This window comes from Geobacillus sp. C56-T3 (genome assembly GCF_000092445.1).
GTDB classification, from domain to species: Bacteria; Bacillota; Bacilli; order Bacillales; family Anoxybacillaceae; genus Geobacillus; species Geobacillus thermoleovorans.
Window position 1 is genome coordinate 1,302,596 of record NC_014206.1, and the last position, 55,235, is coordinate 1,357,830.

Here is a 55,235-nt window from a genome sequence, read left to right on the forward strand (position 1 = left end):
GACGGACAGAGGATTTGTTTTTCTATTTATTGCAGCAAGGAATCGTCCCGCGGCATACAATGAATTTTCCTGGACTGGACGGACGTTACGTGCGGCTTGCGGTCAAAACGCAGGTGGAAAACGATCGGCTGCTTGAAGCGCTTGCGAGGTGGAGCGGATGATGGTGTTTGTCAGCGGCGCCGCGCGCAGCGGAAAAAGTGAAGCGGCGGAAGCATGCGCCATCCGGCTTTCTCGCGGCGGTCGGCTTCACTATATCGCCACCGCGCAGGCAATGGATGAAGAAATGGAAGCGCGCATCCGCCGTCATCAAGAGCGGCGCGCGGCGCAGGCCGCGCATTGGACAGTGTGGGAAGCCCCGTTCTCTTCTCAGGAGATTGCCGCTTCCCTGCGCCCAGATGATGTCGTCCTGCTTGATTGCTTGACGGCCTGGCTGGCTTACGAACTGTTTTCCGGGGAACATTGGAAAACAGAAGAGGACGACCGGGCCACCGCACGCCGCTTGCTTGACGGAGTGCGGGCGTGGGATGCCGCCTGCCGCGCGGTCGTGATTGTATCGAACGAGCTGTTTGCCGGGGGTGTTCCGGATGATCCTGGCACATTTCGCTACATGAAAACGCTTGGCTTGCTTCACCAACAGTTGGTCGCGGAAGCGGCGGCCGCCGCGGTCGTTGAATGCGGCCTTCTCCGCGTGAAAAAAGGGCGGTGGCCGGGATGAAGCAAGCATGGAACGGATGGCTGTTGGCGTTGCAGCTGTTTACCACGATCCCGATTCGGCGCTCGATCGAATGGAACGCCGCCCATGTCCGCTGGCTCGTGCGCTGTATGCCGCTTGCGGGGGCGCTGATCGGGGCGCTTTCGGCCGGAGTGTATGCACTCTTTTCCTCGTTTTCATTCAGCTCGCCGCTTGTTTGGGCGCTTCTTCTTCTTTGGCTTGGCATTTGGATGGCCGGGGGGATGCACGCTGACGGCTTTATGGATGTGAGCGACGCGTTTTTTTCGTACCGCGACGTCAAGCGGCGGCAAGAGATCATGTCCGATTCGCGCGTCGGCGCGTTTGCGGTGTTGTCGCTTATTTGTTTGTTGTCATTTCGTTGGCTGTTTCTGTACGAATCGCTCCAGACAGGCGTTCCGCCGGCGCTGTTCGCCGCCGTTCCGCTGTTGTCGCGGGCCGGGGCTGCCTGGCTTCTTTCCGTCGGCAAGCTGGCAAAGCCGACAGGAATGGCTGCATCGCTTCGCGAATATAGTTCATGGCGTGATGCCATTTGGGCGCTTGGACTCGCTTTTGTATTGCTTTCGCTTCTTTGTGCATCCACCGCCATTTCGGTGCAAACAGGGGCGGCGCTGGCTGCAGCGGCTGTCGTTTTGGCGGCGGCGGCAAAGCCGTGGGCAGAAAAACAGTTTGGCGGCATCACCGGTGATGTGCTCGGCGCGCTGATCGAAGGAGGAGAGACGGTGCTATGGGGCGTCATTTGGCTCTTACACTCATCCGTCATGGGATGACGGAACAAAACCGACGTCGGGCGTATATCGGCTGGACGGACGCGCCGCTTGCGGCCGCGGAGCGCAATCGGTTGTGCCGTTTGCAGCTTGAGCGGCCGTATCCGGTCGACTGCATGGTCACAAGCGACCTTCACCGCTGTCGAGAAACGGCCGCCTTGCTGTTTGGCGGACGCGGGGCAGATTGGTGCACCAGCCGCTGGCGCGAGCTTCACTTTGGCGCTTGGGAAGGAAAAACGTTTGCTGAGCTGGAAGCGGAGCCCGCCTACCGCCAATGGCTTGCGTCGCCCTTTTCTGCGGCGCCGCCCGGCGGGGAGCGTTATGCCGACTTTCAAGCGCGCATCAAACAGGCGCTTGCGGAGACGATTGCTTTCGCTGAGCGGGCGGGCGCCCGTCATGTGGCTGTCATCACCCATGGCGGCCCGATTCGCCTCCTGCTCGAGCAGTATGCGCCCGATGCCCGTTCGTTCTGGGAATGGGAGGTGCCATTTGCCGGCGGATATACGTTGGAATCGACGATCGAGCGTTGGAAAGGGGGAGAGCGGTGCATTTCGTTATCGGCGGTGCGTTTCAAGGAAAACGAAAATGGGTGAGGGAACGGTATGGAATAAATGATGGAGTTCATATTGTATGGCATAACGGTTATTTGGAGCCGTATAGGCCGCCGGATGGCATCGAAACGGCAAAAACGGTCGTCTTTGACGGGTTGGAAGCCGCCATCCGCCCTTGTCCGGACCCAGACGAGTGGGAATCCTATTTCCGCGCTTGGCAGCGGTGGGAAGCGGCAGTGTCTGGCCGCACAGTCGTCTGGATTGGCACCGATGTGACGCAAGGCGTTGTTCCGGTTGATCCACAAGAGCGGCGCTGGCGCGACGCCGTGGGAATGTGCTACCAGCGACTAGCTTCCTTGTGCTGCCGCGTCGACCGCATTTGGTGCGGACTGGCGGAACGATTGAAATAAGGGGGAGAGGAAAAGTGAAATTGTATACGCGAACAGGAGACCAAGGAAAAACGAGTTTAGTCGGCGGGCGCGTGGACAAAGACCATTTGCGCGTCGAGGCGTACGGAACGATTGACGAGGCGAATTCGTTCATCGGATGGGCGCTTGCGTTATTGGCCGGCGATGAACGGTTTCGCGACCTTTGCGCTGAGCTGCAAAAAATCCAGCACGAGCTGTTTGACTGCGGCGGCGACCTGGCCATCGTCAACGGCAAGCTTCCGTATAAGGTGACCGAGGCGATGGTCACATTTTTAGAAGAGCGCATTGATGCGCACGTGCAAGAAGCGCCGCCATTGCAAAAATTCATTTTGCCGGGCGGCTCCAAGGCGGCTGCGGCGCTCCATATGGCGCGTACGGTGGCAAGACGGGCGGAGCGGTGCATCGTTTCCTTGCAAAAAGCGGAGCCGATCAACGATGTTGTGCTCAAATATATGAACCGCCTGTCCGATTATTTGTTCGCCGCTGCCCGGGTCGTGAATGCGCGTTTAGGGGTGAAGGACATCGAGTATGAACGGAGCGCGATTGTGTTCCGCGACAAGGAGGAGAAACAATGAACCGCCGATTGGCTTGGACGGCCGTTTGTTTGGCGCTTTCGGCGATCGGATCGTTCATCAAGCTGCCAACGTTTGTCGGCAGCATCGCTTTGGACAGCGCACCGGCGCTTGTCGCCGCCGGGGTTCTTGGCCCGCGCGCCGGAGCGGCGGTCGCTGGGCTTGGGCATTTGGTTTCGGCGTTGATCGGCGGTTTTCCGCTCGGCCCAGTTCATTGGTTTGTCGCTCTTGAAATGGCGGGGCTTGGCGCCCTGTTCGCCGTGCTGCATCGGCGGGGATGGAAAATCGGCAGCGCCGTCGTCTTTTTCATCGGCAATGCGTTTTTGGCGCCGCTGCCGCTTGCCGTTTCGTTCGGCTGGCCGTTTGTTTTTGCCGTCATTCCGCCGCTTTCGGCAGCCGCGGCGGTCAACGTGTTGATCGCGGTGGCCATCATGCCGGTCGTCGTCCGGTTGGCGGCGAAAGCGGGGGTGGAGGCGCCGCATGCGTGATGTGCTTTTCCTTCCGTTTGCCGACGGCATGGAGCTCGCCGTTGCGGCCGACGGTTCGGCGGCGGTCGGGGACAAGCCGGGCGACGTGGTATCTGCTCCGGTTGATGTGGTCGCTTATTTTGCCGCTCGCGTCGCTTTAATGGAATTAGTAAGCGTCGGAGCGGAAGCGAAAGCCGTCGTGCTGCAAAACTTCATCGCCGATGACCGGTGGGAAGCTCTTTGCCGCGGCGTCAGGAGAACGTGCCGCGAGCTGGGGATCGATCTCCCGATCACCGGCAGCACGGAATCGAATTTTCCCACCGTGCAGTCGGCGCTTGGCGTGACGGCCATCGGGACGGTGGCCAACGAACGGAAACGAATCGGCATCACGCCCGAAGAGGCGAAGTTTGCCGTCATCGGCCGACCGCTCGTCGGGGCTGCTGTGTTGGCCCGGCCCGAATGGGTGCTGCCGCTTTCCCTTTTCGCCGAGCTGATTGTTTCGCCCCATGTGTATGAGCTTGTGCCGGTCGGATCGAAAGGCGTTTTTTACGAATGGACAGAGCTTTTGGCTGCCAATCGCCTCCGCTTTCGCAGTTGTTCGTGTCCGCTGTCGCTTTTTTCATCCGGGGGACCGGCAACCGCCGTGCTGATCAGCTATGACCCAGCCGGCGAATGGAAGCTGAAACAGCAGGCCGGACCGCTCTTTTTTCCGCTGTTTGCCGAGCGGTAGCCATGTGCCCATTTCCGTTCAAAAAGTGGTTTTCTTTTTCATCGTCACCCGTTATCATGAAGATAATGGGATTTTTTTTGGCTGGGTTGTCGATCCAAACAAGGCGGGAGGGAAGGCAATGCCGCCGCTTTCGTGAAAAAAGAGCAGCAGGGGCAGCCCGATGATCAAAAGCAGATGAATGGCCGCGGTCCATAGGAGAGATAGGGGGAGAGAAACGATGGACCCCGTCTTTGAGCAGTTGTATGAAAAATATCACGATGACTTGTTTAATTTTTTGTTTTACATGGTGCGGAATCGAGAGCAGGCCGAAGATTTGGTTCAGGAAGTGTACGTCAGAGTGCTGCGCTCATACAAACGGTTTAAAGGGCAGTGCAGCGAAAAAACGTGGCTGCTGTCCATTGCGCGCCATGTGGCCATTGATTTTTTCCGCAAGCAAAAACGCCGGCGCCAATGGGCTGGTTCGGCGGAATGGAGCGAGGAACAAATCGGCGCCGACGAGCCGATTCCTGAGGAAATGGCGATTCAAAACGAGGAGATTCAGCTTATGTACCGTGGTTTGGCGCGCTGCACGGTTGATCAACGGCTTGTGCTCGTCCTTCGATTCATCCAGTCGCTGTCGATCGCGGAAACGGCGGAAGCGCTCGGCTGGACGGAAAGCAAAGTGAAAACGACGCAGCACCGCGCACTAAAGGCGCTCAAGCAATATATGGAGGAAGAGGCAAAACAGGAGGGGTGGCGGTGTGAAAAAGCTCAATTGGAATGAGCGATGCATTGAACATGGGCTTGAACAGTTGCCCGTCATCAAAGACCGGCGCACGAAAGAAGAAGTGTATGTCCGGCTGGTGCGCGCTCAGCGGATGGCGCGCTGGAAGCGGCGTTGGCTCCCTGCGGTTGCATCGGCGGCCGTGCTTGCATCGGCGGTTTATGCCGGTCCGCATTTCATCGTTCCAACACGTTCGGACAAAAAAGAGGCTTCCTCATCCCCTGTTCAGACGCTAGAGGCGGATGGCGCTTCCTCTCACCCAAAAGCGATGATGGCCGCCAGCGAACCGGCGAATGCAGTGGTGATTGCCTTGCCCGATGAGCGAATCGGCCAAGTGGTGCCAGTGGTTGTTCCCCTTCCTGGCCGTTTTGCCTCGGCAGAACGGCTGTCCGCGGCGCTCGGTGAGCTTGCCCGTTCCCCGTTGCGTGAGGCGTCCGCGTGGCTCGACGGTGTGAAGATGGCCCCGGCGGCAGGCGATGGGCGCGTATGGGTTGTTCGCGTTCCAGCGAGCCATCGCGTGTTTGCCGCCAGCCATGAGGAACAACGCCTCTTTTTCGACGCGGTCATGGAAACAGTGCGGCAGATGGGCGGGCGAAGCATCCGCTTTTTCACTGGGGAGGAAGAAGGGCTCGATTTGCCAGTGTTGGGTCGTCTAAAAACGACAAAAATCAACCAGCAGAAGCGAATGTATTATCAAAACCGCTCCTCCTCCTTCGGCTATACGGTGCTCATCCCGGCGCCAGGCAGCGCCCGCTCGTTTCCTGAGGCGCTCAAGCAGATGAAAAAATCGACGATCCACGGGCTTGAGCCGGCCATTCCACCAGGGGTGGAAGTTGATTCGGTCGATGTCGATGCGCGCCATGCTACGGTCCGGCTTCATTTGTCCGCTCGGCCAAGCGCGGAAGAAGCGGCGAGCATGGCGGAGGCCGTGCTGCTGACGGCGAAAGAGTTTGGGCTGCTTGACGTTACATTCGAGTCGAGCGGGTTATCGACTCTTGGCCCGTATCCGCTTGGGAAGCCGATCAACGTGCCGGCCGGACCGAACGCCGCGTTGCTGGCAACCGGCCCGTAGCCGCCAGCGTGAGCTCTTAGCGGTTTTTTTTGTTAATGTCGACGCGAGGCCGTTCTATCGGCGTTCGTTTTGACATAAGACATATATGGTGCGACATAGGCAAGGAGGGATGGAAATGGGCGATGTGATGAGACGCCTCTTGGCGGTGGCTGGTGTGGCGGTATGCGTCGGACTGTTGTTTCTTGTCGGCGCCAACGGATGATTGGATGAATATTCGCAAAACGGTTGTCCTTTCTTGCGGTAATGCGTTATAATGAGAAAAACAGCAGGAGAGGAGAAACGCCGATGTTGACCGATTATCATAATCATTTGGAACGAGGGACGTTGACGCTTGATTATTTGCGCCAGTTCACGGATGAAGCGGTCAAAAAAGGCATCCAGCATTTCGGCATTTCCGAGCACGCGTACCATTTTTACCAAACGAGAAACATTTTGTCCAATCCGTGGGTCGACGCGCGCCGCTGCTACGATATGGACGATTATGTCCGGCTGTTCCACGAAGCGTGGGATGCGGGCCTCGATGTGAAAATGTCGATCGAAATGGATTATACGCCGGGCAAACACGAGGAAATGGCCGCCTTTATCCGCTCATACGAGTTTGACTATGTCATCGGTTCGATCCATTGGGTCGACGATTTCGGCATCGACTTAGCCGAATATCGCCATGAGTGGGAACGGCGCGATTTGTACGATACATACCGCAAATATTTCGATCAAGTCGTGACGCTCGCCGAGTCGAATTTGTTTGACATTATCGGCCACCTCGATTTGGTGAAAATTTTTCAATACGTCCCGGAAGATGAGGAATTTTTGCTTGAACAATACGACCGGGCGACAACAGCGCTCGCCAATTCGAAAACGTGCGTCGAAATCAGCACCGCCGGGCTGCGCAAGCCGGTCGGCGAACTGTATCCGGATCCGCGCCTATTGAAAATGTGCTATGACAAAGGCATTCCGATTGTGTTGTCGTCCGACGCGCACGTGCCTGAGCATGTCGGCGCCGACTTTGACAAGGCGGTGGAACTCGCCCGCAGTGTCGGCTACACCGAGCTGATGACGTTCTCGAAAGGCGAGCGGAAGGCGGTGCCGCTCGGCTGAACGGAACTGACAAAACACGAGGGTGTCCCAAAAGGATCGGGACACCCTTTCTTAGTATGTAGGCGTAAAACAATCATTAAGAAACGATGCATTGTGTTTGGTTTAAGGAAAAACAACCTTTTGGGTCATGATCATCGCCTTTTCGCAAGAGGGAACTATACGATGCGAATGGCTGCTGTGGGGCTTGCTCGAACGAAAAACGCAGGCTCCTTTCTGGGAAGGCCTGCGTTTTTTGGATGATCTGCCCGCAGAAGCGGGTGGTTACGCTTCGAGCCGCTTCACCGTTTCGATGTCATCAATTTGCGCCAACGCCTGCAATACCTCATCATCGACCGGTTTGTCAAGCGATAAGATCATCATCGCCTTGCCCCCCGCTTCTTGGCGGCCGACTTGCATGGTGGCGATGTTGACATCGTGCGCCCCAAGCACGTTCCCGACTTTGCCGATCATCCCCGGCCGGTCTTGGTGCTGGATATACAGGAGATGGCCTTCCGGGGCAAAGTCGATGGCGACGCCGTCAAAATGGACGATGCGGTCGCCGTAGTTCGGCACGTGCGTTCCTTTGATCGTGAACGTTTTGTTTTCGCCATGGACGGTGAGCGAAATGCAGTTCGCATAGCCGTGCGTTTCATCGGAAAATTTTTCACCGTATGTGATGCCGCGCTCTTTGGCGACCATGGCGGCGTTCACCTCGTTGACGGTTGAGGCGACGCGCGGCCGCAGGAAGCCGGCGAGCAGGCTGCGGGTGATGTACGTCGTCTCCAGATCAGCGACCGTGCCGGCGTAGGTGACCGACAGCTCTTGCACCGGGATGTTCATAAACTGCGATGCAATCAAGCCGAGCTTCCGGCCTAAATGATAGAATGCTTGAATTTTTTCATAGACGTCTTTCGACAACGCCGGCAAGTTGATCGATGAGGTGACTGGCCGCCCTTCAAAAAAGTGGAGCAGCTCTTCCGCGACTTGGGTGGCGACGTTCAGCTGCGCTTCGACGGTCGACGCCCCTAAATGCGGCGTGACGATCACATTGTCAAACGCTAAAAGCGGATGATCCCCTGGCGGCTCTTGTTCAAAGACGTCGAGGGCGACGCCGGCGACATGCCCGCTTTCCAAGAACGGGATGAGCGCCTGTTCGTCGATGATGCCGCCGCGGGCGCAGTTGATCAAATAGACGCCCTTTTTCGTTTTCGCCAAGTTTTCCGTGCCAAGCAACCCGCGCGTTTCTTTCGTGAGCGGCGTATGAACGGTGATGATGTCAGCCACGGCCAGCACTTCGTCAAGCGAGTGAATCGAGACGCCGAGTTTTTCGGCGCGTTCTTTCGTTAAAAATGGGTCGTACACGTGCACGCTCATGCCAAAGGCGCGCGCCCGTTTGGCGACTTCCGAACCGATGCGGCCGAAGCCGATGATGCCCAATTTTTTGCCAAACAGCTCGTTGCCGACAAACGCCGAGCGGTTCCACTCCCTCGATTTGACGGAAATGTGCGCCTGCGGGATGCGTCGGACGAGGGCGGCCATCATGGCAAAGGTATGCTCAGCGGCCGAAATCGTATTGCCGTTTGGCGCGTTAATGACGACGATGCCGCGTTTCGTCGCTGCATCGACATCAATGTTGTCGACGCCCACCCCGGCGCGGCCGATAATTTTTAAGTTCGGCATTTTTTCCAATAGTTCTTCCGTCACTTTGGTGGCGCTGCGCACGAGCAAAGCGTCAAAGGTGTGCAATTCCTCTTCCGCTTCGGTTGTTTTCTTTTGCACGATGTCGATCTGCGCCGATGCGCAGAGCGGCGCCAAACCTTCTTCACTGATGGCGTCGGAAACGAGTACGCGAAACACAGTGGGTGCCCCTTTCTGTTTCAAGGATGTTAAATTTCTGATAATTTAACATGCGAAAGCGGTTTCTGTCAATGGGGGAAAAAGAAGTCATACCAATGAAAACGTTTTTTTGAGCAGGAATGTTCGGGGTTTGAAAAAGAAAAGCGCCCATATCAAACGACATGGGCAAAATTGTTCGGAAATAGAAAAACGGTGTCTGGTGAAATGAGATGTTGGACGGATTACTTGTTTTTCTGTTCGTTGTAGCGGGCGATGCATTCGTCGATCAATTTGGCGGCTGCTTCCGGCCCCTCCCATGTGCCGATTTCCGTCCGTTTCCCTTGCAAGTCTTTGTAGCGTTCAAAGAAGTGGGCGATTTCTTTCAGTTTGTGCTGCGGGAGGTCTTCAATCGATCTCACTTCGTCAAAGCGCGGATCTTCGACCGGAACGCCGATCAATTTCGCATCTTCTTCGCCGCTGTCGACCATGTTCAAATAGCCGATGACGCGCGTGTCGATGACGCAGCCCGGGAACGTCGGGTTTGTCGTGATGACCAAAATGTCGAGCGGGTCGCCATCCAGCGCCAACGTATTTTGCAAGTAGCCGTATTCAGCCGGATAAAACATCGGTGAATATAAGACGCGGTCGAGCTTGAAAATGCCCCGTTCTTTGTCGAATTCGTATTTGTTTTGGCTTCCGGTTGGAATTTCGATAAACGCTTCGACAATTTTATTTTCGAATGCCATAACCCGTTCCTCCTTTGTTGGTTATGTATACATGAAAACTTGTCCACCCAGCAGGCGCGGCGGACAAGCCAATTTTATTGTAGCACGTTCGTTCAAGATGCGCCACTTGTGATTTCACGCTTGCATCAAAAAACCCTCTTGCCGACAAGGCAAGAGGGGGAATGTCAGTCGAATTTATTCGGATCGCCGTCAAACGGCTCGTCAGCAACTTTGATCGATTCAGTCGGACAGCCTTCGAAGGCGTCCATCATATCGTCAATCAAAATCTCCGGCACTTCGACGATGCCTTGGTTGTCATCAAGGGTGACGTAGGCAATGCCGTCCTCGTCGTAGTCGTAAATGTCGGGAGCGGCGGCGCCGCAAGCTCCGCAGGCGATGCAAGTCTCTTTATCAACAATCGTATACTTTGGCATAAAAATCGAACCTCCCCAAGTTTATTGGAAACGGACGGGCCATCTCCGTGTTGCCTGCTCGGAAATGAACTTTTCACTTTTATAATAAGACCGTACGGCCGGCTTTTCAACAAAAAAATCGCTCTCTTGTATTTTTACACATATGCATCTTATTTAGTTTTGTTATCATATGGCGGAACTGTCAACCGATCGATTTTTTCTGCCGACCGGTTGGGCGATTTTTGCTACAATAGAGGCGAGGGAGGAACGCAGGATGCGGCATGGCTATGCCTCATTTTTGCTCGCCCATTGCTTGCGCCGCTTCAACGGCGAACGGACGCTGGCGGCGGTGTATCATTTATTTTCGGGAAAAAAATCGGCGCAGACGCTCCAAGACAGCAAATGGTTTCGGCTTGAGCCGCTGTTTGGCACATGGAAGAATGTGACGATGGCGGCGCTCGAGGAGGCGGCAATGGCGCTTGTCGAACAGCGACTCGCTTTATCCGCGAAACAGCGGACATACACGTTGACCGCGGCAGGGGAAGAATGGCTTGCCGAGCAAGCGGCGCTTTTCCCCCGCCATCTGAACGGCTGGCGCTATCATGAGGCGGAACCGCTGTTTTGGCAGCGTCTTTCCTTGATCGGGCAGACATTGTCAAACCTCGTCTATGGGCGGCGTTTTGCACCGATTTGCCGCGACGAGCGGACGCTTCAATGGGTGAAGCAATATTTGCTTGCAAAAGGATCGCGCCAGATGTTGGCCGAGACGCTGTATCAAGAGCTCATCCGGCTGCTTGAAGCGGTTTCGGAAGAGGCGGCGGTGATCTTTACGCTGCGTTTGACGAGCGCGGTCCGCATCGGCTGGACGATGGAGCAAATCGCGGCCCATTTGCAAAAGGACGCGCTCTACGTGCAGTTTCAATTCCGCAATGTGCTTCATTACATCATGGCGGAAGCTGAGGCTGGACGCGCTCCGATGATGGCCGAATTGATGAGCGGACTGGCGCCGGCGGTGCTGACACAATCGGCGCAAAAAACGTACGAATGGCTGCGGAAAGGAAAAACGATAGAAGATATTTCCAAGCTTCGCCGCTTGAAGCGAAGCACGATTGAGGATCACGTTGTCGAAATCGCTGCCAATGTGTCCGGTTTTTCGATCGCCCCGTTTGTCGACGATGAAAAGGAGGCGGCCATTCGAGCGGCGGCGCAGGCACTTAGGACGAGGAAATTGAAAGAGATTCGCGAGGCGCTTGACGGCAAAGTCAGCTATTTTGAAATTCGGCTCGTGTTGGCAAAGGAAGTGGGACGTTGGACGAGTTGACGAAAACGTTGCGCATGAAGTTCGGACATGCTTCATTCCGCCCGGGTCAGCGGGAAGTGGCAGAAGATGTGCTTGCAGGGCGCGACGTGCTGGCGATGCTGCCGACCGGAAGCGGCAAGTCGCTTTGCTATCAGCTGCCAGCGTATTTGCTTCAAGGCAGTGTGCTGATCGTTTCGCCGCTTGTGTCGCTCATGGAGGACCAAGTCGAGCAGTTGCGCCGGCGCGGGGAAAAGCGAGTGATTGCTTTTCACAGCCTGCTTGATGCCGAAGAAAAATGGCAGGCGCTCGCTTCGCTTGCGGAGTTTCGCTTTATTTACGCGTCGCCGGAGATGCTGCAGTCGGCAAAATTTTTAACGGCGCTTCGGCGCGTATGCATTTCGCTTTTTGTCGTCGATGAAGCGCACTGCATTTCTCAATGGGGATATGACTTTCGCCCGGACTTTTTAAAGCTTGGGGAGATCCGGCGCGCGCTCGGGGCCCCGCCGTGTTTGGCGTTGACGGCGACGGCGCCGCCCGAGGTGCAGGAGGATATTATTCGCACGCTCGGGATGGATGGCGCCCGCCGCCATATTCATTCCGTCGATCGTCCGAACATCGCCTTGTGCGTGGAGCATTGTTCATCAACGGAGGACAAAGCGGCGCGCTTGGCCGATTATGCCAAGCGTCTCGAAGGCCCGGGAATCATTTATTTTTCGAGCCGTCAATGGGCGGAAGAGATGGCGCGCCGGCTCGAACAGTGCGGCGCGGGGCGGGTCGCCTATTACCATGCCGGCATGGACGGGGAGCAACGGTTGCTCGTGCAGCAGCAATTTGTCTACGGTCAGCTTGACATCGTATGTTGTACAAGCGCATTCGGCATGGGCGTGAACAAAGAAAACGTCCGATTTGTGCTTCATTTTCATATGCCGGCCCAGCTCGAGGCGTATGTGCAGGAAATCGGGCGCGCGGGGCGTGACGGAGCGCCAAGCCTTGCTGTGTTATTTTATGCGGACGGCGATCGGGCCATGGCCCAGGCGGTGGCGGAGGCCGAGCTGTTAAGTCCGCGCGAGCTGCGTGAGTGGTGTCGGCGGCTGCCGGAAGGAGCCGGATGGGAAGCGGCGATGGCGACGCTCGAGGCTGCCGGATTCACCGACGTACAAAAGCGGCTGTTGGCGTATTTTTTAGAACGGGAACAACGGGCGATGCCTGGTTGGCTGACAGCGGAGGCGAAAGAGCGGCTGTACGGCAGGATGGCAGCCGCCATCGAGGCGCGGCGGCGCTGGAAGCGGAAAAAACTGCAGGAAATGGATGAATGGGTGCACTTGTCTTCGTGCCGGCGTCAAGCGCTTGTCCGCGCGTTTGGCGAGGAGCTGACGGATCAGCGGAATGCCTGTTGCGATCGCTGCGGGCTTTCGCTTGACGGCTATGAACGAGCCGTCCGCCGTCCGGAGGCGGCGCCGGTTCGCCATTGGCGCGAGGAGTTGTGGGACATGCTTTTTGGCGGGGGGCGGACGAATGAAACGGCAAAGTGAACAAATCCGGCAGATGACAGAGCGCGAGCTGCTTTTTCATCTTTATGTAACGCAAGGGTTGCTGCTTCTTGCCGCCGGCGGCTGTTCGCTCTTTTTGTTCGATTGGGCGGAGTGGCGCCGGCTTTGGCGGTTCGATCTCACCGATGTGCTGCTATACGGAGCGGGCGGGGCGGCGCTCGTGCTGGCGGTCGATTTTTTGGCCATGCGCTATTTGCCGGATGATTGGCATGACGACGGCGGGGTGAACGAAAAAATATTCCGCGGCCGCTCGATTCCGCATCTCTTTTTTTTATGTGCGCTCATCGCTGTGACGGAAGAATGGCTGTTTCGCGGCGTTGTGCAGACGCATTGGGGGCTTGGGGCGGCAAGCGTCGTGTTTGCCTTGTTGCATGTTCGATATTTGGAAAAATGGTTTTTGTTTCTCATGGTGATGCTTGTCAGTTTGTTTCTCGGCATGTTGTATGAGCAAACCGGAAGCTTATGGGTGACCATCACCGCGCACTTTTTGATCGATTTCGTGCTTGCGTTGCATATTCGGTCGGGAGAGGAGTGAAGCCATGGGAAGGACAGAGGAGAGCCGGACGCGGCGGAGCCTGAGGTTGGACGAGAGCGCACCGTCATCGCGCATCAAACGGCGGCGAAAAAAAGAAGAGCAAAAACGGAAATACGTTCCGTCTCGTCTGCTTCTGTTCTTGTTTTTGATCTTGCCGGCGGCTGTGTTGGCGATCCATCATGTCCAATCGAAGTCGGGCTCTGTGACGGTCGTCCGTCATGAAGAAAGAGGGGGCGAGACGGTGCGCATTATTCGAGACGACGAAGTCAAGGGGACAGAACAGGCGGCCAAACCGAAGCAGAAGGGCGCCGCCGACCGAGGAAGCGTCGGCGGTTGGGAAAAGACTGAACAATGGGGAAAGACTGATGATGAACAAGGAAAAATCATCACCCATGTCGTCGCAGCTAATGAAACGCTCTACAGCATCGCCATGAAATATTACGGCACGCCTGATGCGATCGATCTCATTAAAAAGGAAAACGGCCTATCGACCGGCCGCCTTCAGCCGGGGCAAACGCTGCGCATCCCGCTTCGCGGCGAACAGTAAGCGGGACGCTTTTTTGAACCAATATTGTCCGTTGCCCTCAGCTTTTTGTTCTAACGCCACCGTCTGCGGCATATGATGGACAATAGAAACGGGACAAGGGGGAGAGGAGATGGTCCATTTCCCGGATGAGTTTCCCATCGATGAAGTGGCGAAGGAAATGTTGATGGCCGTCATCGAAAAAAAGAAAAAATGGGAGCGGCTCGAAAAGCGGACGTTGCTCTTGCAGGCGGCCGCGTTTTCCGGTTTGGCCGTTTTCCTTCTTTATCTTTTGGCCAAGGCGGCGGCTTTTGAAACATGGAGCGAGCGGGTCGCCTGGTTTTTCGCCGCGCCGGCCCATGTGTTCATTCTGCTTCTTCTAGGCGCCGTTTATTGGGCGGCTGTCTATTACAAAGGAAAAAGCGAAAAGGCGGAAGACGACTTTCAAGCCCTCCGCTGCGAAATCATCCAAAAAAGCATCGATTTATGGAAGGATGAGGAACAATGGAGTCGGCGCCATCGGCTCTTTGAATGGATGAAACGGGAATACGACATCAATCTTTATTATGAACAAAGCTGAGCGGGAGACAGTGCCCGGCTCATCGGACTAGAACACTTTTTTATGGCTGCGTTCCTCTTTTAAAATTTCCACCGCTTCCCGGAATCGTTGGGCATGGATGATTTCCCGCTCGCGCAAAAAGCGGAGCCCGTCGTTTAAATCCGGGTCATCGCTCATGTTGATGATCCATTGGTAAGTGGCGCGCGCTTTTTCTTCGGCGGCGATGTCTTCATACAAGTCGGTGATCGGGTCGCCTTTTGCTTGAATATACGTCGCCGTAAACGGGTTGCCGGCAGCGTTATGGTAAAAGAGGGCGCGCTCATGGTCGACGTAATGGGGCTCCAGCCCAGCTTCTTTCAGCTGCTCCGGCGTTGCGTCTTTCGTCAGTTTATACACCATCGTCGCGATCATTTCGAGATGGGCGAGCTCTTCGGTGCCGATGTCGTTCAGCAGCCCGATCACTTTCGGCGGCAGCGTATAACGCTGGTTTAAGTAACGGAGCGCAGCGGCCAGTTCTCCGTCTGCCCCGCCGTACTGTTCAATTAAATATTTCGCCAGACGCGGGTTGCACGTGCTGACGCGGACTGGGTATTGCAATTTTTTCTCATAAATCCACATGATCCGTCCCCCCTTGCGTTCGTGATGAATCGGCTATACTTGCCAAGGCCACGGCGTGTCGTCCCAGTTCCATGGGTAATTGGAATAGCTATGGCCAAACTGCTCAAGCGGACCATAGGCGGCTTCAAACTGTTTTTTCAGCTGCTTTCGCTTTTGCGCGAGTTGGTTAAATTGTTGAATTGCCTGGTAGTCGGTTGGATGGGTGTCCAAATAGAGCGTCAGTTCAACGAGGGCAAAGTCGACCGCTTGCAGCTCCTCAAGCTGCTCGTAATACTCTTTCGGCCTTTGTTTCATGAGCCATCACCTTTTGTCTTCGTTTCGTAAGGGCTGTAATATGGATCGTAAAACACTTGCCAAAGCGTTCCTTTCATTAGCGCTTCGCGAAGCGGAAATTGCGGCAAGTTTGGCGGCTGGAAGCCGACGTATAAGTTCGGCGCCGTGACGTACGTTTTGACGTGGATCGGCGGGCACGGGTCAAACGGGCTGATGTATGGTTCATATTGTTTGCGCGTCGTAAACATAAAACCCCTCCTTTTTGGCAAAGTTCAGTCTATATGTATGATAGAGCGGTATCGTTCATGCCTGTTTGCCATGACGAATTATAGGAATAAAACTAAGGAGGAAAAAAATGGGCCGCCTATCGATGACAGCCATGGCTGCTGTTTTGTGCACTTACTTGTTTTTTCCTCACATTTCGCACCCTCCCGACGAAAATCGGGAGGATTTTTTCATTCCGATGTCGAATGAATCCTTGACACACAAGGAACGTAAAGGAGTTTTTCTCTCATGAATGTGAAAGTCAAAGGGGTCTATCGTAATGGTTATTTGAATATAATAAGTGTTCTAGTCAAAAAACTCGACATCCCCCACTTGATTGACCATCTTGTGCCCGTCGATCCACAATGCCAAACGCGAGTCAGCGATGCCGTTCAAGCCATCCTTTACAATCTATTTGACGGCCGGCAAGCCCTGGTTCACTTAGAACGATGGGCTCAGGAGATCGATCTGGAGAAACTCATCCGTCCCGGTCTCCAGCCTTCCTGGTTGAACGACGATGCCTTGGCCCGTCATCTCGACCGCTTGTATGAGGCCGATATTCACAAGGTCATCAGCACTTGCTTGATTCACATTTATCGCAAAGAAGGCCTTTCCCTCCGAGCCTTTCACGCTGATACGACGGACAAGACGGTTTACGGAGCGTATGAATCGGCCTCATTAGAGGCTTTGCAGATCACACATGGCTACAACCGCCATCACCGTTGGCAAAAACAGATCGGCTTCGGGCTGGTCGGCAACGAGGATGGCATCCCGTTTTACGGCGATGTGCATGACGGCAATCTATCGGATAAGGCGTGGAATCCTGAGGTGCTGTCGCGGATCCACGAACAGTTCAAACAAGCCAAGATCGACGACGAATGGATTTACGTGGCTGATTCCGCTGCCATGACGAAAGACACCTTGGCGCAGACGAAAGCCGCCCATGCCTTTTTGATCACCAGAGGCCCTTCGTCGCTTCGGATCGTGAAACGGGCGCTCGCGGAGGCCGATTCGCCTCACATCCCGTGGAGCGAACCCTTTACCCTGGCGGAGAGAAACGGCGCCACGTACCGGGTATGGGAAACGGCCGCGACCTATGAAGGCCACCCGGTTCGGCTGATCGTCGTTGAATCGAGCGCGCTCGACCAGCGCAAAGGAAAGACGCTCGAAAAAGAGCGGGTCAAAGAAGCGGAGCTTCTTCGTGAGGAACAAGTCCGTTGGGAGCGCCACCCCTTCTCCTGCCGCGAAGACGCCGAACAAGCCTTGACGTCCCTCAAGGCGTCCCTTCGCCCTCGGTTTCATCGAGTGGAGGCCGCGGTCGAAGAGATCGTGCGTCCGAAAAAACGGCGAGGACGGCCGAAAAAAGGGGCGGAACCCGAGACGGAGACGCTGTACACCCTTCGCCTAAACGTCGAATTCGACCAACCGGCATGGGAACAGGCAAGACGGAAAGCGTCCCGGTTTGTCCTCGTCACGACCGTTCCGAAGGAATGGAAGGGCCAACAAATGGATGCCCAAGAGATCTTGAAGCTGTATAAAGGGCAAATCTCGGTGGAAATGAACTTCGCGTTTTTGAAAGATCCGTTTTTCACGGATGAGATTTATGTCAAAAAGCCAGAACGAGTTGCCGTATTGGGCTATCTATTTCTCTTGGCCTTGGCGATTTACCGCGTTTTTCAGCGCCGGGTGCGTCAGTTCATCACACCGGAACACCCGTTAAAAGGGGCTGGAGGCCGCAAGCTGACCCGGCCAACCGGGCAGGCGATTTTTCAGCTGTTTCAATATGTGAACGTCGTCCTGTTCCAGCTGCCGGATGGACGCATCCAACGCGCACTGGATCGCTCCCTCAACCCGGATCAGCGAAGGATTCTGCAGGGATTGGGCATGGATGAGAGCATCTACGTCTAACATGATACAGAACGACTAGCGATGGTAAAAAAAGGATTGCCATCGCTCGTTGTGTTGGTCAAAAAGTTATTCTGAAAAACTAAATAAAAAATCCTTTGTTTTGACCTTGTTAGGGTGCGAAATGTGAGTTTTTCGCTGGCTGCCGCCCCTTGAGCCATTTTCCCCAACCTTGTTTTTGACGCAGCTGTTGTTTTCCCCGTTTCGAACATGGCTTGCTTTTGCCTGTTTTTTGCTCGGCGTCGCTGCCAACGGGGCGCTTCTTAGCATCGCTGTAACCGGGACGGTGCGTTTGTTGTCCGGCCGGCGGCTCCGCTTAGGCCAATGGTTGTTCAGCTTGGCGGCGCTCGGCCATTTTTATTGGGCGTTTCAGTTCCATTGGCGGCTGGCGGCGCTTTTTTTCGTTTTTTCTTTTTTTATGGTATGATGACGCTGAGAGGCCGCCAGACGAGGCCGCATCGCTGGCCATGACAGGAGGAAGTATGCTGATCGGGGGAGCAACCGAGAAAAAATGCTTGTCTAAAACGGGGAAAACGATGTAAACTCATTAATAACAACAAACGAACCAATTGCCGCTTGCGTCATACAATAACGGTAAGAGATGGCTCTGTAGGTAAGGAGGGGTGCCGATGCGTCTTGAGCGCTTGACCCACAACAAAATCAAAATTTTCCTGACGTTTGACGATTTGCTGGACCGCGGGTTGACGAAAGACGATTTATGGAAAGATACGTTTAAAGTCCATCAGCTGTTCCGCGATATGATCGAGGAAGCAAGCGAAGAGCTCGGTTTTGAAGTGAACGGATCGATCGCGGTCGAAGTGTACTCTTTACCGGCGCAGGGCATGGTCGTTATCGTTACGAACGAAGGCGACTACGACGACATGGAAGAAGAATTCGCCGACGATTATATCGAAATGCAAGTAACGCTCGATGAGAGCGATGACATATTTTACGAATTCCAAACGTTTGAAGATGTCATCCAGCTCGCTCATCGCCTGCATGCGGTCGGTTGCCTCGACGGCACGCTTTATTCCTATCAAGGCCGCTTTTACTTGCATGTTCCCGAAGAGCCCCCAATTCCGCTCGACAACTTTGTCGCCTTGCTGGCCGAGTTTGGCAACCCGGCTACGATAACGATACATCGTGTGCAAGAATATGGGAAGCGGCTGATTGAGCGCCGCGCGATCGAACAGCTCGTTCGTTATTTCCGCGCCAACTAAGGCATAGAAAGACTCCTTGAAATGGACAAGGAGTCTATTTTTTTGCGCCAACTGTTCGACGCCGCTTCGCCATTTTTCCTTTGCATCCGGCCACAGAAGGTGTATACTATGACATGAAAGGCGACAAATTATTATAGCGAGCTTATAGGAGGTTTACGTATGGCAGCCGATAAGCATACGGAAGAGAAAGAACAACAATACGACGTGCTGGCGTCGACACAAATTGTTATACATAGAGCGTTGGAAAAGCTCGGCTACCCGGAAGAAGTGTATGAGCTGTTAAAAGAGCCGATCCGCGTGTTGACAGTCCGCATTCCGGTGCGCATGGACGACGGGTCGGTGAAAATTTTTACCGGCTACCGCGCGCAGCATAACGATGCGGTCGGTCCGACGAAAGGCGGCGTGCGTTTCCATCCTGATGTGACGGAACGAGAAGTGAAAGCGCTGTCGATTTGGATGAGCTTAAAGTGCGGCATCGTTGACTTGCCATACGGCGGCGGCAAAGGCGGCATCGTCTGCGACCCGCGCACGATGTCGTTCCGCGAGCTCGAGCGGCTAAGCCGCGGTTATGTGCGCGCCATCAGCCAAATCGTCGGACCGACAAAAGACATTCCGGCGCCGGATGTGTTTACGAACTCGCAAATTATGGCGTGGATGATGGATGAGTACAGCCGAATCCGCGAGTTCGATTCGCCAGGGTTTATCACCGGGAAGCCGCTTGTCCTCGGCGGTTCGCACGGCCGGGAAACGGCGACGGCCAAAGGAGTGACCATTTGCATCCGCGAGGCGGCGAAAAAACGCGGCTTGTCGCTCAAGGGGGCGCGCGTCGTCGTTCAAGGGTTCGGCAACGCCGGCAGCTATTTGGCCAAATTTATGCACGACGCCGGGGCGAAAGTCGTCGGCATTTCCGATGTGTACGGCGCGCTGTACGACCCGAACGGGCTCGACATCGACTATTTGCTTGAACGGCGCGACAGCTTTGGCACGGTGACGAAGCTGTTTAAAAATACGATTTCGAATCAAGAGCTGCTTGAGCTTGATTGCGATATTTTGGTGCCGGCGGCCATCGAAAACCAAATTACGGCCGAAAACGCTCCGCGCATTAAGGCGAGCATCGTCGTCGAGGCGGCGAACGGGCCGACGACGCTTGAGGCGACGGAAATTTTGACGCAGCGCGGCATTTTGCTCGTTCCGGACGTGCTTGCAAGCGCTGGGGGCGTGACTGTGTCGTACTTCGAATGGGTGCAAAACAACCAAGGTTACTATTGGACGGAAGAAGAAGTGGAACAGCGGCTTGAAAAAGTGATGGTCAAAGCGTTCAACAACGTGTATGAAATGGCGCAGACGCGCCGCGTCGACATGCGCCTTGCCGCCTACATGGTCGGCGTCCGCAAAATGGCGGAAGCGTGCCGGTTCCGCGGCTGGGTGTGAGGCGAGCAAGCGCCGATGTTTGCAAGCTTTGGTGAAATCCCCTATCATAAGATAGGGGATTTTTTGCTTCATGCGAGGTGGCAAAAACGATGAAAGAGGAGAAAATCATTATTGTCGGCGGCGGTCCGTGCGGGCTGGCGGCGGCGATTGCTTTGCAAGACGCCGGATTTTCGCCGCTGGTGATCGAGAAAGGAAACATCGTCCATTCGATTTACCGTTTTCCGACGCATCAGACGTTTTTCAGCACGAGCGACCGGCTCGAGATCGGCGGCGTGCCGTTTATCACGGAAAACCGGAAGCCGACGCGAAATCAAGCGCTCGCTTATTACCGGGAAGTCGTGGTTCGCAAGCAAGTGCGCGTCAATACGTTTGAAGAAGTGAAAGCCGTCAAGCCGCAGGAAGATGGAGCATTTCTTATTGAAACGACAAAAGGGACGTACCGCGCGCAGTACGTCGTCATCGCCACCGGCTATTACGACCATCCGAACTATATGAACGTGCCGGGGGAAGAGCTGCCGAAAGTGATGCATTACTTTAAAGAAGCGCATCCGTACTTCAACACCGACTGCGTTGTCATCGGCGGGAAAAACTCGAGCGTCGACGCGGCGATGGAGCTTGTGAAAGCTGGGGCGCGCGTGACAGTGCTGTATCGCGGCAACGAGTATTCGAAAAGCATTAAGCCGTGGATTTTGCCGGAGTTTGACTCTCTTGTGAAGAAAGGCGTCATCCGCATGGAGTTTCGCGCACATGTGAAAGCAATTACCGAAGATGCGGTCGTGTATGAAGTGGACGGGGAAACGAAAACAATCAAAAACGACTTTGTGTTTGCCATGACCGGCTACCGTCCGGATCATCGCTTCTTGATGAACATCGGGGTGCAGATCGACCCGGAAAGCGGCCGGCCGCATTATGATCCGGAGACGATGGAAACAAACGTGCCGGGGGTGTTTATCGCCGGGGTGATCGCCGCTGGCAACGATGCGAATGAAATTTTTATCGAAAACGGCCGCTTCCATGGAGACGCTATTGCCGCCTGCATCGCCAAGCGCGAACGGGAGGGGTCAGCCAAGCAGCTGCAGTAGCGCTTCTTGGCCAATACATCGACTGGGCATATGACGGCATGCCCTCCTCGAACAATGAACGCTTTGCGGGCAAATGACATTTGCCCGCCGGCGTTCTTGTTCGAGGGAAGAGGCAGAAAAGCTTGTGTTCAGCCATATCATTCTTTGTTTTTTAGTAAAATAATGGATAATCAACACTCGTGTAATGATGCTGAAGCGAGAAAGCGAGGGTGGCTTGCGTGACGAAACGGAAAGTGGTGCTCCTGACAACCGGCGGCACGATTGCGAGCAAGCGAAACGAACGTTCCGGCCGCCTGCGGGCTGGGGCGCTAAGCGGTGAAGAACTCGCGGCGATGTGCCATTTGCCGAAAGAAATTGAAATCATCGTGGAAAGCGTATTTCAATTGCCAAGCATGCATTTGACGTTTTCGCATTGGCTTGAGCTGAAAAAACGGATTGAGGCGCATTTCACCGATCCATCCGTTGATGGCATCGTCGTCACTCACGGAACCGATGCGCTCGAAGAAACGGCCTATTTCCTTGATTTGACGATCGATGACCCGCGGACGATCGTCGTCACCGGTTCGCAGCGGGCGCCGTCTGATTTGGGCAGCGATGTGTACATCAACATCCGCCATGCCATTTACGCCGCGTGCGCCGAGCCGTTGCGTGGGGCGGGGACGGTCGTTGTGTTCAATGAACGCATTTTTGCCGCGAAATACGTGAAAAAAGAACACGCCTCGAACATTCAAGGATTCAACGCTTTCGGCTTCGGCTATTTAGGCATCATTGACAACGATGAGGTGTACGTGTACCAAAAGCCGATCCGACGCGAATATTACAAGCTTGTGCGCCCGCTTCCGCCGGTGGACATTGTGAAATGCTACTTGGAGGCGGACGGCAAGTTCATTAAAGCGGCTCGAGAAAGCGGCGTCGCTGGCATTGTGCTCGAAGGGGTCGGCCGCGGGCAAGTGGCGCCAAAAATGGTCGATGAAATCGTCAAAGCCATCGAAGCGGGGATCAAAGTCGTTGTGACGACGAGCGCCGAGGAAGGGGCGGTGTATACAACGTACGATTACCCCGGCAGCGCCTACGATTTGCATAAGAAAGGGGTTATTCTTGGCAGCGACTACGATGCGAAAAAGGCGCGCATCAAGCTCGCTGTCGCTCTTGCGGCCGACGCCGCCGTTGATGGCTTGTTCGCTTATTAGGCAACAAGCGGCCCAGCAATTCCTCTTTTTTTCTCCCCTGTTTCGTGGTACGATGAAGTTAAAAATGCCAAAGAAACGGGGATCGAGGATGTTTTCGTTGATTTCCGCCGGCGTCGCCCCCGGGGTGGCGCTGCTTAGTTATTTTTATTTAAAGGACGAGTATGAGGCTGAGCCGCTTTCGTTTGTGTTGCGCATGTTTTTATTCGGCGTCTTGCTTGTGTTTCCGATCATGTTCATCCAATACGTGCTGGCGGCAGAAGGGATCGTCGCGTCGCCGGCAGCCGAGGCGTTTCTTTCCGCTGCGCTCCTTGAGGAGTTTGTCAAATGGTTTGTCGTTTATTTTTTTGTGTATGACCACGACGAATTTGACGAGCCGTATGACGGCATTGTGTACAGCGCCAGCGTCTCGCTTGGGTTCGCGACGCTGGAAAACATTTTGTACTTGTTGGCCAACGGAGTGGAGACGGCCATTGCCCGGGCGCTTTTGCCGGTGTCCAGTCATGCGCTCTTTTCCGTCATCATGGGGTTTTATTTCGGCAAGGCGAAGTTTGCCGTAAAAAAGCGCCGCTATTATTTATGGGCGTCGTTTTTGTTGCCGTTTTTCCTTCATGGCGTCTATGACTGGCTGTTGCTCGCCAAAGAGCGATGGGGCTATTACATGGGTTTGTTTATGCTCGCCTTATGGTGGGCGGCGTTGCGCAAAGTAAAACAAGCGAAAGGATACGCCCGCCCTCAAGCGGTGCCGCCTGTGAAAAGCCAAGCGTAAAAGCTTTGGCTTTTTTCTTTTTTTCGCATAAAAAAGGGAAACGGAAGGAAAATAGGGGTAAAAACGGTGAGTGTTGACGGGAGGTTCACATATGGCAAGAAAATGGGTTCTATTCATCGCATTGGCTGTTTGGACATGCATGTACCCATCAGGCCATGCTTTCGCGTTTTCCCCGCAAGTGATTCAGCGTGGAGCAGTTGGCGATGATGTCATTGAACTGCAGGCGCGGCTGCAATACCTTGGGTTTTACAACGGCAAAATTGACGGCGTGTTTGGCTGGCGAACGTATTGGGCGCTGCGCAATTTCCAATACGAATACGGCTTGCCGGTCGATGGACTAGCCGGATCGGAGACGAAACGGAAGCTTGTGAACGCTTCAAAATATTACGAGCAGTTTGTGAAAGAGCAAATCCGCCAAGGAAACGATTTCACCCATTACGGCGGCATTCCGCTCAGCCAGCAGGTGAAAAAACGCGGCGGCGGTTCAGCAGGTTCAGTGCGGGCGGCGAAAACGACGGCGTCGAACGTGCCGAAAGGGTTTTCGCAAAACGATATTCGGCTGATGGCAAACGCCGTTTACGGGGAAGCGCGCGGGGAGCCGTACATCGGACAAGTGGCGGTTGCCGCCGTTATTTTAAATCGGCTGGAGCATCCGTCGTTTCCGGATACGGTCGCCGGGGTGATCTTTCAGCCAGGCGCATTTACCGCGGTCGCCGATGGGCAAATTTGGCTGACGCCGAATGAAACGGCGAAAAAAGCGGTGCTTGATGCGATCAACGGCTGGGACCCGACCGGCGGGGCGATTTACTACTTCAACCCAGCCACGGCGACGAGCTCATGGATTTGGAGCCGTCCGCAAATCAAACGGATTGGAAACCATATTTTTTGCAAATAAAAGGAGGGAGACGAGATGGTGCGAAACTTACTGATTGCGGCGCTTGTCGTCGCTGTCGTCGGCACTGGTTACTGGGGCTACCGCGAGCATCAGGAAAAAAACGCGATCTTAATTCATGCGGAAAACAATTACCAGCGTGCGTTCCACGATTTGGCCTACCAGATCGATTTGCTGCATGACAAGCTTGGAGCGACGCTGGCGATGAATTCGCAAGCCTCATTGTCGCCGGCGCTCGCCGAAGTGTGGAAAATCGCGTCTGAAGCCCATTCCGATGTCGGCCAACTGCCGCTGTCGCTTTTGCCGTTTAACAAGACGCAAGAGTTTTTGTCGAAAATCGGCGAGTTCAGCTACCGGACGGCCGTGCGCAATTTGGAAAAAGAGCCGTTGACCGAAGAAGAGCACAAGACGCTCGAGGCGCTGTACAAAAGCGCCGGCGCGATCCGCCAAGAATTGCGCAACGTGCAGCATTTAGTGCTGGAAAACAATTTGCGCTGGATGGACGTCGAACTGGCGCTGGCGACGAACGACGAGAAAGGCGACAACATCATTATTGACGGCTTAAAAGCGGTGGAGAAAAATGTTGATACATTCTCAAGTTCGTCCGAGTTCGGCCCGTCGTTCATCGGCCTCGCCAACGAGGAAAAAGGCTTTGTCCGCGCGAAAGGGCGCCCGATTTCCAAAGACGAGGCGAAACGGATCGCCCGCGAGTTTCTCGGCTTAAAAGGAACAGAGAAAATCAAGGTGACGGACAGCGGCAATGGGGCGGATGAGCGTTTTTACAGTTTAACGATTCACGATCCGAAAACAAAGGGCGACATTTATATGGATGTGACGAAAAACGGCGGATATCCGATTTGGGCGTTAAACAGCCGGCCAATCGGCAAGCCGAAGATCAGCTTGCATGAGGCGGCCAACCGTGGGATGGCGTTTTTGCGACGGCATCAATTCACCGGCTTTGAGTTGTACGACAGCACGCAATACGATAATGTCGCCGTGCTGACGTTTGTCAAAAGCGAAAACGGCGTCCGCATTTACCCGGAAGCGATCCAAATGAAAGTGGCGCTTGACAACGGCCATGTCGTCGGCTTTACGGCGCGCGACTATTTGTCATCGTCCATTCCGCGTCCGTTGCCCAAACCGACGCTCACCGTCGAGGCGGTGAAGAAAAAGTTAAACCCACATTTGAAAGTGATGGAAGAGCGCCAGGCGGTCATTATGAACGATTTGCAAAAACCGGTGCTTTGCTATGAGTTTTTAGGAACGCTTGGCGATGAAACGTATCAACTGTTCATTAACGCCGCAACCGGCCTTGAAGAAAAAGTCGAGAAGCTTGAAAGCGTAGAGCCGAATTACAGATGAAAACAAGGGAGGAAAAGCTGGGGCTGTCGGCTTTTCCTCTTTTTTTGGTCAAAGGCAGCCGGACGGTATGGTATAATCGTCATGGGACATCATGCGGATCGGCGAAACGATCGCCGGTTCGGCAGCTGACTGAAAAGGGGAAGAAAAGGGACCATGATGATCAAAATCGGAGATTCGATCCGGCTTGAGCCGTCGGACGGCTCAGCGCGGCAATACCGAAGCAAAGCGCTCGCCGTTGCTGACGGGGCGGTTCATATCAGCTATCCGATCGATGAACAGAGTGGAAAAACCGTTTATTTGTTGAACGGGATGCAGTTTAAAGCGACTTTTGTCGGGCAAGACGGCGGTTTATACATGTTTGATACCGAAGTGAAGGGGAAAATCCGCGATCCGTTGCCGATGGTCGTCTTGGCTTACCCGGGCGAGGAATACGTCGTGCGCATCCAGCGCCGCCGTTATGTGCGGGTGAAAGCGAATGTCGATGCGGCCGTCCATCCGTCTGACAGCGAGTTCGCTCCGTTTGTGACGATGACGGTGGATATCAGCGCCGGCGGCGCCGCCCTCCTTGTACCGCCGGCGCACGCTCCGCTTCTTCGCCCCGGCATGGCGGTCGAGCTTTGGCTCGTGTTGGCGATGCGCTCCGGCGAATACCATTACGTGCAAACGAAGGCGTCGATTGTGCGCATGGCTGATGACGAGCGCGGCATGGCGAAAATGTCGGTGGAGTTCACAGACCTCGCCCCCCAAGACCGCGTCCGGCTCATTCGCTACAGCTTTGAACGGCAGCTTGAGGAGAGAAAATGGGAGAACGAACAGAATAAATGAGCTGGGCGCGTGGAATACTGCTAGAAAAAATGGGAAGCAGGAGGCTTGCGCCATGAAACGGATCGAACAGCTGTTGTGGAAGCTTGTCGTCATCCAGACGATTTGCCTGTTGATCGCCCAATGGCTTGTGTTGTACACGAAAGCGCCCTTGTATATCGGCAAGGTGTACGAATACGAAGGGGTAGCCAAGCCGGAAAAAACGAAAACAGTTGAAACGGCCGTCGACCGTTGACGGCGGATATGGTACAATGAACATGGAGACATGCAGGGTTTTCCTGCATTTTTCTTTGTGCACTCATCAAGCGATTTTCGGTAAAGCAGGAGGAAATGATGAAACGACGAATCAGCATCGCGATCGACGGACCCGCCGCGGCGGGGAAAAGCACGGTCGCCAAACGGATCGCTAGGCGGCTTTCCTACGTATACATCGATACCGGCGCCATGTATCGCGCGCTGACGTACCGGGCGCTTGCATGCGGCGTCGACATCCATGATGAGCAGGCGCTCCTGTCGCTGCTTCGCGATACATCGATTGAGTTGAAACCGTCGCCGCATGGACAGATCGTCCTAGTCAATGGCGACGATGTGACCGACATCATCCGCGGTGAGGCGGTGACGAATGCGGTGTCGCTTGTCGCGAAGCATCCGCTTGTGCGCGAGGAGATGGTCGCCCGCCAACGCGCCTTGGCGGAAGGGGGCGGCGTCGTCATGGACGGGCGCGATATCGGAACGCATGTGCTGCCGAACGCCGAAGTGAAAATTTTCCTGAAAGCGTCGGTCGAGGAGCGGGCGCGGCGCCGGCATGAGGAAAATCTTGCGCGCGGCTTTCCATCCGATCTTGAAAAGCTGAAAGAAGAGATCGCCCGCCGCGACCGGCTCGATTCGGAACGGGAGACAGCGCCGCTTCGCAAGGCGCCGGATGCGGTGGAAATCGATACGACATCGCTGTCGATTGAGGAAGTGGTGGAGCGGATTATGGAGATTGTCAACGAAAGGATTGGATGACGGTGGACTTTTATTCATTCGCCAAGGGGATCGTCAAGGGAGTGCTCACTCCTTTGTACCGCATTCAAACGATCGGGGTTGAACAATTTCCGAAGGAAGGCGGCGTGCTTCTTTGCGCCAACCATATCAGCAACCTAGATCCGCCGGTCGTTGGCATTACGGCGCCGCGGCCGATTCGGTTTATGGCGAAAGAAGAGCTGTTTCGCGCACCGGTCGTGAAAACGCTCGTCAAAAGCTTGCATGCCTTTCCGGTCAAGCGCGGCATGAACGACCGCCAAGCGCTGCGCACGGGGCTTGAGGTGCTGAAGCAAGGCGAAGTGCTCGGCATTTTTCCGGAAGGGACGCGCAGCAAAGACGGCCGGCTGAAAAAGGCGCTGCCCGGCGTTGGCTTTTTCGCTTTGCGCACCGATGCCGCCGTTGTCCCGTGCGCCATTGTCGGCCCGTACCGTCCGTTTGTGCCGCTTAAGGTTGTGTACGGAGCGCCGGTCGATATGGCGCCGCTGCGCGCGCGGAAAGCGAGCCCAGAAGAAGCGGCCGATTACATTATGGATCATATCCGCCGGCTGCTGGAAGAGCATCAGCGAGCATGAAAGGAACATGCTGTTCGATGCATCCCTTCCGCCGCCTCAATGAGCATTATAGTACATGTTGATTGAGAAAATATGGTATACTAACTAGAAAAGCGTCCTTATTTTGCCGACAGCCGGCCGCGGCCTCGGCGCGAGGCGCGCTTTTGACAGTTGTCAGTCGATGAAGGAGGGTTTTTGCGATGACAGAAGAGATGAATGTGCAAGTCAATGTGTATGAAGTGGGCGATATCGTCCGCGGCAAAGTGGTGAAGCTTGAGGACAAGCAAGTGCTGGTCGAGGTGGAAAACAGCAAGCAAAGCGGCATCATTCCGATCAGCGAGCTGTCGAACTTGCATATTGAAAAACCGAGCGATGCCGTCGCTGTCGGCGATGAAGTGACGGCCAAAGTCAAAAAAGTGGAAGAAGGAAAAGACGGGGAAGAAGGGTTGCTCATTTTATCGAAAAGAGCGGTGGACGCCGAGCGGGCGTGGGAAGATCTTGAGCGCAAATTTGCAAACGGCGAAACATTTGAAACAGTCATTAAAGACATCGTCAAAGGCGGTCTTGTCGCCGATGTCGGAGTGCGCGGCTTCATCCCGGCGTCGCTTGTCGAGCCGCATTACGTCGAAGATTTTTCCGATTATAAAGGAAAAACGCTCTCCGTGAAAGTCGTCGAGCTTGACCGCGAGAAAAACCGCGTCATTTTGTCGCATCGGGCGGTCGTTGAGGAAGAACAAGCGCGGCAGCAAAAAGAACTGCTCTCCCGCCTTGAGCCGGGGCAAGTGTTGGATGGCGTCGTCCGCCGCATTGCCGATTTCGGCGTCTTTGTCGATGTCGGCGGGTTTGATGGGCTCGTACATATTTCCCAGCTTTCCCATACGCGCGTCGCTCATCCGTCGGAAGTGGTGAAAGAAGGCGATGTGGTGAAAGTGAAAGTGTTGGCCGTCGATCCGGAGAACGGGCGCCTGTCGCTGTCGATCAAAGAAGCGCTGCCGGGCCCATGGGAAGGCCTCAGTGAAAAAGTGAAACCGGGTGATGTCGTCACCGGGACGGTGAAACGGCTCGCTTCGTTCGGCGCGTTTGTGGAAGTCTTCCCAGGCGTCGAAGGATTGGTGCATGTGTCGCAAATCGCCAACCGCCGCATCGGCTCGCCGCATGAAGTGCTGAAAGAAGGCGACGTGGTGAAGGCGAAAGTGCTCGACGTCAACGAAGCGGATCACCGCCTTTCCCTCAGCATCCGCGCGCTGCTTGAGGAAGAGGCGGCCGCGCCGGCCGAGGATTACAGCCAATACACAAGAACGTCGGAAACGCGCGGCTTTCAGCTCGGCGAAGTGATTGGCGAGCAGCTGAAAAAATTAAAGTAATGTAGAGCCGCAAGATCAACTAGCTGGCAAAACAAAGCGAAAGCTCCCTTCTGTCCGATGGCTTGAGCCATCTGGACGGAGGGAGCTTTTTTGCTTGATTCATTGCAGTAGGGTGCGGCTGTTGCTCGCATCGGGACAAGAGCGGCCGCAAGGGAAGATAAGGACCGCTTTTTCTTAATGGCGGTTCCGTTCCCGCGCTTCCTCCGGCGTGTCGAGCCGAGCCGCTCCTTTATAGGAGAGGGACTGATCCCGGTCTGACTCGACGCGCCGCGATTGCTTCAGCTTTTTTTCCTGTCGATCTTTTCCCATTTCGCCATGGCTCCTTTCTGCTTCGGTACAGCGATCATTTTTACTATGAACGAATGCTGTTTTTTCTATACAGGAATGAACGTTCATAAAAGATGACATAATGAACATAATAAGGAGTGGAAAAGATGGAAGGGGCCTATTTTTATTTCTTTTTTTGGGCGTTATGGATTGCAGCGACATTTTTGATGAAAAAGACCGTCGAGCGGACGAAGCTGGCTGCATTTTCGCTATTCATGATCAGTTCGGCTTCCATGACAGTGAAGATCAGCCCCCTTCATATGGCGTTGTCCTTTTTTGTGCTTTTTTTCTCCTCTTGTTACGTGGCGGTCACACAGCGGCCATGCGGATGGCTGCGGATGGCGCTGTCAGCGTCCGGCTTGGCGTTTGCCTATGCCGCTTTTCGTCTGCTTGCCTTGTTTGATCCGGTCTGGATTTGGCTTGATGGACAATGGATGCTTGGCTGGTGGATGGCCTTGATCAGCAGTCTGTTCCACCGCCGCATATCCGCCCGCCTTCTTTGTCTGGCGCTCGGCGGCTGTCAAGGGGAAGTGATGTACGCCATGTCCATCTTTCGCATGGCGCCGGGTTATGTGCTTGGGTCGTTTTCCTTTTTGGATGTGCTCGCCATTAGCGCATCATCTTTGCTCGTTTGGGAATCGATCCGCTTCTTCTCGCTGCAGCTTGAGGAAAAACGGCCTGTAAGGAGGACGAGGCAGCCGTGAACGAATACACGTTTCCGATTTTATACGGTGTTGCCGCTGGGGTGTTGACGCGGCTTTATTTGTTGCGCACCGATTACCGGCAATACCCGACGTATTTGCACGGTCGGACCATCCATATCGCCTTAGGGGCCATTGCCGCCGGCTTGGGAACGATCGCCGTGCCGGCGATTATGGAAAAAGAGTTCGCAGCGATCACGTTTTTGGCCTTGGCCGCCTCACAATTTCGCGACGTGCGCAATATGGAGCGCAATACGTTGAACGAGTTGGATCAGTATGAGCTGGTGCCGAGAGGAAAAACATACATCGAAGGCATCGCGATTGTGTTTGAAGGGAGGAACTATTTAGTCATTTTCGTCTCCTTTCTATCGACGCTCTTTTATTTAGTATGGGACATTTGGGCCGCGCTTGCCGCCAGTATCATCGGCCTTATGACGGCGCGGCGGTTTATGAGCGGAAGCCGGCTGAAAGACATTGCCGAGGTCCAATATGTCAAGCCGCATTTTGAAGGGGCAGGGCTGTATGTTGACAACATCTATATCATGAACATCGGCTTGCCGGCGCGGCGCGAAGAAATTTTGCGCTACGGGATGGGGTTTATTTTAACGCCGAAAAATTTCAACGCCCGCACGACGATCGCCAACCTTGGGCAGCGGCAGGCGATTTTGCATGATGTATCGACCGCCCTCGGCATTTACCGCGACTCGGGAACGCCGGCGCTCGTGCCGCTCGCCAAGCGCGATTTGAACGACGGGCGCGTCGGCATTTTCATTTTGCCGCAAGTGGAGGATGTCGAGAAAGCGAAGGCTGTCATCGAAAACGTGCCGGTGCTTGAGAGCGCCATCCGCATGCCGAAGAAACGGCGATGGAAGCGGAAAAGGGGGGAGCGGCGATGACGCATGAAAAGATGATTTTGGCTGTCATTACGATGAACGGCGGGCGCGTCGCCGGCGGTGCGCCGATCTTTATTTGCCAAACGACAGAGGAAATGGAACAGATCGCCGCGAATTTAGAGGCGATTTTGGATGGCATCGCCCATGAATTGAGCGAGGGGCTTCTTATTATCGTCAAACATTAGTTGTTGAGCGTTTCGCTTTTTGATAAAATAAAGCAGTTGTAGCCTACCCTGGTTCATCGCTAAAAGATGCACTTGATTGGTAAAAAGTCATTTCCTTCCTAGCCTCGCAGTCAAGTGCCCTTGGCGTTGATGGACCGATGCCCTTCCGAAAAGGGCGTTTTTTTTCAGCGACAAAGGTAAGGAGAAAACGAAGATAAAGGGTGGTAGCATGGCAAATCCAGTCGTGGCCATTGTCGGCCGTCCAAATGTAGGAAAATCGACGATTTTCAACCGCATTGTCGGGGAACGCATTTCCATCGTCGAAGACGTGCCTGGAGTGACGCGCGACCGCATTTACAGCCGAGCCGAATGGCTGAACCATTCGTTTTATTTGATCGATACCGGCGGCATTGACATTGGCGACGAGCCGCTGCTTGTGCAAATTCGCCAGCAGGCGGAAATCGCCATCGATGAGGCGGATGTCATCATCTTTATGACGAACGGCCGGGACGGTGTGACTGCGGCTGATGAAGAGGTGGCCAAGCTGCTCCGCCGGTCGAATAAGCCGGTTGTGCTCGCGGTGAACAAAATCGACAATCCGGAAATGCGTGATTTGATTTACGACTTTTACGCTCTGGGCTTTGGGGAGCCGTATCCGATTTCCGGAGCTCATGGGACAGGGCTTGGCGATTTGCTTGATGCTGTTGTCCGTCATTTTCCAAAGGGCGGTGGACAAGAGTATGAAGAAGACGTCATTAAGTTTTGCCTCATTGGCCGGCCGAATGTCGGCAAATCGTCGCTTGTCAACGCCATTTTAGGTGAGGAGCGGGTCATCGTCAGCGACATCGCCGGTACGACGAGGGACGCCGTCGACACCTCATTTGTGCGCGAAGGGCAGGAATATGTTATCATTGATACGGCAGGGATGCGCAAACGAGGAAAAATTTACGAAAGCACGGAAAAATATAGCGTCTTGCGCGCGTTAAGGGCCATTGAGCGCTCGGACGTCGTGCTTGTTGTGTTAAACGCTGAGGAAGGCATCATCGAGCAGGACAAAAAAATCGCCGGATACGCGCATGAAGCGGGTCGCGGTGTCATTTTGGTCGTCAATAAATGGGATGCGATTGAAAAGGACGACAAAACGATGGTCGAATTTGAGCGGAAGATTCGCGACCATTTTCCGTTTTTGGACTATGCGCCGATTTTGTTCGTATCGGCGAAAACGAAGCAGCGGCTGCATAAGCTCTTGCCGCTCGTCCGGCTTGTGAGCGACAATCATGCGATGCGCGTCCAGACAAATGTGCTCAATGAAGTCATCATGGATGCGGTGGCGATGAATCCGACGCCGACGCATAACGGGCGGCGTCTGAAAGTTTATTACATGACGCAAGTCGCCGTCAAACCGCCGACGTTTGTCGCGTTTGTCAACGACCCGGAACTGATGCATTTTTCATATGAACGGTTTTTGGAAAACCGCATCCGCGATGCATTCGGTTTTGAAGGCACGCCGATTAAAATCATCGCCCGCCCGCGAAAATAAGAAAAGCGGAGGCCGCGCGCCAAGCTCCCGAGGCAAAATGTTCTCCGCGCCGAGAAGTGCTTGCACTTCGAGGGCGGAGGTTATTTTGCGGAAGGGAGCTAGCGGCCGCAGCTAGACAGAAAGAAAAGCGGAGGCGAGCGGTTCGCCGCGACGGGCAAATGTTCTTCGCCTGGAGGGATTTACAATCCCGAAGGCGAAGGTTATTTGACCCCGAGCGGCGGCGAGCCGCAGCTGGACAGAAAGAAAAGCGGAGGTCGCGCGCCCATCGGCGATACGCGTTGCGAGGCCGGCGAAGAGGCTCGAACCAAGGAAAGCTTGGTTCTGCGTGGGTGGTGTCACAGGAGCGTAAGCCATGTGTCGCCGCCGCGAAAGTCGAACGAACAGGAGCGAAGAGGCGGCGCGATTGCTATTTTTCAAGGTTGCGACAATCGGATAAAGGAAGTGGAAAACGATGGAGAACATCGCCGTATTGGGGGCTGGAAGCTGGGGGACGGCGTTGGCGCTCGTGCTGGCTGACAATGGGCACCACGTCCGGCTCTGGGGTCATCGGACCGAGCAGATCAACGAAATCAACGAAAAGCGGACAAATGAAAAATATTTGCCAGGCGTTCGCCTGCCGGACACCATTATCGGCTATGACGACCTTTGCGCTGCGCTTGACGACGTTGCGATCGTTGTGCTCGCCGTGCCGACGAAAGCGATCCGTACGGTGCTTGCGGACGTGCGCGCCTGCTTGGCCAAGCCGATCACCATTGTTGCCGTCAGCAAAGGAATCGAACCAGGGACGCATAAGCGGGTGTCGGAAATGGTCGCCGAGGAAATGGGGGAATGGCTTGCAGATGTTGTCGTTCTCTCCGGGCCGAGCCATGCCGAGGAAGTCGTGCTCCGCCACCCGACGACCGTGGCGGTATCGTCGCCAAATATGGAAGCGGCGCGCCGCATTCAAGACATCTTTATGAACCATCACTATTTTCGCGTGTATACGAACCCGGATTTAATCGGCGTCGAAGTCGGCGGGGCGCTGAAAAATATCATCGCCTTGGCCGCCGGAATCAGCGACGGGCTTGGCTATGGGGATAACGCCAAAGCGGCCCTCATTACGCGCGGGCTCGCCGAGATTGCCCGCCTCGGCTGCGCCCTCGGCGCTAATCCGTTGACATTCGCTGGTTTGACGGGAGTCGGCGATTTGATTGTCACGTGCACGAGCGTCCATTCCCGCAACTGGAGGGCCGGCTACATGCTCGGCCAAGGAAAAAAGCTGGACGAGGTGCTTGAGAGCATGGGGATGGTCGTCGAAGGGGTGCGAACGACAAAAGCCGCCTATGAGCTGGCGAAAGAGCTTGGTGTGAAGATGCCGATCACCGAAGCTCTCTATGACGTATTGTTTGCGGGAAAAGACCCGAAAGAGGCGGTCGATTCGCTCATGGCGCGCGGAAAAAAAGAAGAAATGGATGACTTAAACAACATTTTTGCCGAACAAGAATGATGAAAATAGGCCAATGGCGGTACAAGTCGTCTTCGTTCTGCATACAATATGGCGAACCATCATCGGCTTGAGCTTCCGGAAGGGTATGAGGGGATGCTGAAGTAAAGAAAGCCCCGCTTTACTTCAGCTTTTTTTTGCCAATGCTATAATGATAGTTGTCGAAAAAAAGGAGGAGCGTCCATGTCACCGGCGTTAGCGAAAATGTGGATCGCCATCGCCTCGATGGTGTTTATGTTTATTTCCGTCGGCTTCATTTACTTAAGCCGCTACAAAGTCAAGATGAAATGGCTTCGCTTTCTGTTGGCGCTCGTCGCCTACATTCTTTTGATTTTCGCTGGCATCATCATCATTTTCGTCGTATTCAGCGGACCGACACCGCAATAGGCAAAAAGGTGGGAAAGATGAAACGAATCGCTCGCTTGTTGTTGTCATGTATATGTTTGGCGCTGCTTTCCGGCTGCTTGTATCCACAAGAGCGGCTGAAACAAAACCAAATTCCTTACAAAGACCAAGTGGCGGCCGTCCAATCGGCGGTGGATGAGTACCGGAAGGCGACCGGCGGGCTTCTGCCGATTAAAACACGCGACATGAACACGCCGATGTATTTGAAGTATCCAGTCGATTTTCAAAAGCTCGTTCCCCGCTATATGCAGGAGCCGCCGGGAAACGCCTATGAAAGCGGGGGCGTCTTCCAGTATATGATCATCGATGCGGAAACGAACCCGACGGTCAAGCTGCTTGATCTGCGCTTAGCCGAACGCATCCGCGATCTGAAGCTGCGGCTTAGCATGTACACGGACAAGCATAAATATCCGCCGTTTCAAGACGTCGTTGCGCCGGGCGTATTTACGCTCGATTACAAAAAGCTCGGCTATAAAGAGCCGCCTTATGTCGTCAGCCCGTTTTCCGGCAACAACTTGCCGTTTGTCATCGACGGGAATGGAGAAATTTACATTGACTACCGTTCTGATTTGTATGCGGCGTTGAAAAAATATCCGCACCACTACAAGCCGGGTGACGATATTCGCCCGATTTTGACCGATCATTCGCTGTTTGTGCCGGCGTATTCGTTGCCCTATACGATCGACGCCAAGACGAATGAACCGATTTTTTTCACAAAATGAGTCATCTTCCCTTCTCTAGGAAAATACATTCTAGAGAAGGGATTTTTTCTATTTTAGTCATAACCGAATCGGACAACATCATATGCATATAGTGTCCGACTATGCTAGCTCATTCCACTGTTTCTTATAACGACCGAAGGACTGGAGGGGAGTTATTTGGAAAAGGTCGATATTTTTAAAGATATCGCCGAGCGGACCGGCGGCGATATTTATTTAGGGGTTGTCGGCGCCGTCCGCACCGGAAAATCGACGTTTATTAAACGGTTTATGGAGTTGGTCGTGATTCCGAACATTAAAAACGAAGCCGATAAAGCGCGCGCCCAAGATGAACTGCCGCAAAGCGCCGCCGGCAAGACGATCATGACGACAGAACCGAAGTTCGTGCCAAACCAGGCGGTGACGGTGAAAGTTGATGAGGGTCTTGAAGTCAACATCCGTCTTGTCGACTGCGTCGGCTACGCCGTGCCCGGCGCAAAAGGATATGAAGACGAAAACGGGCCGCGGATGATCCACACGCCTTGGTATGAAGAGCCGATCCCGTTCCAAGAGGCGGCGGAAATCGGGACAAGAAAAGTCATCCAAGAACATTCGACGATTGGAGTCGTCATTACGACGGACGGCACGATCGGGGAAATTCCGCGCCAAGACTATGTCGAAGCGGAAGAACGGGTCATTAGCGAGCTCAAAGAAGTCGGCAAGCCGTTCATTATGATCGTCAACACCGTTCGGCCGCACCATCCGGAAACCGAGGCGCTTCGCCGCGAGCTCGCCGAAAAGTACGACATTCCGGTGCTCGCCATGAGCGTGGAAAGCATGCGCGAAGCCGACGTGTATAACGTGCTTCGCGAAGCATTATATGAATTCCCGGTGCTTGAAGTGAACGTCAACTTGCCGAGCTGGGTGATGGTGCTGCGCGAAGATCATTGGCTGCGCGAAAGCTACCAAGAAGCGGTGCGCGACACAGTCAAAGACATCAAACGGCTGCGCGACGTCGACCGGGTTGTGCAGCAGTTTGCCGAGTACGATTTCATCGAAAAAGCGGCGCTTGCCGGCATCGAAATGGGGCAAGGGATCGCCGAAATTGACTTGTATGCACCGGATGAGCTGTACGATCAAATTTTAAAAGAAATCGTCGGCGTCGAGATTCGCGGCAAAGACCATCTGCTTCAGCTCATGCAAGACTTCGCCCATGCGAAAGCGGAATATGACCAAATCGCCGACGCGCTGAAAATGGTCAAACAAACCGGCTACGGCATCGCTGCGCCCGCTTTGTCTGACATGAGTCTTGACGAACCGGAAATCATCCGCCAAGGGTCGCGCTTTGGCGTCCGTTTGAAAGCCGTTGCGCCGTCGATTCATATGATCAAAGTTGACGTCGAATCGGAGTTTGCACCGATCATTGGCACGGAAAAGCAAAGCGAAGAGCTCGTCCGCTATTTAATGCAAGACTTCGAAGACGATCCGCTGTCGATTTGGAACTCTGACATTTTCGGCCGCTCGCTCAGCTCCATCGTCCGTGAAGGCATCCAAGCGAAACTTGCGCTCATGCCGGAAAACGCCCGCTACAAGCTGAAAGAAACGCTTGAGCGCATCATCAACGAAGGCTCCGGCGGCCTCATCGCGATTATTTTATAGAAAAGCGGAGGCTCGTTATTTCGCCTAAAAGCGGCCCGCGTCCTGCGGGCAACGGCGAAATATCGCCATCCTGGCGATCGCGACGGGCAAATGTTCTTCGCCTGGAGGGATTTACAATCCCGAAGGCGAAGGTTATTTGACCCCGAGCGGCGGCGAGCCGGAGCTAGACAATAAGAAAAGCGGAGGCCGCGCGCCAAGCTCCCGACAAGGGAGCTTTTTTTGATGCCATTTTTTCAGTTGCTAAGTGGCAAAGGGAAAAAATCGCCAAAACCCTTGAGAAATCAGGATTGGCACTTGATTATGGGCATGGCGTTATGGTAATCTTTTATCTGAAATCGTTGTTTTGGTGAAATATGCCTAAAATTGGCCGTTTTTGCGAAAAAAGATGTTGAATTTCCGCGGTCAATTGGTTAAGATTAGGCATGTCACCGCCTGTTGGCGGGAAGAAGGCGGTTTTCCTCGCCCTTGGCTTCGTTTGCGCCCGGCGAAAACAGGAGGAGCCCAAACTGTTGGGAAGGGGCTTCAGCCGGCGGCATAGGCGCATCTTAGGCGGACTGTCGCGAGGCAAACATAGAATGATTGGCTGCGCCGGCGCGGCGCGCGGGCCTTCTTGCCGCTGGAATTGGATGTCTATGTATAGAAAAGCAGAAAAGTGTGCACAAATGGTAGTAAACAAGACCAGCCCCTTGGGAGGAGGTGAATGGCATGAACAAAACGGAATTGATCAACGCGGTCGCTGAAACAAGCGGTCTTTCCAAAAAAGATGCGACAAAAGCCGTTGATGCGGTGTTTGATTCGATTACAGAAGCGCTGCGAAAAGGCGATAAAGTGCAATTAATCGGTTTTGGAAACTTTGAAGTGCGCGAGCGCGCCGCCCGGAAAGGACGCAACCCGCAAACGGGCGAAGAAATGGAAATTCCGGCAAGCAAAGTTCCTGCATTCAAACCGGGCAAAGCATTGAAAGATGCCGTCAAGTAAGCCTACATAGCAGGAGCGCAGGAGGGAAGGGCAGGTGATCCACCGGCCCTTCTTTTTTGTTTTTTTGGCTCCCTATGCTAGAATCGGATTACATGCAGCTTTTATGATGCAGGAGGATGTTGTTTGTATGCCAGAGATCAATTTTGCGCAAATTGAATATGCGGTCCGCCTCATTCTTGAGGCGATCGGGGAAGATCCAAACCGCGAAGGGCTCGTCGATACGCCGAAGAGGGTGGCGAAAATGTACGCCGAGGTGTTCGCTGGGCTGCAGGAAGACCCGAAGCAGCACTTTCAAACCGTATTCAGCGAGGAACATGAGGAGCTTGTGCTCGTCAAAGATATTCCGTTTTATTCGATGTGCGAACACCATTTAGTGCCGTTTTTTGGCGCTGCCCACGTCGCCTATATTCCGCGGGAAGGGAAAGTGACCGGGCTGAGCAAGCTCGCTCGAGCCGTTGAGGCGGTGGCGCGCCGCCCGCAGCTGCAAGAGCGCATCACGGCAACGATCGCTGATTCGATCGTCGAGGCGCTTGAGCCGCATGGGGTGATGGTCGTCGTTGAGGCGGAGCATATGTGCATGACGATGCGCGGGGTGAAAAAACCGGGGGCCAAAACAGTGACAACAGCGGTGCGCGGCGTGTTTGAAACAGATGCCAACGCCCGCGCTGAAGTGCTTTCGTTAATCAAAGCGTAAGGAGGGAAGAGGATGTACACAAACAGCGATTTTGTCGTCATTAAAGCGCTCGAAGACGGGGTGAACGTCATCGGGCTGACGCGCGGCGCGGACACAAGATTTCACCATTCGGAAAAGCTTGACAAAGGCGAAGTGTTGATTGCTCAGTTCACGGAACATACGTCGGCGATCAAAGTGAGAGGAAAAGCGTATATTCAAACGCGCCACGGTGTGGTTGAATCGGAAGGGAAAAAGTAAACCGGCAAATTTCTAGCAAACTAGAGCGTTTTCGACAAAATTATGTTATAATTGAGTCCGTCATGGCGGTGCGGACATTTTTTGGGGGGACAAGGGTGAGAAGAGTGAATGACATCATGGTGAAATTGGCGTCATTGAAGGAACAAATCGAACGGCTGCTTGACCATCCGTATTTGCGCGCGCATGTGCCGGCGCCGGCTGTTGATGAAGACCGGCTGCTGCTTTCGCTGTCGATGATGACTGATGCTCCGGCGGCGCCAAATGAGCCGGACCGGTGCATCATCGCCATGATGCTCATGCAAATCGCCCTTGACACCCATGATCAGGTGACAGACCGCGGCGGCGATTTGCGGACGCGGCAGCTTGTCGTTTTGGCCGGCGACTTGTACAGCGGGCTTTATTACGACTTGCTGGCGCGCTCGGGCGATGTTGCGCTCATCCGTTTGTTCGCCGAAGCGGTCCGCGAGATTAATGAGCAAAAAGTGCGGCTGTATGAAAAAAAGGTGGAGCGGATCGAGACGCTGTTCGCCGCGGTCGGCACGATCGAGTCGGCGTTGCTTGCGAAGCTTGCCGAGCGCATCGGGGCGCCGCAATGGGGGGGATTTTCCGGCCATTACTTGCTGTTGCGGCGCTTGCTGCTCGAGCAGGAAGCGTTCGTCCGCACTGGGTCATCGATGCTGTTTGAGCAAATGGCGCATATCGCCTTTCCATGGGCCAAAGGGCTGACGAAAGAACAAAAGCGGCATTTGCTTCGCCTTTGCGAGCGTTATATTGACCATTGCAAGGAAGCGCTGCTGGCGGCGAATTTGCCGATGAACGACCTGTTGCGGTTTCGCATGGCGGAACTTGCCGGCGGATTTCAAGCCATCGTCAAAAAGTCGGTGGAAGAAGGGTAGAACGATGCATCAATCGAAAGAAGAGCGAGTCCATCGCGTATTTGAAAAAATTTCTGCACATTATGACCGAATGAATTCTGTCATCAGCTTCCGCCGCCATTTGAAATGGCGCGAAGACGTCATGCGGAGGATGAATGTGCAAAAAGGGAAAAGGGCGCTCGACGTTTGCTGCGGAACGGCCGACTGGGCGATCGCGCTGGCTGAGGCGGTCGGGCCGGAGGGGGAAGTGTACGGCCTTGACTTCAGCGAAAACATGCTGAAAGTCGGCGAACAAAAGGTGAAGGCGCGCGGCCTCGGCAATGTCAAGCTCATTCACGGCAACGCCATGCAGCTGCCGTTTCCCGACAATTCGTTCGATTATGTGACGATCGGCTTTGGCTTGCGCAACGTTCCTGATTATATGACGGTGCTTAAGGAAATGCACCGCGTCACCAAGCCGGGCGGCATGACCGTCTGTCTGGAAACGTCGCAGCCGACGTTGTTTGGTTTCCGCCAGCTTTACTATTTTTATTTTCGGTTTATTATGCCGCTGTTTGGCAAGCTGTTGGCGAAAAGCTATGAGGAATACTCGTGGCTGCAGGAATCGGCGCGCGAATTTCCAGGGCGGGACGAGCTGGCCGAGATGTTCCGCGAAGCCGGTTTCGTCGATGTCGAGGTCAAACCGTACACGTTCGGCGTAGCGGCCATGCATTTAGGCTATAAACGATGAGTCAAGGTGAACACCATGAAGTTAAAGGCGATGTATTCGTTTTTAAGCGATGATTTGGCGGCGGTCGAAGAGGAGCTGGAGCGGACGGTCCGATCCGAATACGGGCCGCTCGGCGAAGCGGCGCTCCATTTATTGCAAGCGGGCGGAAAGCGCATCCGTCCCGTTTTTGTCTTGCTGTCCGCCCGCTTTGGCCATTATGATTTCGAACGGATTAAACATGTAGCCGTAGCGCTCGAACTCATCCATATGGCATCGCTCGTTCACGACGATGTCATCGATGACGCCGACGTGCGGCGCGGCCGGCCGACGATCAAGGCGAGATGGAGCAACCGCTTTGCCATGTATACAGGCGATTACCTCTTCGCCCGTTCGCTTGAGCGGATGGCGGAGCTTGACAGCCCCCGCGCTCATCAAGTGCTGGCGAAAACGATCGTTGAAGTGTGCCACGGGGAAATCGAGCAAATCAAGGATAAATACCGATTTGATCAGCCGCTTCGCACGTACTTGCGGCGCATCCGCCGAAAAACGGCGCTATTGATCGCCGCCAGCTGCCAGCTTGGCGCCCTTGCCGCCGGCGCGCCGGAGGCGGTGGCCAACCAGCTGTATTGGTTCGGCCATTGCGTCGGCATGTCGTTTCAAATTACCGATGACATTCTCGATTTCACCGGCACGGAAGAGCAGCTCGGCAAGCCGGCTGGAAGCGACTTGCAGCAAGGAAACGTCACCCTCCCCGTGCTGTATGCCCTTTGTGATGAACAGGTGCGGGCAAAAATTACGGCCGTCAACGCGGACACGGATGCCGAGGAGATGGCGGCGGTGCTAGCGGCCATTAAACAGACGGACGCCATCGAACGATCGTATGCGCTAAGCGATCGCTATTTGGAAAAGGCGCTCCGCCTGCTTGGCGAGCTGCCGGCCAACGAAGCGCGCACGCTGCTTCATGATCTCGCCCTCTACATTGGGAAAAGGGATTATTAGCGCTTTCAAGGACGCTGTTGCCAACGGCGGAAAACAATGATACTATGATGGGTGGGAATCCGTTTCCCAGTACATACGACAGTAGAGGTGGAGAGCGAATGGCAGAACGGACATTCATCATGGTAAAACCGGACGGGGTTCAGCGCAATTTGATCGGCGAGATTGTCGCCCGTTTTGAAAAAAAAGGCTTCCAGCTTGTCAGCGCGAAGCTGATGCAAGTGTCGCGCGAACTCGCCGAGCAACATTACGCTGAACATAAGGAGCGCCCGTTTTTCGGCGAGCTTGTCGACTTTATCACCTCGGGGCCAGTGTTTGCAATGGTGTGGGAGGGCGAGAACGTGATCGCCGCCGCCCGGCAAATGATGGGGAAAACGAATCCGCAGGAGGCTGCCCCTGGCACGATCCGCGGCGATTTCGGCTTGACGGTCGGCAAAAATGTCATCCACGGCTCCGATTCGCCGCAAAGCGCCGAACGCGAAATCAGTTTGTTCTTTAAAGAAGAAGAGCTCGTCAGCTATTCGAAACAGATCAATGCATGGCTGTACTGATGCGAAGACCGGCCGCCATTCGGCCGGTTTTTGCCGTTTTTGTACATTGACAGGGGAGAGGGACAGGCGACGATGGACGATTATGCGCAGTTCATTGCCAAAGTGAAGCGAAAAACAGGCATTGACTTATCGCTATATAAGGAAGCCCAGATGAGGCGGCGTTTGGCGTCGTTGTACATGAAAAAAGGGCTAAAGAGTTTTGCCGAGCTGTTTGCAGCGATGGAGAAAGAGCCGGCGCTATGGCATGAATGCTTGGATCGGATGACGATCAACGTCTCGGAGTTTTACCGGAACGCCAAGCGTTGGGAGGTGCTTGAGCACACCATTTTGCCGCGGCTATTGGCGGAAAACCCGCTCCCGAACGTGTGGAGCGCTGCCTGCTCAACCGGCGAGGAGCCGTATACGCTCGCGATGGTGCTCGCAAAACGATTGCCGCTTCACCGCGTGTCGGTGTTGGCGACCGACATTGACGATAATGCGCTCGCCCGCGCGCGCCTCGGTTTGTACAGCGAACGGTCGCTTGTAGAGCTGCCCGAGGAAATGAGAAAAAAGTTTTTTACGAAAGAAGGCGAGTATTATAAAATAGACGAAAAGATTAAACAAACGGTCAAGTTTCAAAAGCACAACTTGCTCGCGGATCCGTTTCCGCGCAACATGGATTTGATCGTCTGCCGCAACGTGCTCATTTATTTTACGGAAGAGGCGAAGCGGATGCTGTATCGCAAATTTCACGACGCGCTCCGGACGGGAGGCGTGCTGTTTGTCGGCAGCACCGAGCAGATTTTCAATCCCGGCCTGTACGGTTTTGAAGTCGAAGAGACGTTTTTTTACCGAAAAAAATAGCTCGCGTCGGCTTCTTTTTTTCCTGAAACTATTTTCATTTTTCGAATTTATGATATATTTTTACTTAAACGCGTTAAAGACCTGAAGGGAGAGACAAACATGCGGTATTTGACGGCAGGGGAATCGCATGGGCCGCAATTGACGGCCATTTTGGAAGGAGTGCCGGCCGGGCTTGAGCTGCGCGCCGAGCACATCAATAAAGAGCTGGCGCGCCGGCAAAAAGGATACGGACGCGGCCGCCGCATGCAGATTGAAAAAGATGAAGTGAAAATCACAGGCGGCGTTCGGCACGGGAAAACGCTCGGCTCGCCGATTGCGCTCGTTGTCGAGAATCGCGATTTTAAACATTGGCAAACGATTATGGCGGTTGAGCCGATTGATGACGAAGCGGAAGTGAAGCGGAAAGTGACGCGTCCGCGCCCAGGGCATGCCGATTTAAACGGCGCCCTGAAATACGGACATCGCGATATGCGCAACGTGCTGGAGCGCTCGTCGGCGCGTGAAACGACGGTGCGCGTGGCGGCTGGAGCGGTGGCAAAACGCATTTTGGAGGAGGTCGGCATCCGCGTCGCCGGGCATGTCATCGAAATCGGCGGCGTGCGCGCAAAGAAGCTCGATTATCGTTCGCTTGAAGAATTGCAGGCAGTGACGGAAGAATCACCGGTGCGCTGCTTTGACCCGGAGGCGGGGCAAAAAATGATGGAAGCGATCGATTGGGCGAAGAAAAACGGTGATTCGATCGGCGGCATCGTTGAAGTGATCGTTGAAGGTGTTCCGGCCGGAGTGGGCAGCTACGTCCATTACGACCGAAAGCTTGATGCGAAAATCGCGGCCGCGATCGTCAGCATCAACGCGTTTAAAGGCGTTGAATTCGGGATCGGCTTTGAGGCGGCGCGCCGCCCGGGAAGCGAAGTGCACGATGAAATCATTTGGAGCCCAGAACAAGGCTTTTCGCGCCGGACGAACCGGGCGGGCGGCTTTGAAGGCGGGGTGACGACCGGGATGCCGATCGTCGTGCGCGGAGTGATGAAGCCGATCCCGACGCTGTACAAGCCGCTTCAAAGCGTGGATATCGAGACGAAAGAGCCGTTTGCGGCAAGCATTGAGCGATCGGACAGCTGCGCCGTGCCGGCGGCGAGCGTTGTCGCTGAGGCCGTTGTCGCCTGGGAAGTGGCGGCGGCGATCGTTGAGCAGTTTGGGCAGGATCGGATGGACTTGATTAAGGAAAATGTGGAACGCGCCCGCTGCTATGCAAAGGAGTTTTGACGATGATCGAACGGACGATTGAAACGGCGACGAAGCGCTATCCGCTTCTTTTGGGCGATGGGGCGGCCCGCGTGCTGCCAAGCTTGCTTCGGTCGCTCTCCTGTCCGCCAGGGACAAAACTTTTCATCGTTACCGACGATACTGTGGCGCCTCTTTATTTGGATGAGGTGCGGGCGTTGCTTGCCGCCGCTGAGTATGACGTGTACGCCTACGTCATTCCAAGCGGGGAGGCGGCCAAGTCATTTGATCATTATTACGCTTGCCAGACAGCGGCATTGCAGTGCGGCCTCGACCGCCGCTCGGTTATCATTGCGCTTGGCGGCGGCGTTGTCGGCGATTTGGCTGGGTTTGTCGCCGCCACCTATATGCGCGGCATCCGTTACATTCAAATGCCGACGACACTCTTGGCCCATGACAGCGCCGTCGGCGGCAAAGTCGCCATCAACCATCCGCTCGGCAAAAATATGATCGGCGCCTTCCATCAGCCGGAAGCAGTTGTGTATGACACCTCCTTTTTGCGCACGCTGCCCGAGCGCGAGCTTCGGTCCGGGTTTGCCGAGGTGATCAAACATGCGCTGATCCGCGACCGCCGCTTTTACGACTGGCTGCGCGCGGAAATCAAGACGCTCGCCGACTTGCGCGGCGAGAAACTCGCCTATTGCATTGAAAAGGGCATTGACATTAAGGCGTCCGTCGTGCGTGAGGATGAAAAAGAAACCGGGGTGCGCGCCCATTTGAATTTCGGCCATACGCTCGGCCATGCGCTGGAAAGCGAGTTAGGCTACGGCGCGCTCACTCACGGGGAGGCGGTTGCGGTTGGCATGCTGTTTGCCGTCTTTGTCAGCGAACGGTTTTACGGCCGGTCGTTCGCTGAGCATCGATTGGCCGACTGGTTCGCCGGATACGGCTTCCCGGTGTCGCTGCCGACAACGGTTCAGACGCGCCGCCTGCTTGAGAAGATGAAAGGCGACAAAAAAGCGTACGCCGGAACAGTGCGGATGGTGCTTCTCTGTGAGATCGGCGATGTGGAAGTGGTGGAACTCGAAGACGACAACCTGCTCACGTGGCTGGACGAGTTTTCCAGACAGGGGGGGAAAGGATGATTCGCGGCATTCGCGGAGCGATTACAGTGGATCGAAATGACGCCGAGGAAATCGTGGCGGCAACTGAAACGTTGCTTCGTGAAATGATCCGCGCAAACGATGTCGCCGCTTCTGATGTGTCGTTTGTGCTCATTTCCGTCACCGACGACATCACCGCCGCGTTTCCGGCGCAGGCGCTGCGCCGTTTGGACGGCTGGACATATGTGCCGGTCATGTGCACGAGGGAAATTCCGGTGCCCGGTTCATTGCCGCGCTGCATTCGCGTCATGATGACGGTGGCGACTGAGAAACAGCAAGAAGAGATCTGCCACGTGTATTTAAAAGGGGCGGTCGTGTTGCGCCCGGATTTGTCGTTGACAAAAAAAACAGAAATGTAATATAGTTAAAATAACCTCTTTGCCCCCTGAGACATCGGGGGCGTTAGAAGTGGAGCGAGAGTGGAGAGCGAGCGTAGGGTAGATGAGAATGAGCGAGTTTAGCTGAGGTTGAGCGTTTTTTCATTCGCCGACATCTGCCCAAAGACGGTCGTCTTTGGGCGTTTTATTTTCCCTCTCTTTTTTCGCCTCATAAACCCTCATTCTCCGCCCGCTGATCATGAAGGGAGGAGAAGTGATGTCTGCTGATGGGCTGGCCGCTTTTTTGACGGAAGCGAACGAATTTCGAACCATCCCGATTGTGCGTAAATTTGTAGCCGATGTCATTGAGCCGCTCGGCGTGTTTGCCAATTTGCGCGAGGAAGCCGTGTTTTTGCTTGAAAGCAAGGATGACGAATCGCCGTGGGCGTGCTATTCGTTCATCGGTGTGGCGCCGTTTTTGACGCTGGAGAGCGAAACCGGCGAAACGTTTTCGGTGAAGGACGAAAACGGGAACGAACAAATCACCGCACCGACGCTGAAAGAAGCGTTTCAATGGGTCGAGCGGACGCTTGCCGTCAAGCCGCTTGCCGAGACGGTGCCGTTTACAGGCGGTGCAGTTGGGTTTTTAGGCTACGATTTCATTTCCGCCATCGAAAAAGTGCCGCGCCACAAAAACCGCGATGTGCCTATGAAGACGGCCTATTTCGTGTTTTGTGAATCGCTGTTTGCGTTTGACCAAAAAAAGCGTGAGTTGCTCGTCATTCACTATATTCGGTTGAGCGGCAACGAAACGGAGGAAGAGAAAATCGAAGCGTACCGCGCGGCCGAACGGCGCATGGCCGATCTCGCGGCGAAAGCGGCCCGCCCTCAAGCCGAGCAACCGCTCTTGCCGGCGGAAAGCGAATCGGGGCGGACCGCCTCGTTTGCCAAAGCGGTGTCCAACTATGACAAAAAACAGTTTTTGCGCGATGTGGAGGCCGTGAAACGGTACATCGCGGCCGGCGATGTGTTTCAAGCGGTTCTGTCGCAGCGCTTCTGCGTGCCGGTTCAAGCCGGAGGCTTTGCCATTTATCGGCTGCTCCGATACATCAACCCGTCGCCGTACATGTTTTATTTCCAGCTTGACGGTGTGGAAATTGTCGGCAGTTCGCCGGAAAAACTGATTCAAGTGCACCGTCGGCGCGTTGAAATCGATCCGATTGCCGGCACACGGCGGCGCGGCCGATCGCCGGAGGAAGACGAGAGGCTGGCTGATGAGCTGTACCACGACCCGAAAGAACGGGCTGAGCATTATATGCTTGTCGATTTGGCGCGCAACGACATCGGCCGGGTCGCCAAGTACGGAACGGTCGAGGTGCCGGTGTTGCTTCAGATCGGCAAATTTTCACACGTGATGCACTTAATTTCCAAAGTCGTCGGTGAACTGGACGACAACGTCCACCCGATCGATGCACTCCTTGCCGCCTTTCCGGCTGGAACGGTGAGCGGGGCGCCGAAAGTGCGGGCGATGCAAATTTTGCAGGAACTCGAGCCGACAGCAAGGGGGCTGTATGCCGGAGCGATTGCCTATATCGGGTTTGATGGCAACATCGATTCGTGCATCGCCATCCGGACAGCGGTCGTGAAAGACGGCTATGCCTATGTGCAAGCCGGCGCCGGCATTGTCGCCGACTCCGTTCCGGAACTGGAGTGGAAAGAGACGCGCAATAAGGCGAGCGCCTTGATGAATGCGATTGAACAAGCGGAACGACTATTTGCTAAAGGGGAGAGGGCCGTATGTTGAAGCAGCTGCTTGTAAAATGTGCGGAAGGGAAAGCGTTGACGGAAGACGAAGCGTATGCGGCGATGAATATCATCATGTCCGGCGAGGCGACGGACAGTCAAATCGCAAGTCTGTTGTCCATGCTCCGCCTGCGCGGAGAGACAGTCGATGAGCTCGTCGGATTTGTGCGGGCGATGCGCGACCGGATGACTGCCATTGAGGCTAGTGATGATGTCATCGATACGTGCGGCACGGGCGGCGATGGGGCGGCGACATTCAACGTTTCCACCGCCGCGGCGATCGTCATTTCATCGCTTGGCGTCAAAGTCGCCAAGCACGGCAACCGCGCTGTTTCGTCAAAAAGCGGCAGCGCTGATGTGCTCGAGCGGCTCGGCATCGACATTCAAACGTCGCCGTCGGCCGCCAAACAGGCGTTGGAAACGAAAGGGCTGGCGTTTTTGTTCGCCCCGCTCTATCACGCGGCGATGAAACACGCCGCCGGGCCGCGGAAGGAAATCGGTTTCCGCACCGTTTTCAACCTGATCGGCCCGCTCGCCAATCCGGCGCGCTGCAAGCGGCAAGTCGTCGGCGTCTATTCGACCTGCTACGCTGAGAAATTGGCGGAGGCGATGCGCCGCCTCGGCTCGGAACATGTGTTGTTTGTCACCGGGCGCGATGGGCTTGATGAATGCAGCATCGCTGCAGAAACGGATGTCGTGGAGTTGAAAGACGGTGCGATCCGCCGCTTTGTCATCGCACCAGAAGACGCCGGCTTGCCGCGCGGCGAGCTTGCCGATGTGCAAGTGCGCGATCCGGAAGAGAGCGCCGCGCTTCTTGAGGCGGTGATGGCGGGAACAGCGCCGGAGAGCGCCATCAATATCGTTGCGCTGAACGCCGGCGCCGCCCTGTATGCCGCCGGCAAAGCCGAAACGATTGCCGAAGGAGTGGCGATGGCGAAAGAGGCCATTTTGTCCAAAACCGCATACGAACAACTGCAACGCCTGCGGGCGAAGGAAGTGGTTCATGATGCTTGAGCAAATTTTAGCAGCCAAACGGGAAGAAGTGGAAACGTTGACGCTGCCGGCGCCATTGCCAGAGCGAAAGCGCCGGCCATTTGCGGCGGCGCTCCGTCGGCCGCGGCGGATGCTTGGCTTGATCGCTGAGGTGAAAAAAGCGTCGCCGTCAAAAGGCATCATTCGCCCGAATTTTGACCCGGTGGCCATCGCGAAAGCATATGAGCGCGCCGGTGCCGACGCGATCAGCGTGCTGACGGATGAACGGTATTTCCAAGGGCATCGCCGCTATTTGCGAGCGGTGAAAGAAGCGGTTAACGTTCCCGTGCTGCGCAAAGATTTCATCATCGATCGGCGGCAAGTCGAGGAAAGCGTCCGACTCGGGGCGGATGCGATTTTATTGATCGGCGAGGCTCTCCCGCCGGAAACACTCGAGGAGCTCTATCATGAAGCGTACAGCTTGGGGCTCGAATGTCTGGTCGAGGTGCATGCAAAAGAGACGCTCGAGCGGATTTTCGATCGGTTTACGCCGGAGATCGTCGGCATCAACAACCGCGACTTGCATACCTTTGTGACAACACTTGAGGCGACCAAAACGCTCGCTCCGCTCATCCCGCCATCGTGCGTCATCGTCAGCGAAAGCGGGATCGGTTCCTTCAATGATGTGAAGACGGTCAAATCGTACGGAGCGCAGGCCATGCTCGTCGGCGAGTCGCTCATGCGCCAAGATGATGTGGAGCGAGCGGTCTACCGGCTGTTTGGGGAGGAAGGTGGGGATGATTCGAATTAAATATTGCGGCAACCGTTCGGCTGAAGACGTGCAGGCCGCTATCGCGAGCGAGGCTGATTACCTCGGCTTTATTTTCGCCGAAAGCAGGCGGAACGTCTCTCCGAGTGAAGTGCAGCAATGGCTCGCGCCCCATGAGCTTGGCGCAAAGCAGCTTGTCGGCGTCTTTGTCAACGCCCCCGTTAGGCGGATCGCCGCTGTCGCCGCCGAGCTGCCGCTTCATGTCATCCAATGCCACGGCCGTGAAACGCCGGCGGAGCTGGCGGCGGTGAAAGAGGCGGTGCCGCTTTCCGTCTGGAAGGCGATCCACCATGGCGACGGTGCGCTTGCGGCGATGAGGCAGTACGCTGGCATTGCCGATGGCTACGTCGTTGACAGCCGCGCCGCCGGCGCCTGGGGGGGGACGGGCGTCGCTTTTGATTGGGAGGCGGTGCCGCACTATTTGGAAGAGGCGGCCCGCCAAGGCGTGCCGTGCTTCATCGCCGGCGGCATCACTCCGGACAATATCGAGCGGCTGCTTGTCTACCGCCCGGATGGCATCGATATCAGCAGCGGCATTGAAACGGACGGACGCAAAGATCCAACGAAGATGAAACAAATCGAAGAAAAAATAAAGAATCACGGGTGTCGATGATCCGTTTTATGCACGAAAAAACACAGAATGATATGGCTGAACACAAGCTTTTCTGCCTTTTCCCTCGAACAAGAACGCCGGCGGGCGAATGACATTTGCCCGCAAAGCGTTCATTGTTCGAGGGGGCATGCGGCAGCATGCCCGGTCGGCAAGCGAGCCGCTTGCCGACTACGGCAGAAAAGCTCGGACTAGAGCCTTCTCGACAGACTTTTTATTGGTTCATCAACACACCTGATAAAAAAATAACAAAACGAAGGGCCAAAAGACGGCGCTGACGCTCGGACGATGAACAAACGCAGGCTCTCTGAAGAAATGCGGCTCTTCGTCTTTCAACTTTTATGAAGGAGAAGGTGGGGTTAGATGATGGAACGCGTTCCGAATGAATACGGCCGGTTTGGCGATTTCGGCGGCAAGTTTGTCCCTGAGACGCTCATGCTTCCGCTTGAGGAAATCGAAGCGGAGCTTGACAAAGCGCTTGCCGATGAATCGTTCAAACAAGAATACATCCGCATTTTGCAGCATTACTCCGGTCGCCCGACCCCGCTCACGTTCGCGCCGAATTTGACACGGCAAGTCGGCGGCGCGAAAATTTATTTAAAGCGCGAAGATTTAAACCATACGGGCGCCCATAAAATCAACAACGCGATCGGCCAGGCGCTTTTGGCAAAACGGATGGGCAAGAAAAAGCTGATCGCTGAAACCGGAGCCGGCCAGCACGGCGTCGCCGCGGCGACGGTGGCCGCCCATTTCGGCATGGATTGCATCGTTTTTATGGGCGAAGAAGACATCAAGCGGCAGGAGCTGAACGTGTTTCGCATGAAACTGTTGGGCGCCGAAGTCGTGCCGGTGTCAAGCGGCAACCGAACGTTGAAAGATGCGACGAACGAAGCGATTCGCTATTGGGTCGCCCACTGCGACGACCATTTTTACATGATCGGCTCGGTCGTCGGTCCGCATCCGTACCCGAAAATGGTGCGCGAGTTTCAGCGCGTGATTGGCGATGAAGCGAAAGAACAGTTTCTCGCCCGTGAAGGGAAGCTGCCGGATGTCATCGTTGCCTGCGTCGGCGGCGGCAGCAACGCCATCGGCATGTTTTACCCGTTTTTGCAAGATGCCGTCCGCCTCGTCGGCGTCGAGGCGGCCGGCAAAGGGATCGACACTCCGCACCATGCGGCGACCATCACAAAAGGGACGAAAGGGGTCATACACGGGGCGATGACCTACCTGTTGCAAGACGAGTACGGACAAATTCTCGAACCGTATTCGATCTCAGCCGGCCTTGATTACCCCGGCGTCGGCCCGGAACATGCGTATTTGGCGAGCATTGGCCGCGTCCGCTACGAAAGCGCGACCGATGACGAGGCCGTCGCTGCGTTTCAATTGTTGGCGCAAACGGAAGGCATCATTCCGGCCATCGAGTCGGCCCATGCGGTGGCGAAAGCCGTCGAGCTCGCCCGCGAGATGCCGCCGGATGAAACGTTGCTCATTTGCCTGTCCGGCCGCGGAGATAAAGATGTGCAAACGATGATGCGCCATCTTGGTGCGAGGGAAGGTGAAGACATTGCCACTGTCCGTTAATCCGCCGCTATTTATCCCGTTTATCGTTGCCGGTGATCCGGCTCCCGATGTGACGATCGATCTCGCCTCGGCGCTTGAGGAGGCCGGCGCTGACATATTAGAGCTTGGCGTGCCGTACTCCGACCCGCTCGCTGACGGACCGACGATTCAACGCGCCGCCGCAAGGGCGCTTGACGGGGGCATGACGCTGCCGAAAGCCATTCAGCTTATTGGCGAGATGCGAAAAAAAGGGGTAAACATTCCGATTATTCTCTTTACGTATTACAATCCTGTGTTACAATTAGGAGAAGAATCCTTTTTTGCTTTAGCGCGGGAAAATGGCGCCGACGGCGTGCTCATTCCCGATTTGCCGTTTGAGGAAAGCGGTCCGCTCCGCGAACTTGGCGAACGGTTTGGTCTCCCGCTCATTTCGCTTGTTGCGCCGACGTCGAAGCAGCGGATCGAGCGGATCGCTTCGGCGGCGCAAGGGTTTTTGTATTGCGTCTCCTCGCTAGGTGTTACAGGCGTGCGTGAGACGCTGCCGGAGACGCTCGGCGATTTCCTCCGCGAAGTGAAGCGGCATAGCCGCGTCCCGGTCGCCGTCGGCTTTGGCATTTCGGCGCCGGAGCAAGTCGCGATGTTGAAAGAGGTGTGCGACGGCGTTGTCGTCGGCAGCGCGCTCGTGCAAAAAGTCGAGCAGCTGGCTCCGAGGTTGCAGGCGCCGGACGAAAGGGAAGCGGCCGTCGCCGAGTTTTCTGCCTACGCCCGTTCGCTTGCCGCGCCGCTTCGAGAAGCCTATTCTTCGCGCTAAAAGTTCCGAATTGAAGGAGTTGGCGACAATCATGCAAGTAAAGGAATCGCTCCGGGGTCTTTCTCCGTACCAGCCGGGAAAATCGATCGAAGAAGTCAAGCGGGAATATGGCTTGCCTGAGATTATCAAACTTGCTTCTAACGAGAATCCGTACGGTTCGTCGCCAGCGGCAAAAGCGGCCATCGCCGCTGAGCTTGACCGCCTCGCCGTCTATCCGGACGGCTACGCCCGCACGTTGCGCGAAAAGGTGGCGAAGCATCTTGGCGTCAAGGAAACACAGCTTCTGTTTGGCAACGGTTCGGATGAGGTGGTGCAAATTCTTTGCCGCGCCTTTTTAGAGCCGGGAACAAATACAGTGATGGCGGCGCCGACATTCCCGCAATACCGGCACAATGCCATCATCGAGCGGGCCGAGGTGCGCGAAGTGCCGCTTGTTGATGGGCGTCATGATTTGGAGGCGATGCTTGCGGCGATCGATGAAAACACGCGCATCGTCTGGATTTGCAATCCGAACAACCCGACGGGCACGTATGTGAATGACACCGAGCTGCGCGCCTTTTTGGATCGCGTGCCGCCGCACGTGCTCATCGTCGTGGACGAAGCGTACTACGAATATGCGACGGCGCCCGACTACCCGCAAACGGTGCCGCTTTTAAACGAGTACGAGCAGCTTGTCGTCATGCGCACGTTCTCGAAAGCATACGGGCTCGCTGCGCTCCGCGTCGGCTACGGCGTGGCGAGTGAGACGCTCATCCGCGCCGTCGAGCCGGCGCGCGAGCCGTTTAACACGTCGACCATCGCCCAAGCGGCCGCGGCGGCCGCACTTGACGATCAAGCGTTCATCCGCGCCTGCGTCGAACGAAATCGCGCTGAGCTTGAGCGGTATTATCGCTTTTGCGAGGAGAACGGCCTGAAGTATTACCCATCGCAGACAAACTTTTTGTTCATTGATTTCGGGTTGGATGGCGACGAAGTGTTCCGCTATTTGCTGGAGCGCGGCGTCATTGTCCGCTCTGGCCAAGCGCTTGGGCTGCCGACCGGCGTGCGTGTGACTGTTGGCACGAAAGAGCAAAACGACCGGGTGTTGGAACTCGTTTCGCAACTGCTTCGGGAAAAACAGCTCGCCTGACCGTTCAGCGGCGGGATGGATAGAAAAGATCGGCCCGTTGCTTTTCGAAAGCAGCGGGCGCACGTTTACATAAAGTAGGTGGGACGATTGGAAGGAAAAGTGTTCATTGTCGGCCTCGGCTTGATCGGCGGATCGATTGCATTGGCGATTAAAAAAGCGCATCCGGAGGCGATGATCATCGGCTACGACGTCAATGAGCGGCAGCTCGGCTTGGCGCGCTCGCTCAAGGTGATCGACGAAGCCGCCCGTTCGCCCGAAGACGGATACGGACAGGCGGATTTGATCGTTCTGGCCGTTCCGGTCATGCAGACGGAGGCGCTGCTTTCGTCGATGCCGCTCGAGCGGTTGAAGCGCGGCGTTATCGTTACCGATGTCGGCAGCACGAAGCAGCGCATCGTTCAAGGCGCCCGCCGCCTGTTGGATCATGGCGTAGCGTTCATCGGCGGCCATCCGATGGCCGGGTCGCATAAAAGCGGTGTGGCGGCCGCAAGGGCTCATCTGTTTGAAAACGCCTTTTACATTTTGACGCCGACGGACGATGTGCCGCCGCAGCAAGTCGAGGCGTTGAAACAGTGGCTTGCGGGAACGAAAGCGCAGTTTGTCATCTTAACGCCCAAAGAGCACGACCGCATCACTGGCGTAATCAGCCATTTTCCGCATTTGATTGCGGCGAGCCTCGTTCATCAGGCGCGCGAATACGAGTGCGAAAACGCCCTCGTCAGCCGGCTGGCGGCCGGCGGCTTCCGCGACATCACCCGCATCGCGTCGAGCAATCCGGAAATGTGGCGCGATATTTTTATCCATAACAAGCATGAACTGCTTGCGCTCTTTGACCGCTGGATCGCCGAAATGGAGCGGCTGCGTTCGTTTGTCGAAGAAGAAAACAGCATCGCGATTTACCATTACTTTTTGGAGGCGAAACAGTTTCGCGACGGGCTGCCGTCGAGAACGAAAGGAGCGATTCCGTCGTTTTACGATTTGTATGTCGACGTGCCGGATTATCCGGGCGTCATCTCCGAAGTAACCGGCTATTTGGCCGAGGAAAACATCAGCATCACGAACATCCGCATCATTGAGACGCGCGAAGAAATTTACGGCGTGCTCCGCCTCAGCTTCCAAAGCGAAGACGATCGGGCGCGGGCGAAAGCGTGCCTCGCCAAACATACGAACTATGCCACCTATGAAGGGTAGCAAGGAAAAACAATGGAGGGATTTTGCATGCAGTTGCCAACCAACGTGTCGTCGCTCCGAGGAATGATCGAAGTCCCCGGCGACAAATCGATTTCCCATCGCGCCGTCATGCTCGGGGCGCTTGCTTCTGGACGGACGGTGATTGACCATTTTTTGCCTGGGGCGGACTGTTTAAGCACGATCGACTGTTTCCGGAAACTCGGCGTTGACATTCGCCAGGACGGGACGACAGTCGTTGTCGAAGGAGCCGGCCCCGGCGGGCTGCGCGAGCCGGCCGCGGTGCTTGATGTCGGCAACTCGGGAACGACGGCGCGCCTATTGCTCGGCATTTTGGCCGGCCAGCCGTTTCACGCCTGCCTTGTCGGCGATGAATCGATCGCCAAGCGACCGATGGGGCGGGTGACGAAGCCGCTTCGCGAAATGGGAGCGCGTATTGACGGGCGTGAGGGCGGCAATTATACGCCGCTTTCCATCCGCGGCGGTGCGCTTCGCCCGCTTCGCTACACTTC

General features: G+C 55.3%; 64 protein-coding genes and 1 pseudogene (2 of these 65 running past the window's edge). 58 read left to right on the plus strand and 7 right to left on the minus strand.

All coding sequences use genetic code 11. The features are described from left to right. The 11 genes from cobD to GC56T3_RS06655 all read left to right on the plus strand — a co-directional run. Positions 1-161, plus strand: the final stretch of a protein-coding gene (cobD, locus tag GC56T3_RS06605) for a threonine-phosphate decarboxylase CobD (protein WP_013144864.1). 910 nt of this gene lie to the left of the window's left edge; 161 of the gene's 1,071 nt are visible here — the last part of the coding sequence; its start codon lies beyond the left edge, outside the window; the stop codon is at positions 159-161. Continuing rightward, positions 158-715: a bifunctional adenosylcobinamide kinase/adenosylcobinamide-phosphate guanylyltransferase gene (locus GC56T3_RS06610; protein ID WP_013144865.1), complete on the plus strand. Its 558-nt coding sequence runs from the start codon at positions 158-160 to the stop codon at positions 713-715. Before cobD ends, GC56T3_RS06610 begins: the two co-directional genes overlap by 4 nt. Next, entirely contained in the window at positions 712-1,500 is a 789-nt protein-coding gene (locus tag GC56T3_RS06615; protein WP_012820723.1) for an adenosylcobinamide-GDP ribazoletransferase, read from the plus strand. Before GC56T3_RS06610 ends, GC56T3_RS06615 begins: the two co-directional genes overlap by 4 nt. Beyond that, positions 1,458-2,090: a histidine phosphatase family protein gene (locus GC56T3_RS06620; protein ID WP_012820724.1), complete on the plus strand. Its 633-nt coding sequence runs from the start codon at positions 1,458-1,460 to the stop codon at positions 2,088-2,090. The genes GC56T3_RS06615 and GC56T3_RS06620 overlap by 43 nt, the downstream gene beginning before the upstream one ends. Continuing rightward, positions 2,042-2,458 carry a bifunctional adenosylcobinamide kinase/adenosylcobinamide-phosphate guanylyltransferase gene (locus tag GC56T3_RS06625; protein WP_012820725.1) on the plus strand — a complete coding sequence of 139 codons (417 nt, stop codon included), beginning with the start codon at positions 2,042-2,044 and terminating at the stop codon, positions 2,456-2,458. The genes GC56T3_RS06620 and GC56T3_RS06625 overlap by 49 nt, the downstream gene beginning before the upstream one ends. Positions 2,459-2,472: 14 nt before the next feature. Next, positions 2,473-3,051, plus strand: a complete 579-nt coding sequence (locus tag GC56T3_RS06630) for a cob(I)yrinic acid a,c-diamide adenosyltransferase (protein WP_011231740.1) — start codon at positions 2,473-2,475, stop codon at positions 3,049-3,051. Then, the gene (locus tag GC56T3_RS06635; RefSeq protein ID WP_013144866.1) at positions 3,048-3,536 is read left to right on the plus strand and encodes an ECF transporter S component; all 489 of its coding nucleotides are present in this window, start codon (positions 3,048-3,050) and stop codon (positions 3,534-3,536) included. Before GC56T3_RS06630 ends, GC56T3_RS06635 begins: the two co-directional genes overlap by 4 nt. Further along, complete coding sequence (locus GC56T3_RS06640; RefSeq protein WP_013144867.1) at positions 3,529-4,245, plus strand: AIR synthase related protein; 717 nt, start codon at positions 3,529-3,531, stop codon at positions 4,243-4,245. The genes GC56T3_RS06635 and GC56T3_RS06640 overlap by 8 nt, the downstream gene beginning before the upstream one ends. Before the next feature lie 217 nt (positions 4,246-4,462). Next, positions 4,463-5,008, plus strand: a complete 546-nt coding sequence (gene sigX / locus GC56T3_RS06645; RefSeq protein WP_012820728.1) for an RNA polymerase sigma factor SigX — start codon at positions 4,463-4,465, stop codon at positions 5,006-5,008. Beyond that, positions 4,986-6,080 carry a GerMN domain-containing protein gene (locus GC56T3_RS06650; protein ID WP_013144868.1) on the plus strand — a complete coding sequence of 365 codons (1,095 nt, stop codon included), beginning with the start codon at positions 4,986-4,988 and terminating at the stop codon, positions 6,078-6,080. Before sigX ends, GC56T3_RS06650 begins: the two co-directional genes overlap by 23 nt. Before the next feature lie 285 nt (positions 6,081-6,365). Next, positions 6,366-7,178, plus strand: coding sequence for a histidinol-phosphatase (locus GC56T3_RS06655; protein ID WP_013144869.1), 813 nt, complete (start codon positions 6,366-6,368; stop codon positions 7,176-7,178). A gap of 261 nt (positions 7,179-7,439) precedes the next feature. On the opposite strand, the gene serA is transcribed toward GC56T3_RS06655, so the two are convergent. The 3 genes from serA to GC56T3_RS06670 all read right to left on the minus strand — a co-directional run bounded on the left by serA (position 7,440) and on the right by GC56T3_RS06670 (position 10,152). Further along, positions 7,440-9,014: a phosphoglycerate dehydrogenase gene (serA, locus tag GC56T3_RS06660; protein WP_012820732.1), complete on the minus strand. Its 1,575-nt coding sequence runs from the start codon at positions 9,012-9,014 to the stop codon at positions 7,440-7,442. A 221-nt stretch (positions 9,015-9,235) separates the two neighbouring features. Then, complete coding sequence (locus tag GC56T3_RS06665) at positions 9,236-9,739, minus strand: inorganic diphosphatase (RefSeq protein WP_011231730.1); 504 nt, start codon at positions 9,737-9,739, stop codon at positions 9,236-9,238. A gap of 164 nt (positions 9,740-9,903) precedes the next feature. After that, positions 9,904-10,152 (minus strand): ferredoxin, encoded by a 249-nt coding sequence (locus GC56T3_RS06670; protein WP_011231729.1) that lies wholly within the window; start codon positions 10,150-10,152, stop codon positions 9,904-9,906. A 253-nt stretch (positions 10,153-10,405) separates the two neighbouring features. On the opposite strand from GC56T3_RS06670, the gene GC56T3_RS06675 reads away from it, so the two are divergent. From GC56T3_RS06675 to GC56T3_RS06695, 5 genes are all read left to right on the plus strand, one after another. After that, a complete protein-coding gene (locus GC56T3_RS06675) occupies positions 10,406-11,452 on the plus strand; it encodes a helix-turn-helix domain-containing protein (protein ID WP_013144870.1) in 1,047 nt (348 codons plus the stop codon). Further along, positions 11,440-12,963 carry an ATP-dependent DNA helicase RecQ gene (locus GC56T3_RS06680; RefSeq protein WP_013144871.1) on the plus strand — a complete coding sequence of 508 codons (1,524 nt, stop codon included), beginning with the start codon at positions 11,440-11,442 and terminating at the stop codon, positions 12,961-12,963. The genes GC56T3_RS06675 and GC56T3_RS06680 overlap by 13 nt, the downstream gene beginning before the upstream one ends. Continuing rightward, positions 12,947-13,516 (plus strand): CPBP family intramembrane glutamic endopeptidase, encoded by a 570-nt coding sequence (locus GC56T3_RS06685; RefSeq protein WP_013144872.1) that lies wholly within the window; start codon positions 12,947-12,949, stop codon positions 13,514-13,516. The genes GC56T3_RS06680 and GC56T3_RS06685 overlap by 17 nt, the downstream gene beginning before the upstream one ends. Before the next feature lie 4 nt (positions 13,517-13,520). Then, the gene (locus tag GC56T3_RS06690; RefSeq protein ID WP_012820736.1) at positions 13,521-14,063 is read left to right on the plus strand and encodes a LysM domain-containing protein; all 543 of its coding nucleotides are present in this window, start codon (positions 13,521-13,523) and stop codon (positions 14,061-14,063) included. A gap of 109 nt (positions 14,064-14,172) precedes the next feature. Further along, a complete protein-coding gene (locus tag GC56T3_RS06695; protein WP_013144873.1) occupies positions 14,173-14,619 on the plus strand; it encodes a YpbF family protein in 447 nt (148 codons plus the stop codon). A gap of 27 nt (positions 14,620-14,646) precedes the next feature. Here the strand turns inward: GC56T3_RS06695 and GC56T3_RS06700 are convergent, their stop codons facing one another. Genes GC56T3_RS06700 through GC56T3_RS06710 form a run of 3 tightly spaced genes read right to left on the minus strand, consistent with a single transcriptional unit; the run spans position 14,647 to position 15,737 of the window. Further along, complete coding sequence (locus GC56T3_RS06700) at positions 14,647-15,216, minus strand: manganese catalase family protein (RefSeq protein WP_012820738.1); 570 nt, start codon at positions 15,214-15,216, stop codon at positions 14,647-14,649. A gap of 33 nt (positions 15,217-15,249) precedes the next feature. Further along, on the minus strand, positions 15,250-15,510 hold the full coding sequence (locus GC56T3_RS06705; RefSeq protein ID WP_013144874.1) for a spore coat protein CotJB: 261 nt from the start codon (positions 15,508-15,510) through the stop codon (positions 15,250-15,252). Next, positions 15,507-15,737 (minus strand): spore coat associated protein CotJA, encoded by a 231-nt coding sequence (locus tag GC56T3_RS06710; protein ID WP_013144875.1) that lies wholly within the window; start codon positions 15,735-15,737, stop codon positions 15,507-15,509. The genes GC56T3_RS06705 and GC56T3_RS06710 overlap by 4 nt, the downstream gene beginning before the upstream one ends. 265 nt (positions 15,738-16,002) lie before the next feature. Between GC56T3_RS06710 and GC56T3_RS06715 the strand changes: the two genes are divergently transcribed. The 14 genes and pseudogenes from GC56T3_RS06715 (at position 16,003) to rpsA (ending at position 29,364) form a co-directional block, all read left to right on the plus strand. Continuing rightward, positions 16,003-17,661 carry an IS1634 family transposase gene (locus GC56T3_RS06715; protein ID WP_041468308.1) on the plus strand — a complete coding sequence of 553 codons (1,659 nt, stop codon included), beginning with the start codon at positions 16,003-16,005 and terminating at the stop codon, positions 17,659-17,661. 130 nt (positions 17,662-17,791) lie between these two features. Beyond that, positions 17,792-18,129, plus strand: a pseudogene (locus GC56T3_RS06720) (hypothetical protein); the annotation flags it as partial. Between the two features lie 158 nt (positions 18,130-18,287). Continuing rightward, positions 18,288-18,878 carry a genetic competence negative regulator gene (locus GC56T3_RS06725; protein WP_011231720.1) on the plus strand — a complete coding sequence of 197 codons (591 nt, stop codon included), beginning with the start codon at positions 18,288-18,290 and terminating at the stop codon, positions 18,876-18,878. Between the two features lie 159 nt (positions 18,879-19,037). After that, a complete protein-coding gene (locus tag GC56T3_RS06730; RefSeq protein WP_011231719.1) occupies positions 19,038-20,309 on the plus strand; it encodes a Glu/Leu/Phe/Val dehydrogenase in 1,272 nt (423 codons plus the stop codon). Between the two features lie 89 nt (positions 20,310-20,398). Beyond that, positions 20,399-21,391 (plus strand): YpdA family putative bacillithiol disulfide reductase, encoded by a 993-nt coding sequence (locus GC56T3_RS06735; RefSeq protein WP_013144876.1) that lies wholly within the window; start codon positions 20,399-20,401, stop codon positions 21,389-21,391. A 218-nt stretch (positions 21,392-21,609) separates the two neighbouring features. Continuing rightward, positions 21,610-22,581, plus strand: a complete 972-nt coding sequence (locus GC56T3_RS06740) for an asparaginase (protein ID WP_012820743.1) — start codon at positions 21,610-21,612, stop codon at positions 22,579-22,581. A gap of 88 nt (positions 22,582-22,669) precedes the next feature. Next, complete coding sequence (gene prsW, locus GC56T3_RS06745) at positions 22,670-23,347, plus strand: glutamic-type intramembrane protease PrsW (protein WP_012820744.1); 678 nt, start codon at positions 22,670-22,672, stop codon at positions 23,345-23,347. Positions 23,348-23,438: 91 nt separating this feature from the next. Next, positions 23,439-24,242 (plus strand): spore cortex-lytic enzyme, encoded by an 804-nt coding sequence (sleB, locus tag GC56T3_RS06750; protein WP_012820745.1) that lies wholly within the window; start codon positions 23,439-23,441, stop codon positions 24,240-24,242. A 15-nt stretch (positions 24,243-24,257) separates the two neighbouring features. After that, a complete protein-coding gene (gene ypeB / locus GC56T3_RS06755) occupies positions 24,258-25,601 on the plus strand; it encodes a germination protein YpeB (protein ID WP_013144877.1) in 1,344 nt (447 codons plus the stop codon). A gap of 156 nt (positions 25,602-25,757) precedes the next feature. Beyond that, a complete protein-coding gene (locus GC56T3_RS06760) occupies positions 25,758-26,426 on the plus strand; it encodes a flagellar brake protein (protein WP_013144878.1) in 669 nt (222 codons plus the stop codon). 52 nt (positions 26,427-26,478) lie between these two features. Then, on the plus strand, positions 26,479-26,658 hold the full coding sequence (locus GC56T3_RS06765; protein WP_013144879.1) for a YpfB family protein: 180 nt from the start codon (positions 26,479-26,481) through the stop codon (positions 26,656-26,658). Positions 26,659-26,756: 98 nt separating this feature from the next. Beyond that, complete coding sequence (cmk, locus tag GC56T3_RS06770; protein WP_013144880.1) at positions 26,757-27,431, plus strand: (d)CMP kinase; 675 nt, start codon at positions 26,757-26,759, stop codon at positions 27,429-27,431. Continuing rightward, complete coding sequence (locus GC56T3_RS06775; protein ID WP_041468310.1) at positions 27,428-28,021, plus strand: 1-acyl-sn-glycerol-3-phosphate acyltransferase; 594 nt, start codon at positions 27,428-27,430, stop codon at positions 28,019-28,021. The genes cmk and GC56T3_RS06775 overlap by 4 nt, the downstream gene beginning before the upstream one ends. A gap of 179 nt (positions 28,022-28,200) precedes the next feature. Next, on the plus strand, positions 28,201-29,364 hold the full coding sequence (gene rpsA, locus GC56T3_RS06780) for a 30S ribosomal protein S1 (protein ID WP_013144882.1): 1,164 nt from the start codon (positions 28,201-28,203) through the stop codon (positions 29,362-29,364). Between the two features lie 174 nt (positions 29,365-29,538). Here rpsA and GC56T3_RS18465 read toward each other — a convergent pair whose 3' ends face one another. After that, entirely contained in the window at positions 29,539-29,673 is a 135-nt protein-coding gene (locus GC56T3_RS18465; RefSeq protein WP_013144883.1) for a YpzI family protein, read from the minus strand. A 125-nt stretch (positions 29,674-29,798) separates the two neighbouring features. Between GC56T3_RS18465 and GC56T3_RS06785 the strand changes: the two genes are divergently transcribed. From GC56T3_RS06785 to aroA, 28 genes are all read left to right on the plus strand, one after another. After that, positions 29,799-30,395 (plus strand): hypothetical protein, encoded by a 597-nt coding sequence (locus GC56T3_RS06785; protein ID WP_013144884.1) that lies wholly within the window; start codon positions 29,799-29,801, stop codon positions 30,393-30,395. Continuing rightward, the gene (locus GC56T3_RS06790) at positions 30,392-31,288 is read left to right on the plus strand and encodes a YIEGIA family protein (protein WP_013144885.1); all 897 of its coding nucleotides are present in this window, start codon (positions 30,392-30,394) and stop codon (positions 31,286-31,288) included. Before GC56T3_RS06785 ends, GC56T3_RS06790 begins: the two co-directional genes overlap by 4 nt. Next, positions 31,285-31,470 carry a hypothetical protein gene (locus GC56T3_RS06795; protein ID WP_013144886.1) on the plus strand — a complete coding sequence of 62 codons (186 nt, stop codon included), beginning with the start codon at positions 31,285-31,287 and terminating at the stop codon, positions 31,468-31,470. Before GC56T3_RS06790 ends, GC56T3_RS06795 begins: the two co-directional genes overlap by 4 nt. Positions 31,471-31,678: 208 nt before the next feature. Beyond that, the gene (gene der, locus GC56T3_RS06800; protein ID WP_013144887.1) at positions 31,679-32,989 is read left to right on the plus strand and encodes a ribosome biogenesis GTPase Der; all 1,311 of its coding nucleotides are present in this window, start codon (positions 31,679-31,681) and stop codon (positions 32,987-32,989) included. A gap of 451 nt (positions 32,990-33,440) precedes the next feature. Continuing rightward, on the plus strand, positions 33,441-34,475 hold the full coding sequence (locus GC56T3_RS06805; RefSeq protein WP_013144888.1) for an NAD(P)H-dependent glycerol-3-phosphate dehydrogenase: 1,035 nt from the start codon (positions 33,441-33,443) through the stop codon (positions 34,473-34,475). Between the two features lie 180 nt (positions 34,476-34,655). Next, positions 34,656-34,859 (plus strand): DUF2768 domain-containing protein, encoded by a 204-nt coding sequence (locus tag GC56T3_RS06810; RefSeq protein ID WP_011231703.1) that lies wholly within the window; start codon positions 34,656-34,658, stop codon positions 34,857-34,859. A 17-nt stretch (positions 34,860-34,876) separates the two neighbouring features. After that, positions 34,877-35,599, plus strand: coding sequence for a hypothetical protein (locus tag GC56T3_RS06815; protein ID WP_011231702.1), 723 nt, complete (start codon positions 34,877-34,879; stop codon positions 35,597-35,599). A gap of 156 nt (positions 35,600-35,755) precedes the next feature. Further along, the gene (gene spoIVA, locus GC56T3_RS06820; RefSeq protein WP_011231701.1) at positions 35,756-37,234 is read left to right on the plus strand and encodes a stage IV sporulation protein A; all 1,479 of its coding nucleotides are present in this window, start codon (positions 35,756-35,758) and stop codon (positions 37,232-37,234) included. A gap of 705 nt (positions 37,235-37,939) precedes the next feature. Continuing rightward, on the plus strand, positions 37,940-38,212 hold the full coding sequence (locus GC56T3_RS06830) for an HU family DNA-binding protein (protein ID WP_008879623.1): 273 nt from the start codon (positions 37,940-37,942) through the stop codon (positions 38,210-38,212). Between the two features lie 127 nt (positions 38,213-38,339). Continuing rightward, positions 38,340-38,906, plus strand: coding sequence for a GTP cyclohydrolase I FolE (folE, locus tag GC56T3_RS06835; RefSeq protein WP_013144889.1), 567 nt, complete (start codon positions 38,340-38,342; stop codon positions 38,904-38,906). 12 nt (positions 38,907-38,918) lie between these two features. Next, positions 38,919-39,143, plus strand: a complete 225-nt coding sequence (gene mtrB / locus GC56T3_RS06840) for a trp RNA-binding attenuation protein MtrB (protein ID WP_011231698.1) — start codon at positions 38,919-38,921, stop codon at positions 39,141-39,143. A 62-nt stretch (positions 39,144-39,205) separates the two neighbouring features. Continuing rightward, positions 39,206-40,039 carry a heptaprenyl diphosphate synthase component 1 gene (locus GC56T3_RS06845; RefSeq protein WP_013144890.1) on the plus strand — a complete coding sequence of 278 codons (834 nt, stop codon included), beginning with the start codon at positions 39,206-39,208 and terminating at the stop codon, positions 40,037-40,039. 4 nt (positions 40,040-40,043) lie between these two features. Next, positions 40,044-40,748 carry a demethylmenaquinone methyltransferase gene (gene menG, locus GC56T3_RS06850; RefSeq protein WP_011231696.1) on the plus strand — a complete coding sequence of 235 codons (705 nt, stop codon included), beginning with the start codon at positions 40,044-40,046 and terminating at the stop codon, positions 40,746-40,748. Positions 40,749-40,763: 15 nt separating this feature from the next. Continuing rightward, a complete protein-coding gene (hepT, locus tag GC56T3_RS06855) occupies positions 40,764-41,726 on the plus strand; it encodes a heptaprenyl diphosphate synthase component II (protein ID WP_013144891.1) in 963 nt (320 codons plus the stop codon). 98 nt (positions 41,727-41,824) lie between these two features. After that, positions 41,825-42,274, plus strand: coding sequence for a nucleoside-diphosphate kinase (ndk, locus tag GC56T3_RS06860; RefSeq protein WP_013144892.1), 450 nt, complete (start codon positions 41,825-41,827; stop codon positions 42,272-42,274). A gap of 72 nt (positions 42,275-42,346) precedes the next feature. After that, the gene (locus GC56T3_RS06865) at positions 42,347-43,117 is read left to right on the plus strand and encodes a protein-glutamate O-methyltransferase CheR (protein ID WP_013144893.1); all 771 of its coding nucleotides are present in this window, start codon (positions 42,347-42,349) and stop codon (positions 43,115-43,117) included. Between the two features lie 99 nt (positions 43,118-43,216). Then, a complete protein-coding gene (gene aroC / locus GC56T3_RS06870) occupies positions 43,217-44,383 on the plus strand; it encodes a chorismate synthase (RefSeq protein WP_013144894.1) in 1,167 nt (388 codons plus the stop codon). 2 nt (positions 44,384-44,385) lie between these two features. After that, positions 44,386-45,486 carry a 3-dehydroquinate synthase gene (gene aroB, locus GC56T3_RS06875; protein WP_013144895.1) on the plus strand — a complete coding sequence of 367 codons (1,101 nt, stop codon included), beginning with the start codon at positions 44,386-44,388 and terminating at the stop codon, positions 45,484-45,486. Continuing rightward, positions 45,483-45,863 carry a chorismate mutase gene (gene aroH, locus GC56T3_RS06880; RefSeq protein ID WP_013144896.1) on the plus strand — a complete coding sequence of 127 codons (381 nt, stop codon included), beginning with the start codon at positions 45,483-45,485 and terminating at the stop codon, positions 45,861-45,863. The genes aroB and aroH overlap by 4 nt, the downstream gene beginning before the upstream one ends. A 235-nt stretch (positions 45,864-46,098) precedes the next feature. Further along, positions 46,099-47,625 carry an anthranilate synthase component I gene (trpE, locus tag GC56T3_RS06885; RefSeq protein ID WP_013144897.1) on the plus strand — a complete coding sequence of 509 codons (1,527 nt, stop codon included), beginning with the start codon at positions 46,099-46,101 and terminating at the stop codon, positions 47,623-47,625. After that, a complete protein-coding gene (gene trpD, locus GC56T3_RS06890; RefSeq protein WP_013144898.1) occupies positions 47,619-48,638 on the plus strand; it encodes an anthranilate phosphoribosyltransferase in 1,020 nt (339 codons plus the stop codon). Before trpE ends, trpD begins: the two co-directional genes overlap by 7 nt. Next, positions 48,631-49,407 carry an indole-3-glycerol phosphate synthase TrpC gene (trpC, locus tag GC56T3_RS06895; protein ID WP_041468739.1) on the plus strand — a complete coding sequence of 259 codons (777 nt, stop codon included), beginning with the start codon at positions 48,631-48,633 and terminating at the stop codon, positions 49,405-49,407. Before trpD ends, trpC begins: the two co-directional genes overlap by 8 nt. Then, positions 49,394-50,038 (plus strand): phosphoribosylanthranilate isomerase, encoded by a 645-nt coding sequence (locus GC56T3_RS06900; protein WP_013144900.1) that lies wholly within the window; start codon positions 49,394-49,396, stop codon positions 50,036-50,038. Before trpC ends, GC56T3_RS06900 begins: the two co-directional genes overlap by 14 nt. A 363-nt stretch (positions 50,039-50,401) precedes the next feature. Further along, positions 50,402-51,616 carry a tryptophan synthase subunit beta gene (gene trpB, locus GC56T3_RS06905; protein WP_013144901.1) on the plus strand — a complete coding sequence of 405 codons (1,215 nt, stop codon included), beginning with the start codon at positions 50,402-50,404 and terminating at the stop codon, positions 51,614-51,616. Then, positions 51,600-52,406 carry a tryptophan synthase subunit alpha gene (trpA, locus tag GC56T3_RS06910; RefSeq protein ID WP_041468313.1) on the plus strand — a complete coding sequence of 269 codons (807 nt, stop codon included), beginning with the start codon at positions 51,600-51,602 and terminating at the stop codon, positions 52,404-52,406. The genes trpB and trpA overlap by 17 nt, the downstream gene beginning before the upstream one ends. Positions 52,407-52,437: 31 nt before the next feature. Beyond that, complete coding sequence (hisC, locus tag GC56T3_RS06915; protein WP_013144903.1) at positions 52,438-53,535, plus strand: histidinol-phosphate transaminase; 1,098 nt, start codon at positions 52,438-52,440, stop codon at positions 53,533-53,535. An 87-nt stretch (positions 53,536-53,622) separates the two neighbouring features. Beyond that, positions 53,623-54,726, plus strand: coding sequence for a prephenate dehydrogenase (locus GC56T3_RS06920; protein WP_013144904.1), 1,104 nt, complete (start codon positions 53,623-53,625; stop codon positions 54,724-54,726). A gap of 27 nt (positions 54,727-54,753) precedes the next feature. Beyond that, on the plus strand, positions 54,754-55,235 hold the beginning of the coding sequence (aroA, locus tag GC56T3_RS06925; protein WP_013144905.1) for a 3-phosphoshikimate 1-carboxyvinyltransferase. 802 nt of this gene lie beyond the right edge of the window; only the first 482 of its 1,284 coding nucleotides appear in the window; the start codon lies at positions 54,754-54,756; its stop codon lies off the right edge, out of view.

Bases quoted from the DNA above. Each gene is read 5' to 3' on its own strand.
- GC56T3_RS06830 (WP_008879623.1), top strand. From the start codon at position 37,940: ATGAACAAAACGGAATTGATCAACGCGGTCGCTGAAACAAGCGGTCTT.
- cmk (WP_013144880.1), top strand. From the start codon at position 26,757: ATGAAACGACGAATCAGCATCGCGATCGACGGACCCGCCGCGGCGGGG.
- mtrB (WP_011231698.1), top strand. From the start codon at position 38,919: ATGTACACAAACAGCGATTTTGTCGTCATTAAAGCGCTCGAAGACGGG.
- ypeB (WP_013144877.1), top strand. From the start codon at position 24,258: ATGGTGCGAAACTTACTGATTGCGGCGCTTGTCGTCGCTGTCGTCGGC.
- GC56T3_RS06670 (WP_011231729.1), bottom strand. From the start codon at position 10,152: ATGCCAAAGTATACGATTGTTGATAAAGAGACTTGCATCGCCTGCGGA.
- rpsA (WP_013144882.1), top strand. From the start codon at position 28,201: ATGACAGAAGAGATGAATGTGCAAGTCAATGTGTATGAAGTGGGCGAT.
- GC56T3_RS06655 (WP_013144869.1), top strand. From the start codon at position 6,366: ATGTTGACCGATTATCATAATCATTTGGAACGAGGGACGTTGACGCTT.
- GC56T3_RS06815 (WP_011231702.1), top strand. From the start codon at position 34,877: ATGAAACGAATCGCTCGCTTGTTGTTGTCATGTATATGTTTGGCGCTG.
- prsW (WP_012820744.1), top strand. From the start codon at position 22,670: ATGTTTTCGTTGATTTCCGCCGGCGTCGCCCCCGGGGTGGCGCTGCTT.
- GC56T3_RS18465 (WP_013144883.1), bottom strand. From the start codon at position 29,673: ATGGGAAAAGATCGACAGGAAAAAAAGCTGAAGCAATCGCGGCGCGTC.
- GC56T3_RS06690 (WP_012820736.1), top strand. From the start codon at position 13,521: ATGGGAAGGACAGAGGAGAGCCGGACGCGGCGGAGCCTGAGGTTGGAC.
- GC56T3_RS06795 (WP_013144886.1), top strand. From the start codon at position 31,285: ATGACGCATGAAAAGATGATTTTGGCTGTCATTACGATGAACGGCGGG.
- aroB (WP_013144895.1), top strand. From the start codon at position 44,386: ATGATCGAACGGACGATTGAAACGGCGACGAAGCGCTATCCGCTTCTT.
- GC56T3_RS06765 (WP_013144879.1), top strand. From the start codon at position 26,479: ATGAAACGGATCGAACAGCTGTTGTGGAAGCTTGTCGTCATCCAGACG.
- GC56T3_RS06900 (WP_013144900.1), top strand. From the start codon at position 49,394: ATGATTCGAATTAAATATTGCGGCAACCGTTCGGCTGAAGACGTGCAG.
- GC56T3_RS06675 (WP_013144870.1), top strand. From the start codon at position 10,406: ATGCGGCATGGCTATGCCTCATTTTTGCTCGCCCATTGCTTGCGCCGC.
- trpD (WP_013144898.1), top strand. From the start codon at position 47,619: ATGTTGAAGCAGCTGCTTGTAAAATGTGCGGAAGGGAAAGCGTTGACG.
- GC56T3_RS06615 (WP_012820723.1), top strand. From the start codon at position 712: ATGAAGCAAGCATGGAACGGATGGCTGTTGGCGTTGCAGCTGTTTACC.
- GC56T3_RS06685 (WP_013144872.1), top strand. From the start codon at position 12,947: ATGAAACGGCAAAGTGAACAAATCCGGCAGATGACAGAGCGCGAGCTG.
- trpC (WP_041468739.1), top strand. From the start codon at position 48,631: ATGCTTGAGCAAATTTTAGCAGCCAAACGGGAAGAAGTGGAAACGTTG.
- hisC (WP_013144903.1), top strand. From the start codon at position 52,438: ATGCAAGTAAAGGAATCGCTCCGGGGTCTTTCTCCGTACCAGCCGGGA.
- aroH (WP_013144896.1), top strand. From the start codon at position 45,483: ATGATTCGCGGCATTCGCGGAGCGATTACAGTGGATCGAAATGACGCC.
- GC56T3_RS06640 (WP_013144867.1), top strand. From the start codon at position 3,529: ATGCGTGATGTGCTTTTCCTTCCGTTTGCCGACGGCATGGAGCTCGCC.
- GC56T3_RS06810 (WP_011231703.1), top strand. From the start codon at position 34,656: ATGTCACCGGCGTTAGCGAAAATGTGGATCGCCATCGCCTCGATGGTG.
- GC56T3_RS06695 (WP_013144873.1), top strand. From the start codon at position 14,173: ATGGTCCATTTCCCGGATGAGTTTCCCATCGATGAAGTGGCGAAGGAA.
- GC56T3_RS06865 (WP_013144893.1), top strand. From the start codon at position 42,347: ATGGACGATTATGCGCAGTTCATTGCCAAAGTGAAGCGAAAAACAGGC.
- aroC (WP_013144894.1), top strand. From the start codon at position 43,217: ATGCGGTATTTGACGGCAGGGGAATCGCATGGGCCGCAATTGACGGCC.
- GC56T3_RS06715 (WP_041468308.1), top strand. From the start codon at position 16,003: ATGAATGTGAAAGTCAAAGGGGTCTATCGTAATGGTTATTTGAATATA.
- der (WP_013144887.1), top strand. From the start codon at position 31,679: ATGGCAAATCCAGTCGTGGCCATTGTCGGCCGTCCAAATGTAGGAAAA.
- GC56T3_RS06700 (WP_012820738.1), bottom strand. From the start codon at position 15,216: ATGTGGATTTATGAGAAAAAATTGCAATACCCAGTCCGCGTCAGCACG.
- GC56T3_RS06665 (WP_011231730.1), bottom strand. From the start codon at position 9,739: ATGGCATTCGAAAATAAAATTGTCGAAGCGTTTATCGAAATTCCAACC.
- GC56T3_RS06845 (WP_013144890.1), top strand. From the start codon at position 39,206: ATGGCGGTGCGGACATTTTTTGGGGGGACAAGGGTGAGAAGAGTGAAT.
- trpB (WP_013144901.1), top strand. From the start codon at position 50,402: ATGGAACGCGTTCCGAATGAATACGGCCGGTTTGGCGATTTCGGCGGC.
- menG (WP_011231696.1), top strand. From the start codon at position 40,044: ATGCATCAATCGAAAGAAGAGCGAGTCCATCGCGTATTTGAAAAAATT.
- GC56T3_RS06705 (WP_013144874.1), bottom strand. From the start codon at position 15,510: ATGAAACAAAGGCCGAAAGAGTATTACGAGCAGCTTGAGGAGCTGCAA.
- hepT (WP_013144891.1), top strand. From the start codon at position 40,764: ATGAAGTTAAAGGCGATGTATTCGTTTTTAAGCGATGATTTGGCGGCG.
- GC56T3_RS06785 (WP_013144884.1), top strand. From the start codon at position 29,799: ATGGAAGGGGCCTATTTTTATTTCTTTTTTTGGGCGTTATGGATTGCA.
- GC56T3_RS06760 (WP_013144878.1), top strand. From the start codon at position 25,758: ATGATCAAAATCGGAGATTCGATCCGGCTTGAGCCGTCGGACGGCTCA.
- GC56T3_RS06635 (WP_013144866.1), top strand. From the start codon at position 3,048: ATGAACCGCCGATTGGCTTGGACGGCCGTTTGTTTGGCGCTTTCGGCG.
- GC56T3_RS06735 (WP_013144876.1), top strand. From the start codon at position 20,399: ATGAAAGAGGAGAAAATCATTATTGTCGGCGGCGGTCCGTGCGGGCTG.
- GC56T3_RS06725 (WP_011231720.1), top strand. From the start codon at position 18,288: ATGCGTCTTGAGCGCTTGACCCACAACAAAATCAAAATTTTCCTGACG.
- GC56T3_RS06620 (WP_012820724.1), top strand. From the start codon at position 1,458: ATGGGGCGTCATTTGGCTCTTACACTCATCCGTCATGGGATGACGGAA.
- ndk (WP_013144892.1), top strand. From the start codon at position 41,825: ATGGCAGAACGGACATTCATCATGGTAAAACCGGACGGGGTTCAGCGC.
- GC56T3_RS06610 (WP_013144865.1), top strand. From the start codon at position 158: ATGATGGTGTTTGTCAGCGGCGCCGCGCGCAGCGGAAAAAGTGAAGCG.
- trpE (WP_013144897.1), top strand. From the start codon at position 46,099: ATGTCTGCTGATGGGCTGGCCGCTTTTTTGACGGAAGCGAACGAATTT.
- GC56T3_RS06730 (WP_011231719.1), top strand. From the start codon at position 19,038: ATGGCAGCCGATAAGCATACGGAAGAGAAAGAACAACAATACGACGTG.
- folE (WP_013144889.1), top strand. From the start codon at position 38,340: ATGCCAGAGATCAATTTTGCGCAAATTGAATATGCGGTCCGCCTCATT.
- GC56T3_RS06775 (WP_041468310.1), top strand. From the start codon at position 27,428: ATGACGGTGGACTTTTATTCATTCGCCAAGGGGATCGTCAAGGGAGTG.
- GC56T3_RS06710 (WP_013144875.1), bottom strand. From the start codon at position 15,737: ATGTTTACGACGCGCAAACAATATGAACCATACATCAGCCCGTTTGAC.
- sleB (WP_012820745.1), top strand. From the start codon at position 23,439: ATGGCAAGAAAATGGGTTCTATTCATCGCATTGGCTGTTTGGACATGC.
- sigX (WP_012820728.1), top strand. From the start codon at position 4,463: ATGGACCCCGTCTTTGAGCAGTTGTATGAAAAATATCACGATGACTTG.
- GC56T3_RS06805 (WP_013144888.1), top strand. From the start codon at position 33,441: ATGGAGAACATCGCCGTATTGGGGGCTGGAAGCTGGGGGACGGCGTTG.